We start from the raw sequence: 56,951 nt of genomic DNA, 5'->3' as shown, positions 1-56,951 counted from the left end.
CGCACCGAATGCCAGCGAAAACGGGGGTGCTCGAGCATCGATTCATCCAGAAAGGCGCCGTCATAAAAGTCGGTTGACTGCGCGCCGCCCCAATACAACGTCACCTCGACATTGCGTTTGAGCGCGGTCAACAGGATCGGCTTGATGCCCGCGTAACCGGTACCCGTGGCAAACAGCACGACGGGCGCTGCGTCATCGTCCTGCCAGGTGCAGGCGCCAAACGGTCCTTCCAATTGCATCCGCGCCCCCACGGCCAAGCCATCCAGTACGCCCTCGGAAAAGTACCCGCCGCGCACCCGACGAATCTGGAAGACCAAACGCCCCTCGTCCTCTGTTGGCAGGTTGGCAATCGAGAAGCAACGCGTGTCGCCGTCTGCCAGGTGGAACTTGAGGTATTGGCCAGCTCGCACCTTCAACGGTGTATCGGGCTTGAGCATTAACTCAATGACATCAGGCCCGAGCGCGCGCTTGCCAATAACCTGAGCGCCAACGACCAACGCAGGCGTATCCAGGGACCAGCCGGGAATCTCCAGGCGCATGTCGGTGCAGGCATGGCTCTGGCAAAGCAACATTTCATTGGCGGCCAGGGGGTAACACGGCGCCGGCGCATCCGGCGCCAGGCGCTTGGCCCGGTACTCACCTGCGGCGACCACCACCTTGCAGGAGCCGCACGCGCCGCGGCGGCACGAGAACGGCACGGCCAGGCCGCTGGCAAGCATGGCGTCGAGCAACAGTTCGTCGCCGGTCTCAAAAGTTTTTCCCGAGGGAGACAGTTCGATGACATGGCGTGTGTTCATAAAGACCTCGGGGTAAGTGAGGCCTGGATTGTTACGCTAGACTAGGACCATTAAAACCTCCAGATTTGGATACTTCAGATGGTCCAGTTGCGTAAATGGCGCCCCCTGCTCAAGCTTGACGACGACACCCGCCAGGCGTCCTATCGCAAGATTGCCGAAGGCTTGGTCACCGCGATTGTCGAAGGGCGCCTGCCGCCTGGGACGTTGCTGCCGGGCACACGGGAAATGGCACAAATGCTCGACGTCAACCGCAAGACGGTGATCCTGGCCTATGAAGAAGCGATGACCAAAGGCTGGCTGATCAGCGAGCCGCGCCGTGGCACATTCGTCAATGCGCAACTGGCGCCAAAGCCCTTGCCCTGTGCGGTGCAACCGTCTTTCGCCCCACTGCTGCTGGACCAGCCGGTGGTACCGTATTTCACCCATAACGCCCAGGTGGTCGCGCTTCAACATCGGCACAGTGCGCTGTTCTTCGACAATGGCACCAGCGACCACCGCTTGCTGCCCCAGGCCGTGTTGCATCGCTACTATCGCCATGCGCTGCGTAACAGCTTCGCCTCCAACACGGTGCGCTACGGCAGTGAGGGCACCGGCTATCAGTTGCGCTGCGCCCTGGCCGAGATGCTGCGCAATAACCGCGGGCTGACAGTGACTGCCGAAAATATTTGCCTGACCCAAGGCACGCAGATGTCCCTGTACCTGAGCGCCAGCCTGCTGATCAAGCCTGGCGACGTGGTACTGGTGGAGCGTTTGAGCTACCCGCCGGCGTGGGAAATTTTCCGCAAGCTCGGCGCGCAGTTGGTCACGGTCGACATCGACGATGAAGGTTGCCGCACCGACCAGGTCGAGCGCTTATGCCGCGAGCACACGGTGCGCCTGATCTACCTCACGCCCCACCACCAATTTCCCACCACCGTGAGCCTGCATGCCGCACGTCGACAACACTTGCTGGCATTGGCCGCGCAACATGACTTTTGCGTGATCGAAGAAGACTACGACCACGAATATCACTTCAGCGGCCGCCCTTACCTGCCGCTGGCCAGTGACCGCGGCCAGCGCCATGTGATCTATATCGGCTCGTTATCCAAGGTGCTGGGCTCGACGTTTCGTTGCAGTTACATCGTGGCCCCCACGCAAGTGATTGAAGCCCTGCAGCGCAATGCCGCACTGATGCTGGGCGATGCCGATGCGGTCGCACAGACCATGCTGGCGGACTTGATCAATCACGGTGAGTTGAAAAAACACCTGCGCCGCGTTTCGAAGGAATACAGGGCGCGCCGCACCGTGCTGCGCGACTGCCTGGACCAGGCATTCGGTGAGCGCATACAGATACGCGAGCCCGAAGGTGGCTTGGCGCTCTGGGTGCGTTTCGAGGATAGCCTGGACGTGGATCGCTTGGTGCACACCGCCTTGGAGCATGGGCTGGTGGTACGCAGCGGTCGTCAGTTTTCACCCAGCGACCAAGCAGAAAACGCACTGCGCCTGGGCTTTGCCTCCCTGGACCGGGATGAGATCCATCACGCAACACAACGGCTGGCGCAGGCTATGAAAGCGATGGATAGGCGCTGAACGCGTGATGGCCCGGTGCGACGGTTCCTTTCCCGCCTACCTAGCCGTTCGGTCAGTTACCACGCCGCCCCCTTTAACGTACCTTGGCCTCTGAACCTGTCGGAGCACTCGGGATGTCGCTGATCAATGCTGTCGAACGCGCCTGCACACGCCTGGCTCCCACCGGCTGGCGTGATCTGTTGCTGCACCATGGCTTGGACATAACCTCGACAACCCTGCGCGATGAACTCGCCAAACCCCTGCTCATCGATCGTACCCAGCCCGGCTTTGAGGACTTTTCGGCCGATGGCGTACGTGGCGTCGAGCCTGGGCACCCGGCCGCCAGCCTGCTGTTTCATGCATTCGCCTCGCCGAATGTGAACCTCGGAATCAACGGCAGTGCACTCACAGCCTTCCCTACCCCTGCTGAAACCGAACACATCCTTAATTATGTCTACGGTGCCAATCCTCCCAGCATGGAGGTTTTGCGGCTGGCCGCCGGTGATGCAGAGCTGGCGATTGCCGTGTTTGCCTATGAATACCGCCCCCGCCCCGAGACCGTGCATGGGCGCCAGGCCGACCTGTGCTTTTCCCGCACCGGAATCGCCCGGGTCGGTACGGCGCCAGCGCTGTATGACCCGCAACGCAGGGGCTTTTTGCCCTTTGTCGAGGACCAGCCCAATCAAATGCGCGTTATTCCGGCGCGCTACGGCGCGTTCATAGCGGCACGGCATGTGGGTCAGCCCGAGCGGTTCGGCCCGATGAATGCTCAATCCATCGACCATGATCTTGAGTTCTGGGTGCCCTTGCATAAGGTATTCGATGGCGACGAGTGCGTGGCGGGTATGGACCTGAGCGTTCAGTTGGTCAATCACCAGGTCAATGAAAAGATCGGTCAAATCCACAGACGCTTTCGCAATACCGGTTGGCAAGAGCCTGACATTCTCAACGCACCGTTCGTCATTACCGAGGGGTTATGTCATTGGGCGGATATCGATGGCTTTGCACCAGGCTTGCTGGTGCCCAACGCCAAGGAGCGGCTGGTGCAGCTGGCTCACTACCAAGGTCGACCGTTGTCCTTCATGATGCCCCCGGGCACCGGCGGCCTGGTGCATGGGCGCCATCATGTGCGTGACGACGGCTCGATTGAAGACCTGAATCAACGTGAGGATGTCGATGCCATCGTCAAGGCCGGAGGCTACCGAGCCTTACACTATCAGGACGCAATGGCCGATGGCTGGGTGCGCGCACTCTGTCCAGCACTGGAACTGCAGAGCATCGCCGCCTATTCGATTATCGGAGCACCGGATTTTTACCCGTTGTGTGGACAACGGGAACTCAAGCAATGGTCCAGCGACCCGCAGGTTTTTCCTTGTCCTACCCCACCCTGTCCGCAGGTATGGCACACGCGAGTCAACCCACTGTCCGATGTGCGGTTTTTCATCAATCAATCGCTCAGGGGCGGTTATTTTTCCGCTGAAGACCGCGGCGCCACTGCGATCGTCTCGCACCCCCAAACGTCCACGACTCCAAGCCCCGGACATCCGGCGGCCTATGCCCAGCGACAATCCTGCCTGCCGGATTTCGCCAGCGGCGTCTTCGGGCCTGGCTGGGAAGTCGGCCGTGGTTTGGTAGATGCCCCATTCACCAATATGCTGTGTGGCTATCAGTTAGCCAGCCCGTTCACGGAAGATGCACGCATCTGTGCTGCGCTGGGTTCGTACTGGCCAGGGGTGGCGCCTGATTCAACCCGTACGTTCGAACCACGCAATGTCTCTGCTACGGTCATCCCGCTGACTGACAACGAAATCGGCCTGCTAGACCAGCCTGCCTGGGATGGGCGTAGCGGCCCCTCACTGATCGAACTGGAGGGGCGCACGCTGGTTCAATACCAGGCTTATGAATACGGCGACTACACCCAGGCCGCGCTGGATGGCCGGATCTCACTGGCCGCGACCGGGCAGACCAGCACCAGGCAGTACCATCAGCGTGTCCTGGGCATGCGCCGCGCCTATCAAGCAGTCGGTGCGGGCTCAGACAGCGAGCAACGAAAACGCTGGCCGCTGCTGTCGTTTTTTCAGGTGCAATTACCGGACGAAGCTTTCGACGTCGCACAGCAAGAGGCCGGTTTGCGACTGGAAGGCGAGGTGGCGTACTACAGGCTTTACAAACACGGCGCGATCAGCACCCCAGCGCACGACTTCAAACTTCGTCATGTGGAAATAGAGCAAGAGATCGAACTGTATATGAGCCAGGACGCGCTGCTTATCCGCCGGGACGGGGAGCCCTGGCGACACCTCGATGAGTCACTTTGACGTCGTTGTTGTCGGCGGCGGCCCGGCTGGCTGCGCTGCAGCAATCCACTGCGCACAGCGAGGGCTACGGGTAGTCCTGCTGGAGAAGACCAGTTTTCCCAGACACCGGCCAGGAGAAACACTGCACCCTGGCGTTGAGCCGCTGCTGCGCCAACTGGGGATCACCCTCCAGAATTACCACCGCCACACGGGCCATTGGGTTCACTGGGATGGCCCGCCTCGTTTCCAGGCATTCAGCGCAAGTGGCGACGAGCAATGGAGGGGCTTCCAGATTCCGCGAGCGTTACTCGACCAGCAATTACTTGAACAGGCACGCAATCTCGGCGTGCAGATCGTTCATCTCAGACATCCGAGCCGGGTATTGCTGGAGCAAGGTCGTGTTCAAGGCGTCCAGGCGCAAGCAGCACAATGGACCGGGCAATTTGTAGTAGATGCCACTGGGCATCACGCCTGGCTGCAACGCCAATTGAAAATACCCTTGCGCCGTTTTTCACCGCGGTTGGTCGCACGTTACGGCTACTGCGAAGACAGCAACCTGCCGGATGAAAAACTCGGGCTGTTTGCCCACTCAGACGGCTGGCACTGGATTGCCCGTATCAGCCCAACCTGCCTGCACTGGACCCAACTGGCGTTTGCTCAAGACGTGCCGCACCGCCTGATACCCAAGGCATTGGAGCCACTGAGGATGATCGGCCGGATTCGCGGAGCAGATGTCTCGTGGCGACTGTGCCGCACGACAGCCGGGAGCGGTTATTTTCTAGTCGGTGACGCCGCTGCGACGCTGGACCCGTGCGCCTCTCACGGCGTGATCAAGGCATTGATATCCGGCATGCAGGCGGCCTCGGCGATTATCGATTGTCGGTCCTGGCCGGCTGGCGAAATGACAGTGCAAGCGGCTTATCAGGCTTGGGTAAAAAAAACCGTCGAGCGAGACGTGCTCGCCCTACGTCGCTTCTATCGAGCCCACCCTTATCCACCTGGCTGGCTATGAGACGACCTCAACGAGCCCCAGCGCCGTAGCCAGTGCAATATGCCTTACATGGATATCCTGCGATCAAGCTTTGCTTTGCATAGGCGCTGCGCAGGGCGTTATCCACGATGCCTGCGCAACAAAGGCCAGTTGGACGCGAGTGCTCCGGGCTCATAGTCTCGCCCCCTGACCCGTACCAGGTCGGGGAATTCAAGCAACAATGCGCGATTCCCCCTGCCGATGTGCTCCATCACCGCCAGGGTGATGTTTTCTCGCACCATGCCCGTCGAGACGTAATACATGGCCCAGGCTTGTTCCGGCGTGCAGAGGCCGATCTGCTCTTCAATCTCTTTGTACGCTTTGTAGTCGTCTGACTCCAAATAGCACTGATCACCGCCTTGGCGCATGCTGTTGCCCTCCCCGGCCCCTGGGTCAAACGCCCAATAGGCCTACACTCACGTACCGCTCTTGACCTTGGTCCAGACCCGGGTACGAATACGCTCCGCCTTCAACGGCAACGGCTCAAGCGGAACCAGCGTGGCCATGGTCTTTTTATCGGGATAAATCCACGGGTTATCGCGCAACTTCTGCTCGACGAACTGCGTGGCATCTTTATTGGCGTTGGGATAGAGCATGTAGTTGGAAGTCTTGGCAATCACCTGGGGGCGCAGCATGTAATTAATGAACTCCAGCGCGGCCTTGGGGTGCCGAGCGTCTTTGAGCAGTACCCAGTTTTCAGACCAGACCAATGCGCCTTCTCGAGGCAGGCTGTAGGCAATCTTGCGTCCGCTGTTGGATTTTTCATTGATCGCCTGCGCAGCCAGCGCACCATTGGCCCAGCCTACAACTGCGCAAATATTGCCGTCAGCCAAATCGGTGTCGATTCGCGAGGAATCGAAATAGAGCACGTAGGGACGGATTTTCAGCAGCAGAGCCTGGGCCTTCTGGTAATCCTCAGGGTTGGTACTGTTGCTGGGCAGCCCCAGGTAGTGCAAGGCGATCGAAATGATTTCGCTGGGCGAGTCGAGCATGGCCACGCCACAGGCCTTGAGCTTGCTGATATTTTCTTCTTTGAAGATCAGATCCCAGCTGTCCACCGGGGCGTTATCACCCAGGGCGGCCTTGACCTTGTCCACATCGTAGCCAATGCCGGTGGTGCCCCAGACGTAGGGTACGGCGTAGCGATTACCAGGGTCATTGACCGCCAGCAGAGACAGGATATCGGGATCGATATGCGACAGATTACTCAGTTGCGAGCGGTCCAGCTCTTGCAACACCCCCGCCTTGATCAGGCCGGGCAGCACATTGGAAGTAGCCACGACCAGGTCATAACCGGTGCGCCCGGCCATGACTTTGCTCTGCATGGTTTCGGCGCTGTCGAAGGCATCCATATGCAGCTTGATGCCGCTTTCCTGCTGGAACTCCTTCGGGGTTTGCGGCTCGAGAAACCCGAACCAGTTATACAGATACACCGAAGATTGCGCGGCGCTGGCCGGCGTGCTGATGGCGGCGCCAAGCAGCGAGGCTAAAAAAATAGCTCGCAAGTGTGATCGACTCATATGACTATCCCTGTTACCCGAAGCGCCTTCATGGCTATCGTAAGCTCGGGGTGAATATACCGGGCGTTGTCGAATAGTAAATACCTACAAGTACTTAGCCCTGGCCTGCAAATCCCTAACCCTAAAGGGGTAGAACATGTCGCTTGACCTTCACAACCTGGCTTGGCATCGATCGGTTGGAAAACTGATCATGCAGCTTGATCGACCAGAGTTCTGGAGCTCATTGATTCGCGTATTGAATGAATATGTGCAGATAGACAACTGGGTTGTGCTGGTTTTCAGCGATCACGCCGTGCGGGTGATCAGCCTGCCGGAGGTGGCGGACAGCGAAGAAGTGGATGCCTTTATTCATCGGTATGTGAAAGGTCTTTACCTGCTGGACCCGTTTTATATCGCTAATCGGGAAAACCCGCAGAGCGGGTTCTTCCATCTGCTCGATATTGCGCCGGAACACTTTCTTGAAACCGAGTACTACCAGCAATATTTCGCGCAATACATCTCGGTCGATGAGGCGCAGTACAACGTGCAACTCGATGCCGACAGAACCTTGTGCATGTCGTTTGGCAGTAACGTGCGCTTCACCCAGGCGCAAGTCACGCTACTGGACATGATCAAGCCGTGGGTGACGGCAATGATGCATCAACGCATGTGCTTTGAAATTGACCCACAAAAGAACATCGCCGAGCCCGCCCCATGGACTGAGGCGCTTACCCAACTGGAAGTACACATAACGGCACGCGAGAAAGACGTGTTGAAGTTGCTGCTCAGCGGTTTTTCCAACAAGGAAATCGCCGGGAAGCTGTTGCTGTCGACGGAAACCATCAAGGTCCACCGCCGTAACCTCTACAGCAAGCTCAATATCAAGTCACAGTCCGAACTGTTTGCGCGGTTTTTTATGCCAAGACCGGATGAACTGGCCTAATGATTTTGGACGCCTCAATCGGGCGCTATGATGACGTCCAAAACCGAGGTGTACGTCCTTCATCCCCTGTCCAAAGGATACTTAACGATAAAGTCGTTACCTTTCATCGGACGAGCAAATTACTTTTTGGTTAATCGCAATTCGCCCTCCTCCAACCAGACGCTCAGTTTTCCTCCCAAATTCAATCACTAACCGTTTCACACATACATTAGATCTGACGTGGTGAGCAGGTTGGGGCTGCGTCTATCGGAAGCCGGCAAACCGTTGAGCGACAAAAACAAGGCGTAGCGGATTAGATCTTCTATGCTTGCTCCCACTAAAGGAATTTCCCAATGGCTGAACCAGAACCGCGGCTTCTGCAGGTGCACGCCCTCAAGGCTGCTTGCTCGAACTGCAGCGTACTTGAACTGTGCCTACCTATCGGTATGACGGGCGGTGAAGTCGAGCGCCTCGACACCCTGATCGCCCAGCGGGTGAAGGTCAAGAAAGGCGCTGCGCTGTATCGCACCGGCGACCCGCTGCGCTCGCTGTATGCCGTGAGGTTGGGCTTTTTCAAGACCAGCGTCCTTTCAGTTGACGGTCGCGAACAAGTCACCGGTTTCCAGATGCAAGGCGAAATGCTTGGCCTGGACGCCATCAGCCCCGATCACTACGCCTGTAACGCCATCGCCCTGGAAGACAGCGAAGTCTGCCCTTTGCCTTTCAACCTCCTGGAAAAACTGGCCCACGATTTACCTTCGTTGCAGCACAACCTGAACAAACTCATGAGCCAGGAAATCGTGCGCGACCACAGCATGCTGTTGATGCTCGGCAACATGAACGCCGACGAGCGCCTAGCGGCGTTTTTGTTGAACCTGTCGCAACGGTTCAACATGCGCGGCTATTCCTCTCGGGAATTTGTCCTGCGCATGAGTCGCGAAGCCATCGGCTCATACCTGGGCCTGCGCCTGGAAACCATCTGCCGGTGCATCGCCCACCTGCGCCAGGAGGAACTGGTGGACATGCATGGACGCAACGTCACGATCCTGGACTTGCCCGGCCTCAAGCAAAAAGTCGCCGGTTGCCATCGTCACGCCGAGCTGTAATGCCTGCGCTGCGTGACCTCTGATCTACATCAATACCCCTCAATGCTATAGGTCGACATTAAGACGCAGCGTTCGAACCTTCGTATCGACGAAGGTGACCGAATCTTCCGTCTCATGGAGGCCCTGATCATGGCAACGCAACTGCAAGGAACAGAACCGGTCATCCCGACCGTCAAACCTCATCTTCTGGCCGGCAGATTGCGCAAGGTCGAGCCCAGGCGCCTGTCGCTGAGCCTGCTGATCGCGCTGGTCGTCGGCTCGATGATCGGCAGCGGCATCTTCAGCCTGCCCCAGAACATGGCGGCCAGTGCGGGCGCCGGTGCAATCCTGATCGGTTGGCTCATCACCGGCGTGGGCATGCTCTCGCTGGCCCTGGTCTACCAGACCCTCTCCAATCGCCAACCGGAACTGGATAACGGTGTGTTTGCCTACGCCCGTGCATTGGGCGGCGAATTCCTCGGTTTCAATTCGGCGTGGGGCTATTGGATCAGCGCCTGGATCGGCAACGTCAGTTACCTGGTGATTCTGTTCGCGGCGCTCAGTTATTTTTTCCCGCTATTCGGCGAAGGCAATAACAAAGCGGCGATTGCCGGTGCATCTGTGGTGCTGTGGGCGTTGCATTGGATGATCCTGCGCGGAATGCGCACCGCCGCCAAGGCCAACGCCTTGACGACGATCGCCAAGGTGGTGCCGCTGTTGCTGTTCATCGGGCTGGTCATTGCCGCGTTCTCCAAGGACACCTTCAGGGTGGATTTCTGGGGCGCACCGGCACTGGGCAGCACGCTGGATCAGGTCAAGAGCACCATGCTGGTCACCGTTTGGGTGTTCATCGGTATTGAGGGCGCCAACGTATTCTCCGCCCGGGCCGCCGAACGGGCCGACGTCGGCCGCGCCACCGTAATTGGCTTCATCCTTACGTTGATGCTGCTGATCGCTGTTTCGCTATTGTCGCTGGGCATCCTCAGGCAACCGGAATTGGCAGCCCTGAAGAATCCCTCCATGGCCGGTGTACTGGAGGCGGTAGCCGGGCCGTGGGGCGCGGTGCTGATCAGCATCGGCCTGATCGTGTCGGTGAGCGGCGCGTTGCTGGCCTGGACGCTGCTGGCGGCCGAGTCGGTGTTCACCCCGGCCAAGGAACAAGTCATGCCGCGCCTGCTGGCCACGGAAAACCAACATGGCGCTCCGGCCAACGCGTTGTGGATCACCAATTGCTGCATTCAATTGTTCCTGTTGCTGACCCTGTATTCGAGCGCCAGCTACCTGGCTCTGATTTCACTCGCCACCTCGATGATCCTGCTGCCCTACCTGTTCAGCGGGCTGTATGCACTGAAGATGACCTGGCAAGGCCAGACCTACGCCGGCCATCGCGGCCTGCAACTGCGCGACATGGCTATTGCCTTGGTCGCAACAGCCTATTGCATCTGGCTGCTCTACGCCGCCGGGCCCCGATACATGCTGCTCAGTGCCCTGCTCTATGCCCCCGGCTCGCTGATCTACCTGAGCGCCCAACGGGCCAGGACGAGCCGAGCCCTCAATGGTTTTGGCTGGGGCCTGTTGCTGGTGATCTGGCTGGCGGCGATCTTCGCTGGCTGGATGCTCTGGTCCGGCCAACTGTCCTTGTAAGTTTCGTAAGCGTGCATTGAAGCGTTCGGCAAAGGTGTCTGGCAATTGTGCCCAGGCCCTTGCGGACATCACCCAGGAGGAATATCCAATGTCCAATTCAGTGAAAAAAATGCCGGTCCACACCGACGAAAAAGCTCAACATCCTGCCAGGACCGATATCTGGCACCCGATGGAAAAACTTCGTCAACAAGTGGATCACCTGTTCGAAGATTTCAACCGTGGTACAGGCTTATCGCCCTTCAGTCGTGGATTGTTTGATATCGAGCCCTTCTGGCGTCGGGAGTTTTCCACCAGCCTGCCGGCCGTGGACATCAGCGAGAAAGAAAAAAACTTTGAAATCACCGCTGAACTGCCTGGCATGGATCAGAAAGATATAGAGATCCGCCTGGCCAACGGCAACCTGATCATCAAGGGGGAGAAAAAAGAGGAGAAAGAGGCAAAGAAAAAGGGTTATCACTTGTCCGAACGTCATTACGGTTCGTTCGAGCGCGTGTTCAACCTGCCTAAAAGCATCGACAGTGACAAGATCCAAGCCCAGTTCAGCAAAGGCGTGCTGACGTTGATACTGCCGAAAAAACCAGAAGCACTGAAAGCGGAAAAGGTCGTGCCGATCAAGGCTGACTGACGGTTTTGAACCCGTGCCCCTCGCCGGCCAACGGCGAGGGGCTTTTTCATGCCTGTGCTGATTGACCCAATAGATGGATGAAGCTGCCGGCACTTCGCGGGCAAGCCCCACACTGGACCGTGGCGGGATCAAGTCCGGCGTCCACAGCAAATCCCCTGTAGGAGCGAGCCTGCTCGCGAAGACTGTTTTTCAGAGTTCCACGCTGTCGCGGTACTCCGGCACCGATACTGACCAACCCAATTCTTCGCAGATACGATGACGCAAGACATCCGACGCGTTGGGCTCGCCATGCACGACATAGGTATGCCGTGGCGGGGTCTTGAAGCCGCGCAGCCACTGAATGATCTCGTCGGCATCGGCATGGGCCGACAGCGTTTGCATGGGCACCACTTCGGCATTGATCGGCACGTCCTTGCCATGAATACGCACCGAAGGCTCGCCCGCCACAATCCTGGCGCCTCGCGTACCGCCGGCCTGGAAACCGGGCATCAGCAAGGTGTTGATGGGGTTGGGCGCCAGGCTCTTGAGGTGATGCAGGACCCGTCCCCCCGTGGCCATGCCACTGGCGGCGATGATCACCGCCGGGGTGCGTTGCAGGTCCAGGGCCATGGCATCCTTGACCGAGCGCACCGGATTGGCGATGTGGCACATGCCTTCACATTCCTCCCGGGATAATCGGTGCTCGTCACCGAAACGCTGGTACAACCGAGTCACGTCGATGGCCATAGGGCTGTTGAGGTAGATCGGGATATCGGGTATTGCCCGGCGTTGTTTCAGGCGATACAGGTGATACATCAACAATTGAGCGCGACCGACCGTGAACGAGGGCACCAGGGTGATGCCACGGCGCAACGCGGTGCGGGTGATCACCTCGGCCAATTGGTCTTCCGGCGATTCGTGCGGATGGCGGCGGTCGCCATAAGTGGACTCCACCAGCAGGCCATCCGCTTGCTCGATGGCCTTCGGGGCGAACATCACCGGATCCTCCGGCCGGCCCAGGTCACCGGAACACACCAGCGTCACGCCCCCGGCTTGTACTTGAACGGTGGCGGCGCCCAAAATATGCCCAGCACGCCGCAGCAAGATCGTGATGCCCCTGGCGATCGCCACCGGGTGCTCGAATGCAATCGGATGCAACAGTTTCAGCGCTCGTTCAGCGTGTTCGCAGGTGTACAGCGGGAGGGCCGGCGCGTGTTTGGAGAACCCCTTGCGGTTCGCGTATTCAGCCTCTTCTTCTTGCAGGCGGGCGCTGTCGCGCAACAGGATTTTCACCAGCTCGCAGGTCGCTGGCGTGGCGTAGACAGGCCCACGGTAGCCATTACGGACCAGCACCGGCAAGTAGCCGCTGTGGTCCAGATGGGCGTGGGTCAATACGACCGCATCCAGGTCACGCATCGTCAGTTCAAAGGGATCCCAGTTGTGCAGGCGCAACTGCTTGTAGCCCTGGAACAGGCCGCAATCGATCAGGATTCGCTGTTCGTCGTGTTCCAGCAGGTATTTGCTGCCGGTAACGGTGCCCGCGGCCCCGAGAAATGTCATGCGCATGGTGGTGCTCCTGGACAATCGATAGGCAAGCGATGGGTTTGTATTGTTTGCGCCAAGCCCTGCTTCATCAGACAGCCAGGACGCTGCACTGCACCTGATACAGAATGTGCTCTGTCGTACTGCCTAGCAGCCCAAACGGATCACTGTGCTGTGATCGGCCCATGACCACCACATCCACGTCATGCTCCAAGGCAAACTCACTGAGCACCGATACAGGATGCCCCAGTAGAAAATGCCTGCGCTCAGCAGGCACGCCGAACAGGTTGGCCAACTCCAGGAAGGACATCTCCAGGCTTCTGCGCAGTTCCTTGCTGAGCTGCGACAGCGACAAGCCGCCGCCTCCCGCATCGCCCAGGTAGACCGAGGACACCTCAAAGGCATGAACCAGATGCAACTCGGCGTTGCATTGCAGCGCCAGGCCAAGGGCCTGGCGAATAATCCGGTCATTAAGCCCGCTGTTTTGTGCAAAAGCGCTTGAAGGGTCCACGGCCGCAACCACTCTGCGCGGCAAGGCATGGCCTGCAGCGCCCACCATGAACAACGGCACGGCGCACTTGCGCAGCAGTTGCCAATCCAGCGGTGTGAAAAATGCGCACTTGAGCAGTGACTCATGCTGGACCTGCTTGATCAGCAAGTCGGGTTGGATCTGAGCGACGTGTTGCAGAATCTGCTCGCGCATGTTGTCCACCCACGCCACTTCGGTGGTGACCCGCAGGCCCCGGCGACGCATCTTGTCGGCCTCCTCCTCCAGCCAATTGCGCTGGTCCCGAAAATAGTTGTGCCGTGCCTCTTCACGGGGCTCCTCCTCAAGCACCGACAGAATGTTCAGCGAAGGGATCAATGCCGTGACATGCAGATGCGCCTCGCTGGCAGCCGCCAGGGCGGCGGCGTGATGAAGGGCAGGAGAATGTCGTTGTGCCGGGTTGAGGATCAGCAACAGGCGTTGGTACTGGCTCATGATGGGGCTCCCGCGTAAGGCTCGTGCGCCAAGACTCAGCGTCGATGCCGTGAAAAGTACCGGCTGTCATGAGTGGATTCTGCGATGGCGCAATGATCTCGACTTGATTTACATCAGAACCAAGGACGCCAGGGTGATAGAAGGTGCGGGTTCGTCGGTACTGCTTGTTCAGACAGGAGAACGCTCATGCGCGCCATGGTCCTGCACTCGCCCGGCCACCCCCTGCAGTTGGAAGAACGGCCGTTGCCCGTACCGGCGCGCGGGCAACTGCTGATCAAAGTCCTGGCCTGCGGCGTATGCCGCACCGACCTGCATCTGTTTGACGGGGAACTGCCTCAGGCCCGGCTACCCCGGGTCCCGGGCCATGAGATTGTCGGGCACGTCACCGGAGTCGGAACAGACGTGGCGACCGGCTGGGTCGGTCGGCGAGTAGGCGTGCCCTGGCTGGGCTGGACTTGCGGGATTTGTGAGTTCTGCCAGTCAGGACGGGAAAACCTTTGTGACCAAGCATTGTTCACCGGCTGCCAGCTGGACGGCGGCTATGCCGACTACACCGTTGCGCACGCGCGTTTCTGTTTCCCCCTCCCCGACGCGCTGGATACTGCTGAAGCGGCACCTCTGCTGTGTGCGGGGCTGATTGGTTTTCGCGCCTTGCAGATGGCGCAAGACGCTAAACACCTGGGCCTCTATGGCTTCGGCGCCGCTGCCCACTTGGCGATCCAGATCGCCGTGGGCCGAGGCCAGCAGGTCTACGCTTTCACCCGTCCAGGCGACGAAGATGGCCAGGCGTATGCCCGATCACTCGGCGCTAGCTGGGCTGGAGCCTCAGATCAACTTCCCCCGCACCTGCTGGACGCGAGCCTGATCTTCGCACCTGTCGGCGCGTTGGTACCCCTGGCCTTGCAAGCCAGCGCCAAAGGCGGCTGTGTGGTATGCGCCGGCATTCATATGAGCGACATTCCGCGCTTTCCTTATCGCCTGTTATGGGAGGAGCGCAGCGTGCGTTCAGTGGCCAACCTGACTCGCGCCGATGGCGTTGCATTTTTCGAGCAGATCCAACGCACTGCCGTTCATTGCAACGTGACCTGCTACCCCCTGATCGAAGCCAACCAGGCTTTGGAACGGCTACGAAGCGGACAGGTCAACGGTGCCATCGTGCTCATTCCCTGACCGCCAACAGGCTGCCCGGTACCCAATAGTCGTGCTGGCGATCAAACGCTCCAGACCGACACGGTGCGCGGTTCCCATCACCACGGCGTCAACCATCGCACACCTGCATCGAGTTGTTTCCTTAGACGGTCGGCACGTTGCTCCGGCCCCAGCCCATGCGGTTTGATTTGAATCAAATGCAGCGCAATCGATGATTGGCGGCGCCAGGGCTGATACAGATCAGAACCGACGTCCACCACGGGCGTAGAACAGCTGGGAACGCGAAGCTTTTTAGCGCACCGCATGCCTATACCCGATGGAGGATCGACTCATGCTCACAGTCAAAGACCACAACGAACGCGCCGCCGCCTTGTACGCAAGTATCAGCGGCAAGCACTGGATCCAGACGCTCAAAGACGGCCGGCATGTGCTGATCCGACCGCTGCGGGACGAGGATCGCCAGCGCGAATATGACTTCATCAAGCGCCTGTCTCCGGAATCACGTCACATGCGCTTTCTGTCGCAAATCAATGAACCCGGAGCGGCAATGCTCGATCAGTTGATGGATGTCGACTGCAAGACGCGCCTGGCTTATATCGCTCTGGTTCATGACAACGGCCAGTTGATCGAAATCGGCGTCAGTCGCTACTGCGCCACGTCCGAGCACGAATGCGAGTGCGCGGTGACCGTCGCCGATCAATGGCAGCACCTGGGCCTGGGGACGTTATTGATGGAGCATCTGATCGACGTGGCACGTAAAAACGGCTACCGGCAGATGTACTCCGTCGATGCCGCGAGCAATGCCGCCATGCGGGACCTGGCCCATAGCCTGGGGTTCGAGACCCATACCGACCCCGACGACACTCGGCAGGTCATCCACCGTCTTTATCTTTAGCCAGGACATTGCGCGAGTGCCACATTCCATGGCCCTCGCGCAGGTGGCTCCCGTTATGCCTGCGGCTTAATCGCCCAGACACTGCAGGGCGCCCGTTGCAGCAAGAGTTCGGCGGTCGTCCCCAGGCGCTTGTCCAGGCCATGATGCGCCGTGGTCCCCATGACGATGACATCCGCCTGATGATCGGCGGCGAACGTGCAGATACTGCTCAACGGCGCTCCCTCGATGAAATGTCGTTGCTGCGGCATGACCCCGTGGCGTTCGGCCAAGGATTCGAAAACTTCATGCTGCGCCTCGCCCAACGCTTCATAAATGCCGGTTGCCAGGGGCAGTACGCCGAAACCCATGTCGGACGCATAGACAGCCGTCCAGTCAAAGGCATGCAGCAGTTCGACTTCGGCGTTGCATTGCTCAGCCAGCTTGACGGCCGCATCGACGATCTGGTCGTTGAACACCAGGTCCTGTTCCTCGCTGCGCAGCACGTCGACGATCGCCAGGACCCGCCGCGGCCGCGGGTTGCGCGAATCGGTGACCAGATGCACCGGCACGGGACAGTCACGCAGCAAGCGCCAGTCCAGCGGTGTGAAAAAAATCCGCTTCATCACCGGCTCCGGCTGTGCATCCTTGATGATCAGCGCCAGCGGCGATTCCTTGATGTACTGCTGCAGGGCTTGAAAGGCATCCTTGCCCCAGACCACTTCGCACGTCACCTCGACGCCATGCCGGCGCGCCAGTTCGGCCTGTTGCAACAGCCAATGCCGATGAGTTTCCAGGTAGCCCTCGAGGGCCTGCTTGGCCTGATCCGGCGCAAACAGACCGCCCACCGACAGTAGCTCCAGATAATCGATCGCGACAATATGCAGCGCCAGCTCCAAAGCCAGCGCCAACTCGGTGGCGCGGTCGAACGCCGGCGTACGGATCATGGCGTCAGGCGCCAATAACAACAAACGGGAAGCCTGGGACATGGAGCACCTCGACACGTGGCGTTAACCACTGAGTGAATGGAGGATTGCAGAATGAACGCATGGCCAGTGCAGGACTTGATCTTCATCAAACTGCCATCATCCAGGCTCACAGACTAGAGAGCCAAAGCCCGCCCCACATCGCCAAGGTCATCAATAGCTGACCTGGAATGACGAACCCAGCGAACTGCCGCCCCCCGCTGACCCAGGCCACCACGCATTTGCTCAGGGAGTTGCTGGTCAGGGCCATCAGGACGGGCACGGCGATGCCGTCGAAGGGTAGCAATCCGCCCTTCGCCAAAGACGCAATGGAGGCCGTCGAGGCATGGGCGTCAACAAGACCGCTGAAAATTGCGGTAGCGACCACCCCGGCCTGCCCGAACTCATCAAGCATAGCCGACGACACAACGGTGATAACGGTCATCGCCACAACGACCATCAACGCCAGTTTCAGGCTGAAGGCCCCGCCGTGCTTGATCCCATCCTGCGCATGCGCCCTGGGCCGGGGAAACATCAACACGCTGGCGTAAAACAATACCGCCAGCAATCCGCACAGCAACGACCACCCCATCCGATGCAGCAACGCTGGCTCCACGGCACCGAGAATCAACGCCATCTGTGCCAATGTCGCCAGGTTGGCCAACATTGCGGCCGCGCTGAGCAGCTTTACATCGAGCGGTTCTTTCGCGGCAATGTGCCCCATGGTCGCGACAGTCATCGTAGCGGAGGCAAAGCCCGATGCAATGGCGCCAAGGGCGTAGCCGTAGCGAGTGCCAAAGGTACGGACAGCAACGTGCCCCAACGCCCCCACGCTCATCAGCATGACAGTCAGGGCGCAAATGGTGCGCAGATTGATCGCGTTGTAAGGCCCCAGATAACGATCTGGGGCGAGCGGCAGCAAAACTAGTGCGGCGATCAATAGCAGCAAGCCATCGCGCAATTCAGCAGCGGTCAGTTGGATGCGCGCAAACTGATGCAGCATCTCACGGTTGGCCAGCAGCCCCGCCATTACCACGCCTATCGCAATCGCCAAGGCAGGGGCACTGACACAGAGCGCGCCCAGCACCAGCACCGTAAATAATGCCACCTCGCTGGTGATGCCCGGGTCCTGATCGAGGCTCCTCCAATACGCAATGGTGACCAATGCACCCAGCGCGAGCGCGACAAACCCTAGCAATAAAGGGCCGCCGGTCCAGAGCGTTACATACCCCAACATCGAGGTGACGGCAAACGTGCGCAAGCCGGCAACATCGCGTCTGCCCTCCTCGCCCTTGCGCCGCTCACGCTCAAGTCCCACGAGCAGGCCGATCCCCAGCGCGGCGCCCGCATTTACAAAGCCCAGGGCTTCGGTCATGGCTAGGCGCTACGACGGGATTGGAGCAGATGTTCGCGGGGATGCCGCTGGCGCGACATGCGCGGCTCCCGTGCGCTCGATCACGCTGCGCGGCCAGACATGGGGCGCATCGATTCGCGCCTGCAACGTCCTGGTAAACGCCCGCGCTTCATCAACGCTCCTGAAGCCTATGCACAAGGCATCCAAATGCACGACCCATCGCGTACCTGCCTGTGGCTCTTCAAGCCAGATAATCATGACCAACCTCCCAAAGCGGGTGTGCCTGGACTCACAAGTCGGAACCCAGCCTGCGCCTAATTGATTAGGGCGGATTGATCATGATCAAACATTGCGCTGCAGCTCGTCCGTCGCCGGTGCCGATCCGACGCAATTCAGTGTGTTTGATGCAAATCAAACTACCCAGGCTCAACGCGCCCATGATCGAACCAGACACAGCCCGCGCGACCGTCGCACGGCGCCAACAGGTCCTTGCCCAGGAGGTTTGTCATGTCTACGCAATCACGCTTGATGCTGGTCGTTTCGCCACTGATGCAACACAACCCGGCGTTCGAGCGCGCCGCCGCACTGGCCAAGGCCGAAGGCGCCGCACTGCACATTGTCGCCTTTGATTATCTCGAAGGCCTGGCCACGGCCGGGCTGGTCAATGAGCAAGCACTGGAGCAGATGCGCCTGGGCTACATTGAACGTCATCGCCAGTGGCTGGAAGAGAAAGCCAGGCCGCTGCGCAAACTCGGTATCGAGGTCACGACCGAAGTGACGTGGGTCGAACGCCCGTTGCAGGAAATCCTGGTTCACCTCAAGGAAACGCCGATGGCCGCGCTGATCAAGACGGTGGATCCTGAATCCTGGATCTCGCGCCTGATGTTCACGCCTCTGGACGTGCACCTGCTGCGCGAATGCGAGGTGCCACTGCACTTCGTCAACAAAGTGGCCCATGCGCGCCCGCGCAAAATCCTGGCCGCTATCGACCCCTTCCACCGAGACGGTCGCTACAAAGACCTCAACGACCGGATCCTGGCTGAAGCCAACAAGTTGGCGGCCAGTTGCGATGCGGAACTGGAAGTCATCTACGCCTACGACCTGTCCTCCATCACCGCCGCCGAATACGGTTTTGGCAACGGCTCGACCTTTTTCTCATCGACCTTGGCCCGACAGCTCTACGAATCCCAAGGGGCAGCATTCGACACCCTGGCCGAACGCAACGGTATCGCCCCGCAGCAACGGCGCATGATCATGGGCGACCCGGCCAAGGTGCTCGCCAGCTATGCGGGGGCCCACGATGTCGATGTCATTGTCATGGGCCGCGTGCACTATGGCGGCCTGGAAAAGCTGATCGGCAGCACGGTGGAAAGCCTGCTGTACAAGATGCCGTGCAGCTTGTGGGTGATTGCACCGCAGCAGTTTGACTGAGACATAAAGGCCATCACCGATGGCCTTAGAACAACCGCTTCGGGTTCCAGGGGTCACGGCTGATGAACCGAACGAGCAATACCCTTGCACGCCAGCAGCCCATTTCCACCGATGCCGTGGCCTGGCACATGCTGTCCGCTGAGCAGGTGATCGAACGGCTGGGTGTCAAGGAGCAAGCTGGGCTGGACGCGGCGCAAGTCCAGCCCCGGCCTCTGCTGACCGGGCATTGGCAGCCTTTGCGTTCATGCTGGCGATGCCAACGACATGCTGCTGTTTACTGAACTGGAAGCCCGGCGATGGATGCCCTTCTCGCCTTGATCAAGGACCCGCTGTCATGCTCCATTCACAACCCGGCCCCTATGACGTGGTCATTATCGGTGGCGGCCAAGCTGCCTTGACGGTGGCGTATTTTCTGCGACGCACGTCCCTCTCGTTCGTCATCCTCGATGCGCAGGAAGAACCGGGTGGTGCCTGGCGACACGGCTGGAACTCGTTGCGGCTGTTCTCCCCCGCTACCTGGAGTTCAATTTCCGGCTGGATGATGCCGCCCACACCAGATGGATATCCTTCGCGTAATCATGTTGTCGACTACCTGAAGCGGTATGAACAACGCTACCAGTTTCCAGTGGAGCGTCCGGTGCGGGTGATAGCCGTGGAACATGCATCCACAGGCTTGCGGGTGCGTTCGGATAAACAATCCTGGGAGGCCAAGGCGGTGGTCAGCGCGACCGGCACCTGGAGCAACCCCTACGTTCCTGCTTATCCCGGAGCGGACGAATTCACCGGTCAACAGCTGCATTCGGCCCACTATCTCGAGCCACAGCCGTTCAAAGGCAAGAAAGTGCTGGTGGTGGGGGGTGGCAATTCGGGCGCACAGATTCTAGCCGAGGTATCCAAAGTTGCCGAGGCGACCTGGGTAACGCCCACTGAACCGCTGTTCCTGCCTGACGAGGTCGACGGACGGGTTCTGTTCGAACGCGCCACCGAACGCCTGAAAGCCCAACAGGAGGGCCGGCCCATCGAGCAACCGGTGGGGGGGTTGGGAGACATCGTCATGGTGCCGCCGGTTGTCGAAGCGCGCGAGCGCAACGTCCTGAAGGCTGTCCGACCGTTCACGCGCTTCACTCGCAACGGCGTGGTCTGGCCCAATGGCCGCGAATCGGTGGTGGATGTGGTGATCTGGTGCACCGGCTTCAGACCCGCGCTGACCCACCTGGACACCCTGGGCATCATCAATACCGAAGGCAGCGTTGACGTGGAAGGGACCCGTTCGGTGCAAGAGCCCAGGCTGTGGCTGGTGGGATACGGCGAGTGGACGGGCTCAGCCTCTGCCACGTTGATCGGCGTTACACGCACGGCACGCAGCACCGCCAGCGAAATCGCCGCGTTTCTGGGCAGTTCATCCTCGGCTTGAAACCGCCTTGGCAGAGCAAGCTCAATATCAAATCGCAGTCCGAACTGTTTGCCCGATTTTTTATGCCAAGGCCGCAAGCCCATGCGGCCGTTTGAACGCGGCAAAACCGTATCTGGCCAAATTCAGCACAAACAAAAACGCCGATCATTTCTGATCGGCGTTTTCGTTGAATATGGAGCGGGAAACGAGACTCGAACTCGCGACCCCGACCTTGGCAAGGTCGTGCTCTACCAACTGAGCTATTCCCGCAAATGGCGTCCCCTAGGGGACTCGAACCCCTGTTACCGCCGTGAAAGGGCGGTGTCCTAGGCCACTAGACGAAGGGGACACGCTACTGAAACACATGGTGTGTATTTCAGTGCCCAGAGGCCTCGTCCGAAGACTTGGTCCTGGTTTCACTCAATGCCGCCCGAGGGCCACACTGCTTGTAAATTGGAGCGGGAAACGAGACTCGAACTCGCGACCCCGACCTTGGCAAGGTCGTGCTCTACCAACTGAGCTATTCCCGCAAATGGCGTCCCCTAGGGGACTCGAACCCCTGTTACCGCCGTGAAAGGGCGGTGTCCTAGGCCACTAGACGAAGGGGACACACGTACAACATTCACTCCCTACCGCGTTTCGCTGTGTGCTTTACGCTGTAAGTGGCGCGCATTCTATGGATGGATTGAAAGGTCGTCAACCCCCAAGGATAAATTTATTTAAATCAATGACTTCGCCATGGTTTGCCGGCCCGTGCGGGCATTGTCGCCGCTGGAGCCTTGGCGCCTATATTCTGGCGTTCAACAAGGCGTTATAGTCTGCCTGGGCAAATGATGGCAATGTGCACCCATTCGGAAGCGCTTACTTATATAGAAGAAACTACCCGGGCAACTGGTCGATCGGTCCTATCCGCCGGGTGCCCCAGTCACTACACTCCACAGCAAACCCTATAAAGAGGTCACACCGGTGACACCACTCATGATCACCCTGCTGGTAATAGCCGGGATCGTAATACTGATCGCCATTGGCTACATGAACCACGTGGTGGAAAACAACAAGCTGGAAAAGAAGCGTACCGAGATCGAGCTTAATGATCGCCTGCGTCGCTGCGGTGAAATCACCGAGACTTTCCCCGGCCAACTGATGACCCCGGCGCTCAAACTGTTGCTGGCTCGCCTGGAACTGAACGTCAACCAGCGCCTGTTGAACCTCAATAAGTCCAGCGCACCAATCAAGGCACGTATCAGCGAGCTGAATGCGTTGATCGCCCAGGGCGAATCGATTCCGGTGGCCAACCCACCTGCGCCGATCCAGACCGAAGCCAAGGCCAAGGACGTGCGCTTTTTGCTCGAAGCCCTGCACGGCCAAGTCACCCGCGCAGCCCAGGACGGTTTCCTGCCAACCAATGAAGCCAAGCACTGGATCAAGGAAATCCGTCATATCCTGGTACTGCTGCATATCGAGTTCTTCAACAACCTCGGCCAACATGCCCTGCTGCAAGGCCAGCCCGGCCAGGCGCGCCTGGCGTTCGAACGCGGCGTGCAGTACTTGCGCAAACAACCGGAACCGGTGCTCTACAGCGCACAGTTGCAACTGCTGGAGTCACAACTGGCCCGCGCCAACTCCACGGTGCTGACCAACAGCCAACCGGCAGAAGACGAAGTCAACGAGCTGACCGAAGGTTTGAAGGTCGTCGATGCCGACGCCGAGTGGAAAAAGAAAGCTATCTACGACTGACAGCCCAGTCAATAACGTGGGAGGGGTGTCAGTTGGATGGCACCCTCACACCATATGCCATCACTTTGCATCTATCCCCCCGCCCCCGACTAGCGTAAAAAAGTGCCCCTCACTCCGTGAAGTTAGAGGCCTGCTATGCCTGTTGCCGTGATTGATGGACAACCGCTGCATTACCTCGACCAGGGCAGCGGCCCGGTCGTATTGCTTGGTTCAAGTTACCTGTGGGCTCGCGACATGTGGACGCCGCAGATTGAAGCGCTGTCCCAGCAATACCGTGTAATAGTCCCCGAGCTGTGGGGCCATGGCGAGTCGGGCCCGATGCCCACGCAAACCCGGTCCCTGGATGATCTGGCTCGCCAGGCCCTGGCGCTGCTGGATCACCTGGACGTCGAGCAGATCAACCTGGTGGGCCTGTCGGTCGGTGGCATGTGGAGCGCGCGCCTGGCACTACTGGCGCCCGAGCGCATCAACAGCGTGGTGCTGATGGACACCTACCTCGGCGCCGAACCTGAAGCGACTCGCCAGTATTATTTCTCGCTGTTCAAGATGATCGAAGACGCCGGCGCCATCCCCGAGCCGCTACTGGATGTGATCGCACCGATCTTCTTTCGCCCGAACATCGACCGTGAATCGGCGCTGTATCAGGACTTTCGCAAATCCCTGCAGGGATTCCCCCGCGAACGCCTGCTCGATAGCATCGTACCGCTGGGCCGCCTGATCTTCAGCCGTGAAGATATCCTGGAGCAATTGCCGCGTCTGGACGCCGACACCACCCTGATATTGTGCGGCGAGCAAGACACCCCCCGCCCACCTGCCGAATCCGAGGAAATGGCCGGACTGATTGGTTGCGACCTGATCCTGATCCCCGAGGCCGGGCATATCTCAAGCCGCGAAAACCCGGACTTCGTCAACGAAGCACTGCTGACCTTCCTCGCCAACAACGCCTGACCCCCTTCGCCTTGCTCGCCGCACCCCAGCGGCGATCACAGGCGGAAATGCCCCACCATCCCCTGGAGTTCCACGCCCAACTGCGCCAGCTGGACGCTTGATGCTGCATTGCCTTGCATACTCAGCGCCGAATGATCGGCACTTGCCCGAATACTGGTGACGCTGCGGTTGATCTCTTCGGCCACCGAGCTTTGCTCCTCGGCGGCGGCGGCGATCTGTTGGTTCATTTGCTGGATCAGTGACACGGCGGCCGCAATGCTGCCCAAGGCACTTTCGGTTTCCAGCGCATCACCGACCGCCAGTTTCACCAGTTCGCCACTTTGCTGGATCTGCTGCACCGACGACTGCGCCGCACTGCGCAAGGTGCTGACCAGCCGTTCGATCTCCTCGGTCGATTGCTGGGTGCGCTTGGCCAGGGCCCGTACCTCGTCGGCCACCACGGCAAAGCCACGCCCCTGCTCACCGGCACGCGCCGCTTCGATGGCGGCGTTCAAGGCCAGCAGATTAGTCTGCTCGGCCACGCTATTGATCACGCTCAGCACGGCGCCAATGTTCTGGATCTCTGCGCTGAGGCTTTCGATACTCGCGCTGGCACTGTTGCTTGACGTGGCCAGCAATTCGATACGCTGCAAGCTCATGCGCACCACCTGCTGGCCGCTGTCGACCTTGGCATCCGCCGTCTGTGCAGCTTGCGCCGCTTGCTCGGCATTGCGCGCCACATCGTGCACCGTGGCGGTCATCTGGTTCATCGCCGTGGCAACCTGTTCGGTTTCTTCCTTCTGACTGTTGACCTCGTGGTTGGTCTGTTCGGTAACGCTGGACAGCGAATGCGCGGAACTGGCCAGTTGTTCAATGCCGGCCTGCAACCCGCTGACCATCTGGCTCAAACCGCTGCTCATCTGCTGCATGGCTTGCATCAATTGGCCAATTTCATCGCGGCGGCTGACCTCCATGCGCCCGCTCAGGTCACCCGAGGCAATCTGCTGGGCCACGGCGATCACGCTGCGCAACGGCGCAACGATCAAACGGGTAATCAGCCAAGCAGCAATCAAGCCCACCAGCAACGCCAAGGCGGAGGAAGCGATGATCAGCAGCGTGCTGTGCTGCAACTGCACCTGCATGGACTGATCTTCAGCGGCGTATGCCTGATTGACCTGGCTGACCACTTGCTCGGCGCGATCATGCAGTTGCGTATAGACCAGCTTTTCCTGGGCCAGCAGCCCGGTGTACTCGCCGAGCTTTTCACTGAATGACGCGATATGCCCGCTGACTTCGTTGAGTACGGTCTGGTAGCCCGCGTCCTTGACGCTGGTTTTCAGCTTTTCGACCTCGGCCAGGGCCTGGTCGGCCTGCTCGATCTTGCCCTGTGCGCCGTCGTCTGTTTCAGCCTTGCGGCTCTGATCCAGGCGCACTCGCGCTTCGTTCATGGCTTGCAGCATCAAGCGCGACACCTGGCTGACCTGCCCCGCCTGCGCGATAAACTCGGCGCCCTCCTTGCCCTGGCTTTCCTTGAGGACATAAGCGCCGTCGTCGGCGAGGCCGGCTTGCAACACGTCCAGGTTATTGGCCACGCTGGACACCGACCAACTGGCCATTTCCAGCGCCAGATCCTTGGCCTGGGTCAAGTCGACGAACTCATCGAACGCCTTGCGATAGGCGATCAAAGCTTGCTCGACATCGCTCATCACCTGCTCGTTGATGACGGACCGGGCCTTGAGGCTGATGGCCTGGGCCAGCAACGCGTCAACACTGTTATGCAGGGCGTCAACAGCCTTGGGGTCGGCGTGCAGCGCGTAGTTCTGCTCGATCACGCGTACCTTGAGCAGCTCGCTATTGAGCGAAGACATCTGCTTGAGGCCATCAAAGCGCTGGCCGACGGTGTGCAGGGCCCCCACACCGATCGCCGCTACCAGGGCCGTCAGAAGGAGTACCAAGGTAAAACCCAAGCCCAGTTTTTTTGCCATGCCAAGGTTGGCGAATCGTCGTTGCACGCCCCAAATCATTGCACTTGATCCTCTTGCAATGGCAGATGCCATAAACCAGGTTTACAAGCAGTGAGAGTGGCAACCCCGAGGCCCCGAACACAAGCCGCTGGCGTCGCAATAATGGCAAAAAGCTACATGCCCGTCGTTTTCAGAATGGTCGAGGTCGATCTGGTCGGCCCCATGGCACGGAACAACGCCAGTGCGCGCTGATCCCCTGCATAGGCCACATTGATGCGTAGCCAGTCGCTACGCTCCCCGGTGGGGCTGAACAGCGCGCCGGGCGACAGCAGCACGCCGAGCCGCCGTGCACAGGCCTGCAGCCGCGATGGGTCCGGGATGCCCGGTCGCGCCCACAGGAACATGCCCCCTGCGGGAACGGCAAAGACCTGCCACTCTTCATCCTCCAGCACCTGTAAAGTCGCAGCCATCTGCGCATTCAGGTGCTTGCGCAGGCGCTGCACCCACTTACGGTAAGTGCCGTTGCTCAACAAGGTTGCCACCATGGCTTCGGCAAAGCGCGAGGTGCCGAGCCCCGTCAGGGTCTTGAGGTGAGCCAATTGCGCAATGAGCGTGGCACTGGCACAGAGGTAGCCCACGCGCAGGGCGCTGCTCAGGGTCTTGGAAAAACTCGACACATAGATCACCCGGTCATTATGGTCCAGCGCCGACAAGCGCGTGCAACTGGCATGTTGCAGGTCGCCGTAGACATCCTCTTCGATGATCAGGAAATCCCGCTCTCGCGCCAGTTCCAACAACCGCTGCGCCACCGAACGGCACAGGCTGGTGCCGGTGGGATTGTGATAAAGGCTATTGATGAACAGGCACTTGGGCCGATGGGTTTGCAGCAATATCTCCAAGGCTGGGATATCCGGGCCGCCACGGGCGCGCGGAACCTCCAGCAGCGTGACACCCTGCAACGCCAACTGGCGATAGAGGTTGCCATACCCGGGTGTTTCCACCACAACCTCATCACCAGCCTTGAGCAAGGTACGTATCAGCAAGTCCTGGGCATGGCTGACGCCATGGGTGGTGAGAATACAGTCCAGGCGGGTGGCTATGTGAATCTGGGTCAGGCGCTTGAGCAGTTGTTCGCGCAGCACCGGCAGCCCCAAGGGCGTACTGTAATTGAACAAGGCCCCGGTATCGGTACGACTGAGTTCGCGGATCGCATAGCTGATGTCATCGCTTTCGCGCCAGGCGTCCGGCAGCCAGCCGCATCCCAGCTTCAGCTCGCCCAGCGGGCTATCGGTAAAAGCGCCCCACAGTTGCTCCGCGCCTTCGTACCAGTGGCGTTCCTGGTCAGTGGCGGGTTGCGCCACCACAAAACCCGAGCCGTGCTTCGGAGCCAACAGGCCCTGGGCCACCAACCGCTCGAACGCCTCGATCACGCTGGACTGGCTCAGCAGGTTGTCGAGGGCCAGTTGCCGAATGGACGGCAAGCGCGTTCCAGGGCTCACTCCTTCCTTGCGAATCCAATGGGCCACCGCGCTGACGATTTGCTGAACAACCGGTACCAGGGCTTGTCGATCGATCCCTAAATCCATGCGCCACTCACTTCAACTGTTTGTTAACCCAAAACAGTTAAGCACAGAAGCCCGCCAAAACTTGCTGCCAAGTTTTATTAAAGTATTGATTTTATTGGATTATTTACCTACTGATACATATTCGAACACGGCCCACTGCCCCCTATGGAAACGCCCCACAGCACCTCGCCCTATTTTCGAATGCCGTGCGACTTGCCGTCCTAGATCGCCGTCGCGCCGCCATCCACCGCCAGTGACTGGCCGGTGGTAAAGGCGGCACCATCACTGCACAGGTACAATACGGCGCTGGCGACTTCCTCAACCTTGCCGATGCGCCCGACCGGATGCATGGCCGCCGCGAATTCGGCTTTGCGCGGGTCGGCCTCGTAGGCGCGGCGAAACATGTCGGTATCGATCACGGCAGGGCAGACCGCGTTCACGCGGATCTTCTTTTTCGCATACTCAATGGCTGCCGACTTGGTCAGGCCGATCACTGCGTGTTTGGACGCCGCATAGATGCTCATCTTCGGCGCCGCCCCCAGCCCGGCCACCGATGCCGTGTTGACGATTGCTCCGCCGCCCTGGGCCAACAACAGCGGCAACTGATACTTCATGCACAACCAGACGCCTTTGACGTTAACCCCCATGATGGCATCGAACTCATCCAGGCTGCCGTCGGCCAGCTTGCCTTTCTCGATCTCAATCCCGGCGTTGTTGAAGGCATAGTCCAGTCGTCCATAGATGGCGACCGTCTGCGCCATCAATTGCTGTACGTCCGTTTCGAGCGTGACGTTGCAACGCACAAACACCCCTTCGCCGCCGGCCTGGCGGATCAGCGCAACAGTCCCCTCGCCCCCCGCCACGTCGAGGTCGGCAACGACCACCTTCAAGCCTTCGGCCGCGAACGCCAGCGCAGTGGCGCGACCAATACCCGCGGCGGCGCCGGTTACCAGGGCGACCTGGCCAGAAAATGTCATGCTCATGGGAACTGTCCTATGGGAGTGGTAACGGTGGCGCGAGTCTAGCCAACACAGGGATCAGCGCGTCAGCACTATCAGACGGCGGGTTAGCGCTGCATGAATCGCAGTGATAAGTCTACCGGGATGGTTATCAGCGATGCCTATCGACGGGCATTCGCCTCCCGCAGACAACCTTGCCCTGGCGTCACTGAAGGGCTATCACTCATGATTCATTTCCAAAGAGTCCTTGCCATGACCGCCCAGACCAACCGCCAATTCCTGCTCGCCAAACGCCCGGTCGGTGCGGCCACGCGAGAGACCTTCACCTACCAGGAAGTGCCGGTGGGCACGGCTGCCGACGGCCAGGTCCTGGTACGCAATGAATACCTATCCCTCGACCCGGCCATGCGTGGCTGGATGAATGAGGGCAAGTCCTACATCCCGCCGGTCGGCATCGGCGAAGTGATGCGGGCGCTGGGCGTCGGCAAGGTGATTGCCTCGAACCATCCGAACTTCGCGGTGGGGGACTACGTGAATGGCGCCCTGGGCGTGCAGGATTACTTCCTCGGCGAGCCCCGTGGTTTCTACAAGGTCGACCCCAAGCTTGCGCCCCTGCCCCGTTACCTGTCTGCCCTGGGCATGACCGGCATGACGGCTTACTTCGCCCTGCTGGAGACCGGTGCGCCGAAAGCCGGTGACACCGTGGTCATTTCCGGCGCCGCGGGTGCCGTGGGCAGCATCGCCGGGCAGATCGCCAAGATCAAAGGCTGCCGCGTGGTGGGGATTGCCGGCGGTGCCGACAAGTGCAAGTTCCTGCTCGATGAGCTGGGCTTTGACGCCGCCATCGACTACAAAAGCGAAGACGTACCCGCCGCCCTCAAACGCGAGTGCCCCAAAGGCGTGGACGTATATTTCGATAACGTCGGCGGCGATATTCTCGACGCCGTGCTCAGCCGCCTGGCACTCAAAGCCCGCGTGGTGATTTGCGGCGCGATCAGCCAATACAACAACAAGGAAGCCGTCAAAGGTCCGGCCAACTACTTGTCGTTGCTGGTCAACCGTGCGCGCATGGAAGGGTTTGTGGTGATGGACCACGCGGCGAACTTCGCGGCGGCCGGGCAGGAAATGGCCGGCTGGATGGCCCAGGGCAAGCTCAAGAGCAAGGAGGATATTGTCGAGGGGCTGGAGACCTTCCCGGAAACGCTGATGAAGCTGTTCAGCGGCGAGAACTTCGGGAAGTTGGTTTTAAAAGTAGTCTGACGCACTGCTGATCTAAATGTGGGAGCGAGCAAGCCCGCTACCACATTAATATCGGGGACATTCAGGCGATTTCGGCAACCACCGCCGCCAGTGCTTTGGCCGGATCCGCCGCCTGGCTGATCGGACGGCCGATCACCAGATAGTCCGAACCGGCATCCAGGGCCTGGCGCGGGGTCAGGATACGGCGCTGGTCATCCTGCGCGCTGCCCGCCGGGCGAATACCCGGCGTCACCAGTTGCAACGACGGGTGGGCGTTCTTCAGGGCCTGGGCTTCCAGGGCCGAGCATACCAAGCCATCGAGGCCGGCTTTCTGCGCCAGAGCCGCCAGGCGCAATACCTGCGTCTGAGGCTCGATATCCAGGCCAATACCGGCCAGGTCTTCGCGCTCCATGCTGGTCAGCACGGTCACGCCGATCAGCAGCGGTTTGGGGCCGCTGCGCTGTTCCAGCACTTCGCGGCACGCGCTCATCATGCGCAAGCCGCCGGAACAGTGCACATTGACCATCCACACGCCCATTTCGGCGGCAGCCTTCACGGCCATTGCCGTGGTGTTGGGGATGTCATGGAATTTCAGGTCCAGGAACACTTCGAAGCCTTTGTCCCGCAGGGTGCCGACGATTTCCGCCGCGCAACTGGTGAACAGTTCCTTGCCGACCTTGACCCGGCATAGCGTGGGGTCCAACTGGTCAGCCAGCTTCAGTGCGGCGTCACGAGTGGGGTAATCCAGGGCGACGATGATAGGAGTCTGGCAGACGGACATTGGAATGGGCTCTCAGGCAAGTCGAAATCGGCGCGGATTGTAGCGCAAGCAGCGCCGTTGCGGGATCCGATGATCGGTAAATACTGATCAAGTGCCCGATACACGCGATTTCGAGCACTTGTTTCAAAGTCGATACATTCACGACACGCCCTCAACACGCCGCCCGGCTAGCCTCGCACACTATCGCACGCCCAGCATTTCCAGCCACGGCGCTGGGCGCCTATGCTGACAGCACTACTCAGGCAGATGATCGCACTATGCAGACCCCTTCCGTCCCCGTAAACGAAGAGCCTAAAGGCACGACGATCGCCGAAGACAAGCGCTGGACCACCCGTGCGCTGATCGTCGACGACGACGTGCCGATCCGCGAACTGCTGATCGACTACCTGGCGCGCTTCAATATCCTGGCCTCGGGCGTCACCGACGGCACCGCCATGCGCCAAGCCATGCAAGCCGAAACCTTTGATGTGGTAGTACTGGACCTGATGCTGCCGGGCGAGGACGGGTTGTCGCTGTGCCGCTGGCTGCGTGCCGAGTCGGACATTCCGATCCTGATGCTCACGGCCCGCTGCGAACCCACCGACCGCATCATCGGCCTGGAACTGGGCGCTGATGACTATATGTCCAAACCATTCGAGCCCCGGGAGCTGGTGGCCCGTATCCAGACCATCCTGCGCCGGGTGCGCGATGACCGCACCGAGCAACGGGCCAACATCCGCTTCGACACCTGGCGCCTCAACAGCGTACTGCGCCAGTTGGTGGCCGATGACGGCCTGGTGGTGCCGCTGTCCAATGCCGAGTTTCGCTTGCTGTGGGTGTTCATCGAACGCCCGCGCCGCGTATTGAGCCGCGAGCAACTGCTGGATGCGGCCCGTGGTCGCTCCATCGAAGCCTTTGATCGCAGCATCGACTTGCTGGTATCACGCCTGCGCCAGAAACTGGGGGATGACCCCAAGGCCCCGCAGTTGATCAAGACCGTACGCGGCGAAGGCTACCTGTTCGACGCCCGGGATATCGGTTGATGCGCGCCACCTTCAATACGCTGTTCGGGCGACTGTTCGGCCTATTGCTGGTGGCCATTGTGCTGGCCCACGTGCTGGCGCTCTTCTGGTTTCACCACTACGGCCGGCCACCGCCTCCGCTTCCCCAGGCGTTCGTCGAACAACCGGACGGCACCCTCAAACCGCTGCGCAAGGAACCTCGCCCTTGGTTTGGTGGCCCGCTGGTACCGCTGACGTTTCAATTCATCTCGTTGATCATTGCCGCCTGGTACGGCGCCAAGCTGCTGAGCCGGCCGATCCAGCGCCTGAGTGCCGCAGCCGAGCGCTTGAGCGTCGACCTCGACAGCCCGCCGCTGGTGGAATCCGGCCCGCGCGAGGCAAGGCAAGCGGCCTCGACCTTCAACCTGATGCAAAAGCGCATCCGCGAACAAGTCAGCCAGCGGGCACGTATGCTCGGTGCGGTCTCTCACGACCTGCGCACCCCGTTATCACGCCTCAAACTGCGCCTGGAACAGATCGAAGACACCAAACTGCAAGGCCAGATGCGTCAGGACCTGAACGACATGATCGATATGCTCGACGCCACCCTGAGCTACCTGCATGAACAACGCACCAGCGAAACGCGGCATTGGCTTGACGTTCAGGCACTGGTGGAGTCCCTCAGCGAGAACGCCCAGGACCAGGGCTGCGACGTGCAATTCTCAGGCACCTGCGCGCCTTTGCAAGTGCAGCCCATGGCCCTGCGCTCATGCCTCAACAACCTGATCGACAACGCGCTGCGCTATGCCGGCATGGCCCGGGTAGAACTGGCCGACAGCCGTGGCGCACTGGTGATCAGAGTGATCGATAACGGCCCGGGAATCGCCGCCGATAAACGCGAGGCGGTGTTCGAACCGTTCTTTCGGCTGGAGGGATCGCGCAACCGCAATTCCGGAGGGGTCGGTTTGGGGATGACCATTGCCAGAGAGGCCGTCGAGCGGCTTGGCGGGCACTTGAGCCTGGAGGACACGCCGGGTGGTGGGTTGACTGCGGTGATGTGGTTGCCGAGGGGCTGAGGCTTCTCCCTTCTACACAACTGTGCAGCTTGCCGCCCCCACGGTAACCACGATGCGAAGCGAGCCGCTCTTGATCTGCTTTTGATCTTAGGCGCCCCGCTAAACCACGCTGGCCGGAATTCGACAGGGATTTGGGGGGTAAACCGGCAGGGATGCCGGTTTAGCCGCCCCGCGCCATGGATGGCGCGTGGCGGCGGCCCCCCAAATCCATGGCGGATTACGGGCACACCGAGCCTAGGCGAGGTGCCGAGTGGTGGGGCAAGAGCCCTTTGGTTACTTTGGGGCTCTTTTTCCAAAGTGACCCGCTGTAAAAGCGGAACCAATATCAGCCGTTACCCAAATAACGGATATGTACTCAGTCGGATCCAACATCCTGGTCGGCCCTGAGGCCGCCATCGGGAGCAAGCCCCCTCCCACAGGTGCAGCGTCGCATCACATCCTGATGCCTAGCCCCTCAATTACACGGCTTGTCGTCACGACGCACTTGCGCCTGGGTAGCGCTCCAGTCCGTCAACAGGCTGTACGCCACCGCCAGCAGCGTCGGCCCGATAAACAGCCCGATAAAGCCAAAGGCGATCAACCCCCCAAACACCCCCAGCAGCACAATCACCAACGGCAGGTTACCGCCACGACTGATCAGATACGGCTTGAGCACGTTATCCACACCGCTGATCACAAACGTACCCCATACCCCCAGGAACACCGCATAGGTGTAGTCACCCTTCCACGCCAGCCAGGCCGTGGCCGGAATCCACACCAGCGGCGGGCCCATGGGGATCAGGCTGAGCAGGAAAGTGACGATACCCAGCACCAGCGCACCCGGCACGCCGGCGATCAGGAAGCCGATCAGCGCCAGCAAGGCCTGGGCCGCCGCAGTGCCGATCACACCATTGACCACCCGCTGCACCGTACCGGCCACCAGCTCGATGTAATAGCCGGCACGTTCACCGATCAGCCGTTCCAGCAGACGGTGCACAAACATCGCCAGGCGCGGCCCATCACGGTAGAAAAAGAACACGAAGACCAGGCTCAGGGTCAGCTCAAGAATACCGCCGCCAATTTGCGCACTGCGTGCCAGCAACCAGTTGCCGACCTGGCCGAGGTACGGCTTGATGCTGACCATCAGCGCCGCGCCTTGTTGGTCAATGCTGTCCCACATCGCCACCAGGCGCTCGCCGACGAACGGGATCGAGCCCAACCAGGTCGGCGCCTCGGGCAAGCCGTCGACCTGAATGTCTTTGATCAGCGCCACCGCATCGCGCACATGGTCGGCCAGGTTGAACCCCAGCCACACCAGCGGCACCGCCACCAGCAGCATCCAGCCCAGGGTCAGGATGCCGGCAGCCAGAGACTCCCGCCCGCCCAGCCAGCGAGTGAGCAAACGCATCAGCGGCCAACTGGCAAACGCCAGCACCGCGCCCCAGAACAGCGCCGACCAGAACGGCGCCATGACCCAGAAGCTGGCGCCAAACAGCACCAGCAGCAGGATTTGCACCAGCAGGCGATCGTTATTGAGCATCGGGTATCTCGAGAATAAGGCTGTAGGAAGAGAGCTTAGGCGAACGGCACGGGTCCGTTCGCCTTGTAACGGTCAGCGTATCAGATGCAGGTGCAAACCCTTAGCGTCACCGCTGCCGGTTTCCAGGCGTGCGGCGCGCACGCCCTTGTCGACCAGGGCCTGGCGCCAGGCCTCGGCTTTCGGGCCGGTCAGGCTCACGCGCAAGGTGGTATCAAGGTTCAACCCACGGGAAATCAAGGTCAGCCAGGTGTCATCAGGCTCGGCGGCCAATGCAGGGAGATCCAGCTCGCCCGTGCTTTTGAGCTCTCGCAGCAGGGTGGCCGAGGTGGGTAGCAGATCGCCCAAGGGCGCGCTGGCATCGAGTTGCTCCACATGCAGGTAAGCGCGTCGGTTGCCGCGAGTAATGCCGTACAGCGCGACCAGCGAGTTGTTCTGCGGGGCGGCCAGGCGCAGCAGCAGGTATTCCTGCTGGCCATCGGCCCCCACCAGCTTGGCGTTGCCGAACACTTCATTGGCCCACAGGCTGCTCTCGCCGCAATCGCGGGCCTGGCACCAGAACAACAGCTGCGCGCCCTTGGCCTGCAAAGCTTCGCGCGTTGCAGTAAAGGCGGCGCTGGAGCTGTGCTCCGCGGGCAATTCATAGGTGATTGCAGTGGCCTGGCCGCGCGCGGTGGCCTGGCCTTCGTAACGCAACTGGCCGCTGATCTTGCGGATCGCGCCCATGGGGTAGATGCGTTCCTTCTCTTCAGCGGGGCGATAGTCGACTATTTGCGCGTCAACCTGGCGGGACACAGCAGGTAAATCCTGGCTGCCGGGTATATCGGCGGCAAACACCAGGGGGCTGAAACAGCAAAGGCCAAGGGCACGGATACATCCTTTACCCAGGCTCATCGGATCGATAGGCCCTGGCCAATGGAGGTCACAGCGATGTTGAGTGTGTTCATGGTTGACTCCCTTTCAATCCGCCCAGCCTCGGCAGTTGACCCCGCCAAGTCAAGGCGTGGAGAAGAACCGATTGAAACAGTCTGCAACAAGAGCGGCGCCGGACTCATCATTCAGGTGCAAATGATGGCCACCTGGCAGCGTAGTAACGCTGAAGGGTAGCTGAGAAAGCAATTCAGCATGTTTCGCCAACATGCCGTCAGCCGCCACCACCAACTGCGCCGGGCAACTGACGCGACGCACAAAAGCCATGGCCTGTTCATCGGTCAGACGCATCGGCGATGCCAGGGTCAGGCGACTGTCGCTGCGCCAGGTGTAACCGTCCGGTACCGGCATCAAACCGCGCTGGGCCAGCAGTTGCGCCGCTTCACGACTGACCGCCACCACGCCCTTCATTCGCGCTTCAACCGCTTTTTCGAGGGTGTTGTAGACTGGCTTGCGCTTTTCTTGCAGGTTCAGTTGCGCCTGCAAGGCCATGCCCAGACGCTCGGCTGCATTCTCGCCGCTGGCGGTCGGCGGGATCACACCGTCGATCAAACCCAGGTGCGTCACTCGCTCCGGCAGCGCCCCGGCCAACACCAGCGAGACGATGGCGCCCAGGGAGTGGCCAAGTAATGCAAAACGTTTCAACCCCAGTTGTTCGGCTACCTGCAGCACGTCGTAGACATAATCCCACAAGGCGTAACCGGCGCCTGCCGGGCGATGGGCCGAATGCCCGTGCCCAGCCATATCCAGAGCGATGATGCGCAACCCGTGCAGCTTCGGCGCCAGGCGCGCAAAACTGTTGGCGTTGTCCAGCCAGCCATGCAGGGCAATCACTGGCAGGCCATCCTCGGGCCCGAACAGGTGCGCGGCCAATTCGATATGCCCCAGGCTCAGGCGAACCTCTTCGACCGGTGTACTCATGCGCAACTGCGCTCGCGGGCTTGCCAGCGGGCGAACAGGTTCTTGATCAAGGCAGCCGTGTCCTGGGGGCGTTCGAGGGGGAACATATGACCGCCTGGCATAGTGAGCATTTCGCCCATGGGCAAGCGGCCGACGCCGCTGGCATGGTGACGCATGACCACTCGGCTCTGGCGACCACGCACCACGGCCAGTGGCACTTTCAGCTGGCGTACCTGGCCCGGGCTGGTGTGCGGCACGCCCCGGTAGATGCTGATTTCGGTGGCCGGGTCGAAGCGCAGGCGCAGGCGGTCGCCGACTTGCTGCAAGCCATGCTCCAAATACGCGTCAAAGCATTCGGGGTCGAAGCCACGAAACAGGGTTTTGCCGGCGAAGTAGCTGCGTGCGGTGTCCAGGTCGGTGAATTCTTCACGCCGGCCAAGGGTACGTCCGGCCGGTGTCAGTCGATCGATAAAACCAAAGCGCTTGGCGGCGCGGATCACCCAGCGGTCGGCACGGGTGAGCACCGGCGAATCCAACATCACCACGCCACGGTACAACTGCGGGCAACGCATGGCCGCGTACAAATGCAGCACGCCACCGAGGGAATGGCCGACGCCCCACACGGGTTCCGGCTGTTGCTCAAGGTGGTGGATCAACTCGTCCACCAGGTTCTGCCAGTTATCATCCACCGGGAACCTGGGGTCGTGACCGTGCTGGGGCAGATGCGCCACCGTATATTCCGGGGCCAGCGCGGCAAACAGCTTGCCGTAGGTGGCCGAAGGGAAGCCATTGGCGTGGGTAAAAAACACGTGCTGCGACATACAGGTTCCATCGATAAAAACAGAGGTTGATTGTCACCATACCGGCCGCCTACAGCAATGACTGTAACTGCCAGGAATGATGACACTCACGCCACGCCTATCGTGCCGGCGGGTTTTCGCCCAGCGGCACCACGGCCATGGTCAGGCGCGAGACGCAACTGGCCTTGCCATCATCGCTGCTCAGGCGGATATCCCATACCTGTGTAGTGCGCCCGATATGAATGGCCTTGGCCACCGCCGTCACCCGCCCGCTGCGCACGCCACGCAGGTGGTTGGCATTGACCTCAAGGCCCACGCAATAAAACTTGCTGGCGTCGATGCACAGGTAAGCAGCCATGGAGCCGACGCTCTCGGCCAACACCACCGAGGCGCCACCATGCAGCAGGCCGTAGGGCTGATGGGTGCGGTGATCGACCGCCATGCTGGCAGTGAGGGAGTGCTCGTCGAAGCTTTCGAAACGAATATCGAGCAACTCACCGATGGTGTTTTTCTGGATCGCGTTGAGTTGTTCGATATTCGGTTGGGTGCGCCACAGGCTCATAGGGTTGTCCTTGTTGGTTTTATTACGATCCTAATCCTGCCACAGAACGGTTTCAGCGCGCTCGCTCCAAGTGTGCAAATGTGGCCCGTACGTCGACTCGATCACGTTGCGCTTGATCTTCAAGGTCGGCGTGAGAAAGCCGTTTTCCACCGCCCAGTTGTCTTTCACCACCACCAATTGGCGCAAGCGCTCATGTTTATCCAGCCCGGCGTTGACCTGTGCCAGCCAGTGGTCAAGGTGGGTTTCAAGCGTTTGGCGGGCTTGGCCCTGTGCCGACAACACGCATAGCCCGATCGGTGCGCCAAGCCCCTCGCCGACTACACACACCTGTTCGATGCGTGCATGTTCGGCCAGGCGATTTTCAATCGGCGCCGGGGCCACGTATTTGCCTTTGCTGGTCTTGAAAATCTCCTTGAGGCGCCCGGTCAAGCGCAGACGGCCGTCTGCGTCCTGCTCACCCTTGTCGCCGGTACGCAGGAAGCCATCTTCGGTAAGGGTCTCAGCGGTTTTTTGCGGGTCCTTGAAGTAGCCCAGCATGGTCGCGCCGCTGCGTACCTGCACTTCGCCTGATGGGTCGATGCGCACTTCTACGCCTGGGCAGGGCAGGCCAATCCAACCCAGCATCTGTGCACCGGGGCGGCATACATGGGAATAGCCGCAGTTTTCGCTCATGCCGTACACCTCCAGCACGTCCAGGCCAAGGCGCTGATACCAACCCAGCAACGCCTCGGGCACGGGTGCCGCACCGGACAGGGCAATACGCAGTGCATCCAGCCCCAGTCCCGCGAGCACTTTATGACCGACGCGCTTGCCGATAAAAGGCAGGCGTAACAGGGTGTCGAGGCGTTTTTCCGGGATCTTGGCGTAGACACCCAACTGGAACCTGGTCCAGATACGTGGCACGCCAAACAAGGCCGTCGGCCGTGCCCTGCGCAAATCTTGCAGGAAGGTATCCAGGTTTTGCGCAAAAAATACGGTTTGCCCGGTGTAGATCGCCGCCATTTCCACAAACATGCGTTCGGCGACGTGGCACAGCGGCAGGTAGGACAGCAACCGATCGCCCTCCCCCAGGCCGAACAACTCGGTGCCGCGGGTGGCAGCGAAGCCCAGTGCCCCGAACGTTTGCATCACACCCTTCGGCAAACCGGTCGTCCCGGAGGTGTAGACGATGGTGGCCAGTGTCGAGCCAAGGGGTTCGGGGTGGTCCTGGATCGGTGAGCAGGCTTGCAGGTCCGCCCAGCTGAAATCGAACGTCCCCGCCGGGCACAGCGGCAGGCTAATGGTTGGCACACCCGCTGGCACACCCGGCGCCATTGCCGGCCAGTCATCGAGCTTGCCGATCAACGCCAACGCCGCCTCGGAATGGGTCAGCACATGGGCGACAGAGTCAGCGGTGAGGTTGGGATAAAGCGGCACCGAAACGTGCCCGGCCATCCAGATCGCCAGATCGGCGATGATCCAGTGTGCGCAGTTTTTCGAGATCAGGGCGATGTGCGAACCTTGGGGCAAGTCACGTGCACGCAACCAGTGGGCAGCGCACCGGGCCTGGTGGCCGACATCGCCCCAGGTGAGGGTCTGCACCTCGCCACCGTCAATGGGCTGCACCAGAAAAACCTTACGCGGGTGCCGCGCTTCACGCTCGAAGAAGACCTGCAACGGCAAACGAAAAGCGACAGGCATGGGACGCGCTCCTTTGTGATCCGAGATACAGCCAACCAAGCACTTGCTTGGCTGACTGTATAGCACACACAAAGCCAACCATTTCTCAGGGAACACAGAACAGCCAACCGTAACCACGATGCGAAGCGAGCCGCTCTTGATCTTGATCTGCTCTTGATCTCAGGCGCCCCGTCAAACCACGCTGGCCGGAATTCGACAGGGATTTGGGGGGTAAACCGGCAGGGATGCCGGTTTAGCCGCCCCGCGCCATGGATGGCGCGTGGCGGCGGCCCCCCAAATCCATGGCGGATTACGGGCACACCGAGCCTAAGCGAGGTGCCGAGTGGTGGGGCAAGAGCGCTTTGGTTACTTTCGCGCTTTTCGAAAGTGACCCGCTGTAAGAGCGGAACCAATATCAGCCGTTACCGCAGCAATGGATATGTACTCGATTTGATCCAACATCCTGGCCGGCCCTCAGGCCGCCATCGGGGGCAAGCCCCCTCCCACATTTGGACCCCAGCACATCAGATATCGATTCGGCGACTTACAGGTCGTCACGGGAGCAAGCTCCCTCGCCACAGGCCCAGCCTCGCCCCTTATGCCTCGGGATTCTTCACCCCCACCAGACTCATCAAACCCGCCAGCGGAAAATCCCCCTCAAGCTCCGCCAGGCTGGCCGTATACATCGGCTGTGGCTGGCGCTGATGCCCATGCTGCAAAAAGCTGATCAAACTGCCCACCAAAGGCTGATGGCTGACCAGCAACACGTTGTCATCAGTATCAAGCTCCCTCAGCACCTGCTGAACATCACCATCAGGCGTCAGCCACGGCACCGTGCGCACATCCGGCTCGAACCCCAAAACTCCGCGCACCAATTGAGCCGTCTGCTGCGCCCGCACATAAGGGCTGGCGATGATGGCACTGAGAGGCTGCCCGATCAGGTGCGCAGCGCTGAGCAATACTTCGGCACGGCCATGCTCGGTAAGATTGCGTTCAGCGTCCGTGCGGGCGTGCACCTGGGCCTCCCCGTGGCGCAAAACCCACAACTTCATAGCTTTGGCTCTTCATCACGCACCGGGTGCGGTGCTGGCGGCACGCTGTGGGCGGCTTCGCCTTCGGGTGCACGCGGGGCTGGCCAATCGGCAAACGGCCAAGGCTTTTGGTCGGTGTGGAAGCTACCGAAGCGGCCGATCTGCGCCAGGAACTGGCTGAGGCTATCGCCAAAATTCATCAGGCCCAGGTTCGGCGCACCGTAGACAAGCCGGTAAATCAATTGCACCACCACCAACGCGCCGAGCAGCAATTGCGCCACCTGCCACACCAGCGCAAACGCCAGCATCCACAGAATGCGCAAGGCAATCGACTCATATTTGGGGGCTGCTTTCGGATCGTTCATGGCGCGTTCCTCAGTTGAAACCACTGGTAGAAATAAAGTCGACATCGGTCTTGGGCTCGGCCCGCATCAGCAACTCGATGACCTGCTCCAAGGTGCGCCCTTCGAACAGGATCGCGTGCAAACCGGCGACCAGCGGCATATACACCCCCACTTCCTGGGCCTTGGCCTTCAATACCTTGAGGGTGTTGACCCCTTCGGCCACTTCACCCAGACGCGTCACAGCGTCTTCCAGGCTCAGCCCTTGGCCCAGGGCAAAACCTACCTGATAGTTGCGGCTTTTGGGCGATGAGCAGGTGACGATCAAGTCACCCACGCCCGCAAGGCCCAGGAACGTCATCGGGTTGGCACCCTGGTTCACCGCAAAGCGGGTCATCTCGGCCAGCGCACGGGTGATCAGCATACTCTTGGTGTTTTCACCCATGCCCAAGGCGACGGCCATGCCGGCAATGATCGCGTAGACGTTTTTCAACGCCCCGCCCAACTCGACACCAAAGCGATCGGCGCTGGCGTAGACCCGGAAGGTGCGGCCATGCAGCACGGCCTGTACCTGCTCACACAAGGCGTCGTCTTCACTGGCAACCACCGTGGCGGTCAAGGCGTGTTCGGCCACCTCCCGCGCCAGGTTCGGGCCGGACAGCACGCCAATGCGGGCCAGTGGGGCAATCTCGGTGAGGATTTCACTCATCAGTTTGAAGGTCTGGGCCTCAATGCCTTTGGTCAGGCTGACCAGCAACTTGCCTGCCAGGCGCTCGGCGTGCGGCGCCAGCACTGAGCGCAACGCACTGGAGGGCAGCGCGACGAAGCACAGGTCGCAAGCAGTGAGCGTTTCCAGCAGGTCGGTAACCGGTTCGACAGCTGGATGAATCTTGATGCCTTTAAGGTAACGGGGGTTTTCCCGGTGCACGCGAATGGCTTCAGCCTGCTCGGGGTCGCGCATCCACTGACGCACGGCATGGCCGTTCTCGGCCAGCAGGTTAGCCACGGCGGTGCCAAAACTTCCGCCTCCCAGGACCGCAATAGGGCGCTGTTGAGTCATATGCAATCCGTTAATCCATACCAATGGCGATGGCGGCATTATACGGGCCGCCCGGCTTGCGGCCAGCCCCCGTATCAATTCGCGCACTTGTCGGAAAATGCCACGTTTGTACGAAGTAATTGCAAGTCCGACGACTGGCAAATAGCCCCACCTCAGTTAACATGGGCGGCTATCCGTCATTAACAAGGCCGTGCCGTGTACCTGGGCCCTCCTCCTCGCTCATCTCTATGGTTGATGCTGTTGTGCAGCGTACCTGCCCTGGCTGACGATCTGTTTCTCGACAGCCAGCCGCTGCCGCAGGTGTTGACCGCCACGCGCCTCAAGCAATCGGCCGCCGCCGTGCCCGGCAGCATGACGGTGATCGACAGTGAGCTGATCAAGGCCAGCGGCGCCCGGGACATCGCCGAACTGCTGCGCCTGGTGCCCGGGATGATGGTCGGCTATACCACCGGCAACCAGGCGTCGGTCAACTACCACGGCACCAGCGCCAGTGATGCGCGGCGGATGCAGGTGCTGATCGACGGGCGTTCGGTGTACCGCGCCGGCCTGGCCACGGTGGACTGGAGCGATATCCCGGTGGCCATGGAAGATATCGAACGCATTGAGGTATTTCGCGGCCCCAATACCGTCAGCTACGGCGCCAATGCACTGATGGCGGTGGTCAATATCCTCACCCGTTCCCCCGCCAACAGCCAGGGCTCGCGGGTGAAGGTCACCCGCGGCGAACGGGGGATCAACGACTTCTATGCCAGCCAGGGCGTGGGCTGGGAAACCGGCGATTTGCGCTTATCCCTGTCCGGGCAACAGGACGACGGTTTTGACAGCGACGCGGTCGGCGCCGACCGCCGTGACGGTCGCCGTCTCAACCGTTTCAGCCTGGCAGTGAGCCAGACGCTGAACGCGCAACAAAGTATCGACTGGCAACTCAATGCCAAGGAAGGCACCAATCAGCGCCCTTATACCTACACCCCGGTGTTTGACGGGATCAGCGAAGGCGGCAGCAATTCCGATGTTGTCGCCAAGGACTACGCTGGCTCTTTGCGCTGGAATTTCGACTTCAATCCCGATCACAGTCTGTATATCCAGGGTTCAGCCCAGCAATGGGACCGCCGACAGGTCTGGAAAGCCTGTGATGCCAAGGTCTCGTTCAGCCCGCAGCTGACCCAGTTGTGGCAACTGAACCCCAACTATGCCGAACTGTTGGCGCGGCACATGGACGCCTACAGCCAAGGCTCTCCACCCCCGGGAAGCGCCGCCGAGCAGGCATTGGCCAACCAGGTGCTGGATCAATGGAAGAACCACGGCGGCAAGGACACCGTCTGCGGCGATATCGACCAAAGCACCCGCGAAAGCCGCTACGACGTGGAGATCCAGGACACCTTGAGCCTATCCGACAGCTTGCGCCTGGTCAGCGGCATCAACTATCGCTATGACCGCGCCGACTCGGACACCTACTTCAATGGAACCCTGGACGACACCACCTGGCGCCTGTTCGGGCACCTGGAATGGCGGGCCAGCGAACACTGGCTGCTGCAGGGTGGCGCCATGTACGAAGACAGTCACCTGAGCGGCGACTCACTGACGCCGCGTGTGGCGGTCAATTACCTGATCAACCCGCGTCACGGGTTGCGGGCGGTTTACTCCGAGGCGATCCGCTCGCCGGACATGTTCGAGAACAACGTCAATTGGAGCTACCGCGTCAACAACCTCAGCTCCCCGGCCTACGGACAAAACTCCGGGCAATATTTTGTCGTGACGCGCGGCCCTGGCGACCTCGACAAAGAGTTGATGCGCTCCCGAGAACTGGGCTACAACGGGTTCTTTGCCGACCTGGGGCTGAATGTCGACGTGAAGCTGTTCTATGACGAAATCACCGACATGATCAGCTCGCCGCTGCGCAACAACCAATACATCGCCAGCAACGCCAACAGCTCGCGCTTTACCGGTGCCGAATCACAGTTCGACTGGCGCATGAGCAACACCGACCGCCTGCGCCTGACCTACGCCTATGTCGACGCTACTTCCAGCAACCCACGGGACAAGGCGCAAACCGCGCGCAACAGCGGCTCGGCCGGTTGGCTGCGCGAGTGGGGCCAGGGGTGGTCCAGCGCCCTGTTCTACTATGGCGACGACGCTCTTAACCAGTATCGCTTCCAACGGGTCGACCTGCGGGTAGCCAAACGCATTGCCGTGGGCAAAACCAATGTGGAGCTGGCCGGCATGTTGCAGCAACGCCTTGATGACCAGCCCACCACCTGGGCCGACAATAATTACGACCATCGTCACGTTCTCTACTTCAGCGCCGAGCTGGACTTCTGACATGGCCGATCAGTCACGGATGACCCTCTTGCTGCTTTCACGATTGTGGCGCCGTGGCGTGCTGCTCGCGTGCCTGCTGCTGGCGGTGCCGGCGTGGAGTGCCGATATCCTGCTGACGGCTGCCGAAGACGGCGCCGGGGTGCAAGCCTTCACCCAGGCCCTTGCCCAGCAGCGCCCCGACGACCGGGTCAGCTTCACCCCGCTCAAGGACTTGCCGACACCGAGCCAGTTGCCCGCCGGCACTCGCTTGATCCTCCTGGACCTGCCCAGCCTCGATTGGCGCCTGCTGGATACCCAGGGACCGCCGACCCTGGTGCTGCGCATCAGCCGCCTGCAGGCGCGGCAACGCCTGGGTAATACGCACCCGGCCAAAATCAGCCTGCTATGGAGCGACCCGCCGCTGGAGCGTCAGTTGCGCCTGATCGCCGACACCCTGCCGCAGGCACGACGCATCGGTGTGCTTTACGGTGCCGACAGTGAATTCCTGCTGCGCGAGCTGATCCGGTTTGCCACCCCCCTGGGCCTGGAAATCGTGCCTCAGCTCTGGGACAACACCAGTGACAGCCGCCCGCTGCAAACCCTGTTCAAGAACAGCGATGTGCTGCTCGGCCTTGACGACCCGCAACTGTACAACCCCAAAACGGTGAAGAACCTGTTGCTGAGCAGCTACGCCCAGCAACTGCCCCTGATAGGGCCCAATGCCGGGTTTGTCCGGGCCGGCAGCCTGGCCAGCACCTACAGCGATCAGCCCGACTGGCTTGCCGTGCTCGACCGCCTGCTGGATCACCCGCCGGCCAATTGGCCGCATACGTTGTACCCGCAACACTTCAAAGTCGTGGGCAACCCGCAAGTCGCGCGCTCACTGGGCATCGAACAGGTTGATGAAACCGCCGTCGCCGCCCGCTTGGCCGAAGGAGAGAAACGCCCATGACCTTGCGTCGCCGTTGGGATATCAACACCCGCACCCAGCTCATTACCCTGGGCCCCGCGTTATTGTTGACCCTGCTGTTGATCAGCTTCTTTACCTTCGTACGGATCCAGGATTTGCGCCAGGAGCTGGACCACACCGGCCAATTGATCGCCAACCAACTGGCGCCTGCGACTGAGTATGGAGTGATTTCCGGCAACAACGATGTGCTTGAAGCGCTGCTGCGTGCGACCTTGGCCACGCCTCACGTGCGCTTCCTGGAAATTCAGAACAGCGCCGAAAACATTCTGGTGTATGTCGAGCAGCCGTCGGAAAGACATGACCGCTCGCTGTCCGTGAAAGTGTTCCAGGCGCCAATCCGCCTGCAACACATCCAGCTCAACAATGACTTTTTTCAGGACAACCTCAACGAACCCAAGGCACCCCGAGCCGACTACCTGGGGCGGGTGATTGTCGGCATGTCCAATGACGCGTTCAGCCAGCGCCAGCAGGAAATCCTGTTCAAGGCCGGGATCCTGGCGCTGTTCGCCTTGCTGTTTACCTTCCTGCTGGCACGACGCCTGGCGGCAAGCCTGTCGCAACCAATAAGCGCGATGGGCCATGCGGTCAAGGCTATCCAGCAAGGCGATTACAAAACCCCGCTACCGATTGTCGATGACTCGGAGCTGGGTGACCTTTCGCGGCATATCAACAACCTGGCCGAAGGCCTGAACCAGGCCAGTCGCGAGCAGCAACAAGCCATGGCCCAGTTGATCCAGACCCGCGAGGAGGCCGAGCGCGCGAACAATGCCAAATCGGATTTCCTGGCGATGATGAGCCATGAACTGCGCACGCCCATGAACGGCGTGCTGGGCATGTTGCAACTGCTGGAAACCACCGACATGACTGCCGAACAGACCGAGTACGCGGCGCTGGCCTCCGAGTCCACCGAGCACCTGCTCAAGGTGATCAACGACATCCTCGACTTCTCACGCATTGAGCGCGCCGCCCTGGAACTGGAACATATCGCGTTCAACCTTGCCGACCTGATCAACAGTTGCGCCCAAGCCTTCCAGCACAGTGCCCAGCAACGCGGGCTGAGCCTGGAGCTGCCGATTCCTGCGGGCATGGAGGCCCTACGGGTGCGAGGCGATCCGACGCGGATCCGGCAGATCCTGGTAAACCTGATCGGTAATGCGTTGAAATTTACCGAACGCGGCAGCGTGACCGTCGAGCCCCATTGGCAAACCCTGGACCACGAACTGGTGTGGTTCACCTGCACCGTGCGCGACAGCGGTATCGGTATTTGCGCCGAACGCCTGGAGCTGATGTTCGATGCGTTCCAGCAGGCCGACAGCTCCATTTCCAGACGCTACGGCGGGACTGGCCTGGGCTTGCCCATCGCCCGCACCCTGGCCGAACGCATGGGTGGCACCTTGCGGGCCCAAAGCGAAGAAGGCCGGGGCTCGGTGTTTACCCTGGAAATCCCGCTGGCCATCGATCAGCAACAAGTACAGGCCATTACGCCCGACGCCCTCGGCAAGGCCAGTGCCGGCGACGGACGCCACGTATTGCTGGTGGAAGACAACCCGGTCAACCGTACCGTGGTCGAAGCAATGCTGCGCAGCCTGGGCTTTGAAGTCAGCCTGGCCACCGACGGCGCCGAGGCGATCCGCAGCGCCGAGAGCCTGATCTTCACTGCTATCCTGATGGATTGCCGGCTGCCATTGATCGACGGCTACGAAGCTACTCGCCAGATTCGCCAACTGCCTGGCTGCGCCGATCTGCCGATCATCGCCCTGACGGCCAATGCCTTGCAGGGCGACCGCGAAGCCTGTCTGGCAGCCGGAATGAACGATTACCTGGCCAAGCCGTTCAAACGCACGGATTTGCAGCAAATCCTGCAACGCTGGGTGCAATAGCGCCGCGCCATTAACCAACTGCGACTGGCGTGAAAGACGAAAGTGCGGCAGTCTTAGGCACCCGAACGGGCCGATAAACAGGCCCGGTTTAAAATTTCAGTGAACAAGTGTACATTGAGTGCCTTGCCGCTGTGACTTTCACTACAACGCAATAGTCTATGTGTAGGCTGCCGCTATGAGGCATGAACGCTTCATTCGGTTCGGGAAGATTTGCCCAACCCAGCCGCATGGGATTATTGAGGAGCTCGCATGACCAAACAAAACGCCTTTACTCGGGAAGACCTGCTGCGCTGCAGTCGCGGTGAGCTGTTCGGCCCAGGTAACGCGCAACTGCCCGCCCCGAACATGCTGATGGTGGATCGCATCACCCATATCAGCGAAGAAGGTGGCAAGTACGGCAAAGGTGAATTGGTCGCCGAGCTGGATATCACCCCGGACCTCTGGTTCTTCGCCTGCCACTTCGAAGGCGACCCTGTGATGCCAGGCTGCCTGGGCCTCGACGCCATGTGGCAACTGGTCGGCTTCTACCTGGGCTGGCAAGGCCTGCCGGGCCGCGGTCGCGCCCTGGGTTCGGGCGAAGTGAAGTTCTTTGGCCAAGTCCTGCCGACCGCCAAGAAAGTCACCTACAACATTCAAATCAAGCGCGTCCTCAAGGGCAAGCTGAACCTGGCCATCGCCGACGGTTCGGTGACTGTCGACGGTCGCGAGATCTATACTGCCGAAGGCCTTCGGGTCGGCGTATTCACTTCCACTGACAACTTTTAAGGGTTATCCGCATGCGCCGCGTCGTTATCACTGGTCTGGGCATCGTTTCTTGCCTGGGCAATGACAAAGAGACCGTCACCGCTAACCTGCGTGCAAGTCGCCCTGGCATCCGCTTCAACCCGGAATATGCCGAAATGGGTCTGCGTAGCCAGGTTTCCGGCTCCATCGACCTGCCCCTCGAAGAACTGATCGATCGCAAGATCTATCGCTTCGTCGGCCACGCTGCCGCCTACGCCTACCTGGCCATGAAAGACGCGATCGCCGATTCGGGCCTGAGCGAAGACCAGGTTTCGAACGTACGCACCGGCCTGATTGCCGGCTCCGGCGGCGCATCGACCCTCAACCAGATGGAAGCGCTGGATATCCTGCGCGAAAAAGGCGTGAAGCGCGTTGGCCCGTACCGTGTAACGCGGACCATGGGCAGCACCGTTTCCGCCTGCCTGGCGACGCCGTTCGCCATCAAGGGCGTGAACTACTCGATCTCCTCCGCGTGCGCCACCAGCGCCCACTGCATCGGGACTGCCGTTGAGCAGATCCAGCTGGGCAAGCAGGACATCGTATTCGCCGGCGGCGGTGAAGAAGAACATTGGAGCCAGTCGTTCCTGTTCGACGCCATGGGCGCACTGTCCACCCAGTACAACGAAACCCCAGAGAAAGCCTCTCGCGCCTACGACGCCAAGCGTGACGGTTTCGTCATCGCCGGCGGTGGCGGCATGGTCGTGGTTGAAGAGCTGGAACACGCTCTGGCCCGCGGCGCCAAGATCTACGCGGAAATCGTCGGCTACGGCGCGACGTCCGACGGCTACGACATGGTTGCCCCAAGCGGCGAAGGCGCGATCCGCTGCATGCAGATGGCCATGTCCACCGTTGATACCCCAATCGACTACCTGAACACCCACGGCACCTCGACTCCGGTCGGCGACGCCAAGGAAATGGAAGGCGTGCGCGCGGTATTCGGCGACAAGGCTCCGGCCATCAGCTCTACCAAGAGCCTGTCGGGTCACTCCCTGGGCGCCGCCGGCGTTCACGAAGCGATCTACTGCCTGCTGATGATGGAAGGCAACTTCATGGCCGGCTCGGCCAACATCGACGAGCTGGACCCAGCCGTTGCTGATATGCCGATCCTGACCAAGACCCGTGAAGATGCAAAAATCGACACCGTGATGAGCAACAGCTTCGGCTTCGGTGGCACCAATGCCACCCTCGTGCTGAAACGCTGGCAGGGCAAGTAAGCCTCGCAGGTTGATCACATGAAAAAGCCCCGACTGGTTCGGGGCTTTTTTTTGCGCCTTGATTTGAAACCGCGTCGCCTTCATCGCAGGCAAGCCAGCTCCCACCTTCGATCGCGTTCATCCTGAAGGAATGCAGTCCAGTGTGGGAGCTGGCTTGCCTGCGAATGGGTCAACCCGGTTCCCCGCCCTACACCGAAAACCGCGCCACCATCGAATTCAGGTCCACCGCCAACCGCGACAACTCCTGGCTCGCCGCGCTGGTCTGGTTCGCCCCGGCAGACGTCTGGTGCGCCAGGTCGCGGATATTCGTCAAGTTACGATCCACCTCCCGCGCCACTGCTGCCTGCTGCTCCGAAGCACTGGCAATCAACAGGTTGCGCTCGTTGATCAGGGTGAATGCCGAGGCGATCTCTTCCAGCGCCGTGCCGGCAGACTTGGCGATATCCAGCGTAGAACGCGCCCGCGTGTTGCTCTGTTGCATGGAACTGACGGCCTGGTCGGTGCCCTGCTGAATCCCACTGATCATCTGCTCGATTTCCTGGGTCGACTGTTGCGTGCGATGGGCCAAGGCACGCACTTCATCGGCCACTACCGCAAAACCGCGCCCGGCATCCCCGGCTCGCGCCGCTTCAATGGCCGCGTTCAGTGCCAGCAGGTTGGTTTGCTCGGCAATCGAGCGAATCACGTCCAGGACTTTACTGATGCCATAGACCTTTTGCGCCAGCGCCTCGACCTGGGTCACATTGGCGGTCACATCGGTAGCCAGGGCTTCAATCGACACCACCGTCTGCTGCACCTGCTCACGGCCCTGCTGGGCAATGCGGTCAGAATCGCGTGAAGCATGGGACGTGGCCACCGCGTTGCTCGCCACCTCTTCCACCGCCGCCGTCATCTGGTTGACCGCCGTGGCCGCCTGTTCGATCTCCTGGTTCTGCTGATGCAGGCCGCGCGTGGCATCCTCCGTCACGCAACTGAGTTCTTCGGAAGCAGAAGCCAATTGGTTGGACGATTCAGCAATGCGCCGGATAGTATCGCGCAGATTCTCTTGCATGCCCTTGAGAGCCTGCTGCAAACGCGCCGGCTCATCGCTGCCGCTCACGCGGATCTCACCGGTCAGGTCGCCGCTGGCCACGCCCTGAGCTACTTTCAGCGATTGGGCCAGCGGTAGCACGATGCTGCGGGTCAGCCAGACCGCCAGGCCAATGGTGATCAATGCCGTGAGGATGATCATGCCAATCACCCCGGTACGCGACTGACTGAAAACGCTTTGCGCGAGGCTGGCCGCCTGGTTGGCACTGGTTTTATTGAGGGTGACCAGATCGCGCAACGTGACGGCGATTTGATCGGCGAGCTGATTCATCTCACCGTTGGCCACTTTGATCGCTTCATCGAGCCGGTTGGCCTTGGAAAACCCCATGACCTGCTCCTGGAGTTGCAGGTATTGCTGTTCCTGGGCCTTGAAACGATCGAACAGCGTGCGCTCTTCAGGGAGCACGATCAGCCCTTCGTAGAGGGCTTGCGCATGGGGCATGCCATTCTTGAGGTCGGTCAGTTTCTGCTCGTTTTGTGCCAGCGCCTGCGGATCGCGGTTAACCAACAAGCGCAGGGTCAGCGCACGCACGCGCAGCAGGTCCTGATTCATCTCCCCCACCGCCATGACGCTGGGCAACCAGTTGTTCTCTACCTGGTCCGACTGCTGGCGCATATTGGCCATCTGCAACAGGGCAAAGCCGCCCAACGCGAATACCATCAAGGCCAGCACGCCAAAGCCCAAGCCGGCGCGAGGCGCGATATTCAAACTACGGATATTCATGCCTGGATTCCTTCCAAAAAAGTACTGCATCCACCTGCAGTGTGGTCTTGGAAGTTATCGGCACCCTCCGCCATTTATGTAAGACGAAAACGCGATATCAATGCACCTGACCATTGCCAGGCGGCTTGGGCAGGATGGCAAGGAAATTATCCCGCGCCACCTTGTGCGCCACCTCCTCGGGTAATGCATCGAGGAAGGGCTCGAAGCGACGCATCTCCTTACCTAACTTATTGAAACGCCCTACCACGTCAGATCCCAGCATAAAGCGCTCAGGGAAGCGCTCCACCAGCTTCACCCACTCCTGCCGAGGCTGACCCGCCTCATCCAGCAGATAGGGCGTGAGCATGCTCCAGGACAGGTCGATGTACAGATTGGGGTACGCCTCGAGCATACGGTTCAAGGTGGGCAGCAAAAAGTCCATCTGCACCTGATGCCGGTGAATTTCCTTGCTGGTGCCAGCATGGGCCCAGATAAAGCGCGTATGCGGGTGGTTACGCAACGGCTCTTCGACTTCCGCCAGGTACAGTGGGTTACGCTCTCGCTTTGAAGTGATGTTGGAGTGCAGCATCACGGGCAGGTCGTTTTCGGCGGCCAGGTGGTAGATACGCGTCATGGCTTCGTTGTTGGCGCGGGGCGTGTCGCCTGAGGTCAGGGCGGTAAGGTCGTCATGGCGGGTAAACACTTCACCGATACCCTGCCACAGCCCGGGGTTGAGGTCGATCATGCGCTGGATATGGGCAGCGGAGTTCTTGTCGTTGGGGTTGAAGCCGGCCAGAAACGGGTGAAAGTGCTGGCGCTGCTCGGGGGTCAGCTTATTGACCGCTGCCGCGACAATCACATCGGTGGCGCTGTACCAATAGGCATCGGCGTCATCACCAGCGTAGTAGCGGGGGCGCTTGGGCTCGTCTTCGTGCCATTTCTTGGCCACGGGGATGCCGGAAATCATTACATGTTCGATGCGGTTCTCGGACATCGCCTTGAGCAGTTTGTCCATGCCTGCCGTTTCCTGGAAAAAATCCACGTAATGCATGTGCGCGTCACTGTAGGCATAGTCGCGGGCCTGCGCGGCAAGGCTGCTGGCAGCGAGCAACAAGGCAAGACTCAGGCGGGTCCGAAGCACGGTGAAACCTCAATCAGGGCTGATACGGGTAGACCTTGCGCCTACCTTCGAGGTTCAGCGCGGAAAAACTGGAACACTTGGGCGCCAGCATGCTCTATAACTGCATGACCTTCATCCTGCCCCTTGAGAGGTTCGCCATGCCTGTTACCGTTAATACATTGAACGCTGAAAACTTCCGTCACAGCGTCAATATCAATCACCACGAACTGTTTACCGACCTGCCAAAGAGCCTGGGTGGCGACGACTCGGCGCCCTCTCCCCACGACTATTTCGATGCTGCGCTGGCGTCATGCAAAGCCTTGACGGTCAAGCTCTACGCGCAGAAGAAAGATATCCCGCTCACCGGCGTGACCGTTGAAGTGACCCACGACGCCGCCGAAGAGCAGAAAGGCAAATACAAACTCAGCGTCAAATTGACCCTCAAGGGTGTGCTGAGCGATGAGCAGCGCGAGGAGTTGCATCGCGTTGCGGACAAGTGCCCGGTACACAAGCTGATGACCACCGCCGAAATCAGCATCGAGACGAAATTATCGGAAGGTGCCTTCAGCGCATAGCGCCAACGTCCCATCGGGCGGGTTATGCTCAGACGCATCCAACCCGCTCAGACAGGGATGCACCATGACCACCCTTACCGTGATCCGCCCCCGCGCCGAAGATGTCGAAGGGCAGCCGATCCTGCGCCCGCTGCCTTCCCGTGAATGCCGTAGCGTCGGGCCCTTTGTGTTTTTCGACCATATGCTGCCCACCGCCTATGCACCGGGTACCGGCATGAATATCCGCCAACATCCGCATATCGGCCTGTCTACCCTCACCTACCTGTTTGAAGGCGCCTTGCAGCACAAGGACAGCCTCGGCTCGGATCAGGTGGTGCAGGCCGGCGATGTCAGCTGGATGACCGCTGGCAGCGCGATTGCCCATGTCGAGCGTACCCCCGAAGCGCTCAAGGCCAGTGGTTTCAACCTGCACGGCCTGCAGGTGTGGCTGGCCTCCCCCAAGGACCACGAGACCGGCCCCGGCCATTACAGCCATCACCCGGCGGCGAGCTTGCCGGTGAGCGATAACCTGGGCGTGCAGGTGCGCCTGATTGCCGGTGATGGTTTCTGTCTCAAGTCACCAGTGCCGGTGCTCTCGCCGACGTTGTATGCCGAGGTGCAGATGCAAACAGCCACCACCTTGCTGATCCCCGATGAGCATGAGGAGCGCGCGGTGTATGTGCTGGAAGGTGAGGCGCAGCTCGACGGTGAGCCGCTGGCAGTGCATAGCCTGGTGGTATTGCCGCCAGGGCAAGAGATGACATTGTTTGCCGAAACCGACTGCCACGTGGTGGTGTTTGGCGGGGCGCCGCTGGACGGGCCGCGGCGGATCAACTGGAATTTCGTGGCGAGCGATCCGGCAGTGATCGAGCACGCCAGACAGCGCTGGGCTGCTGGGGACTGGCCGAGGGTGCCGGGGGAGTCAGAACGAATTGAGTTGCCTGTGAAATAGCTATCGCAGGCAAGCCAGCTCCCACACTGGATGGGTGTACACCTTAAAATGTGGGAGCTGGGCATGCCCGCGATGGCGTCAGGTCAGGCGCCGCAGAGTCAGCCCTTGAACACTTCATCCAACAGGTTATGCATCGACTGGAAAGCCCGCGCAGCGGTCTTCGCGTCGTACATCATCTTGCCTGGCACATTGGCATGGGGATCGGTGAAGGAATGCACTGCGCCGCCGTAGCTCAGCAACTGCCAATCCACACCCGCTGCGTTCATTTCCTCTTCGAACGCTGGCAGTTGCTCTTTGGGCACCAATGGGTCGGACGCACCATGCAATACCAACACTGAACCCTTGATGTTTTTCGCATCCGCCGGGTTCGGCGTGTCGAGGGTACCGTGGAAAGAGACAGCCGCCTTCACCGGCGCACCGGTACGTGCCAATTCCAGAGCGCAGCAACCGCCGAAGCAGAAACCGAAGGCTGCCAGCTTCGACTTATCAACGGCTGCCTCGGTCTGGCCTTGCAGTTGCTCGAAGGCCGCCTGCATACGCTTGTTCAACAATGGACGATCATTTTTCAACGGCATCATCGCTGCGCCGGCTTCATCGCCATTGGTCGGGCGTACAGTTTGCCCATACAAGTCGGCAATCAGCACCACGTAGCCTTTGCCGGCAACACTCTTGGCGATTTCTTCGGCACCCGCACTCACGCCCATCCAGTTCGGTGCCATCAGCAGCCCCGGCAGCGGGCCCTTGTGGCTGGCATCGAACGCCAGGCGGCTTTCATAAGACTGGCCATCAATCTGATAGACCACGGAACGTACTGTGACTTGGCTCATCATTTTCTCCAGTTGAGGAGGATTAACGAAAAAACCCGCCGAAGCGGGTTTTTTCTACAACGGTGTTAAACCGACAATTCAACCAACAGCTTGTTCAGTCGGCGCACATAGGCGGCCGGGTCTTTGAGGCTGTCGCCAGCGGCCAGAGCCGCTTGGTCGAAGAGGATGTGCGACAGGTCGCCAAACCGCTCTTCGCTCTGCTCGCCATCGAGTTTCTCGATCAGCGGGTGAGCCGGGTTGAATTCGAAGATCGGCTTGGAGTCCGGGACCTTCTGGCCGCTGGCTTCAAGGATCTGACGCATCTGCATGCCCAGGTCCTGCTCGCCAATGGCCAGGATCGCCGGGGAGTCGGTCAGGCGGTGGGAAACACGCACTTCACTGACTGCTTCGCCCAGGGACGCCTTGATCCGTTCAACCAGGCCCTCTTTGGACTTGGCGACTTCTTCGGCGGCTTTCTTGTCTTCCTCGGAATCCAGGTTGCCCAGGTCCAGGTCGCCACGGGCAACGTCAACGAACGACTTGCCGTCGAACTCGGTGAGGTAGCTCATCAGCCACTCATCGATACGGTCGGTCAGCAGCAGCACTTCGATGCCTTTCTTGCGGAAGACTTCCAGGTGCGGGCTGTTTTTAACCTGCGCGTAGGTTTCGCCAGTCAGGTAGTAGATCTTGTCCTGACCTTCCTTGGCGCGTGCCAGGTAGTCAGCCAGGGACACAACCTGCTCGCCGTCTTCGCCCTGAGTCGAAGCAAAACGCAGCAGGCCGGCGATTTTTTCCTTGTTGGCAAAGTCTTCCGCCGGGCCTTCCTTCATCACCTGACCGAAGTTTTTCCAGAAGCTCTTGTATTGCTCAGGCTCGTTCTTCGCCAGTTTTTCCAACATGTCGAGCACACGCTTGGTCAGCGCCGACTTCATGGAGTCGATGATCGGGTCTTTTTGCAGGATTTCCCGCGACACGTTCAGCGACAGGTCGTTGGAGTCGACCACGCCCTTGATAAAGCGCAGGTACAGCGGCAGGAAGGATTCCGCCTGGTCCATCACGAACACGCGCTGCACGTAGAGCTTCAAGCCCTTCGGCGCTTCGCGCTGGTACAGGTCGAACGGAGCACGGGCCGGTACGTAGAGCAGCGAGCTGTATTCCAGCTTGCCTTCAACCTTGTTGTGGCTCCAGCTCAGCGGGTTTTCGTAGTCGTGGCCGATGTGCTTGTAGAACTCCTGGTATTCCTCGTCCTTGATCTCGGTACGCGGACGGGTCCACAGGGCGCTGGCGCGGTTGACGGTTTCCCATTCCTCGGCAGGCTTCTCTTCGCCTTCGGCAGCCGTCTGTTCTTTCGGCAGCTCGATCGGCAAAGCGATGTGGTCGGAGTATTTCTTGATGATGTTGCGCAGGCGCCAGCCATCAGCGAATTCGTCTTCACCGGATTTCAGGTGCAGCACGATGCGGGTACCGCGATCTGCCTTGTCGACAGTGGCAATTTCAAACTCGCCCTCGCCTTTGGACGCCCAATGCACGCCTTCGCTGGCGTCGAGGCCGGCACGACGGCTGAATACTTCAACCTTGTCGGCAACGATGAAGGCCGAATAGAAGCCCACGCCGAATTGGCCGATCAGATGAGAGTCTTTTTTCTGGTCGCCCGACAGGTTCTTCATGAAATCTGCGGTGCCGGATTTGGCGATGGTACCCAAGTGGGTAATCGCGTCTTCACGGCTCATGCCGATACCGTTGTCTTCGATCGTGACGGTCTTGGCGTCCTTGTCGTAGCTCACACGGATTTTCAGTTCCGCGCCACCTTCCAGCAACTCAGGCTTAGACAGGGCTTCGAAACGTAATTTGTCGACAGCGTCAGAGGCGTTCGAGATCAATTCGCGAAGGAAGATTTCCTTGTTGGAATACAGCGAATGGATCATGAGGTGCAGCAGTTGCTTCACCTCGGTCTGGAAGCCCAGGGTTTCCTTTTGAGTTTCCACACTCATGGTCATCAAACTCCAATTGGATGGCAGTGGCCGCGCCCGAAAGGGTTGGCGGCGGGTTGTCATCAAAGTTGGGGGCTAAGACCGGGATTTCAAGGGCGGGCCAATTCCTCAATCTTGAAATGTGCGCGGGCGGTGGCAATCGGCTCGGCCTCGGTGGTTTGCCAGGCGGTGATCGCCACATTGGCGACGCGCCGGCCCTGGCGGCACACCTGGCATTTGGCGTAAGTGTCGCGAAACTGGCCGGCGCGCAGGTAATCCAGGGAAAAATCGATGATTTTTGGCAGGCCCGGAGCCCCGGTAAATACCCTTAGATGCAGGGCCGCCGACAGCTCCATGAAGCCGGCGATCACCCCGCCGTGCAACGCCGGCAATATGGGGTTACCAATATTGTCCTTGTTGGCCGGCAGGCGAAACAGCAGCTCATCTCCCAGACGGGTGCATTCGATGCCGATCAGCTTGGCGTAGGGCACCAAGCCCAGCAGTGCGTCGTAGTTGCCACGCTCGAGAGCCTGCTCCAGACGGGTCTTGAATCGATGCGTCATGCCTGCTCTCCCTTGATCGTGCTGCCCAGCCCTTGCGTGCCTTTTAGGCGCTTGCCCATACGCATGAACGTGCCCACCACATGGGCGATGGGTTGTTGCGGGTCATCCTGATAGGCGAACCCGCGCGTGAAGATCACATCGGTGGTCACCCGGTAACATTGCGCGAAGCCATACACCGGCTTGTGCGGCTCGGCCGCACGCATGTAGTCGATACGCAGGTCCAGGGTCGGGCACACCTCGAATTCGGGTAATACGCACAAGGTGGCCATGCCGCAGGCTGTGTCCATCAATGAGGTCAGGGCGCCACCATGAATCACGCAGGTTGCGGGATCACCAACAAGATGTGGCCCATACGGCAACACCAGGGTCATGCCCTCCTCGCTTGCAGCGTGGACAGCCACACCCAGCACCTGACAATGGCGCAGCGCCGAGACAAAGCGCGCAGCACGCTCTAACAAGGGGTTTTCGGTCATTGTTTTTAGACTCTTATTAGTGTGAAAGCAGCAGACTAAATCGCCGGAAAAAGTTTTTGTGCGAAAAGCGTTATATATCTGTGGGACAAAAGGAACTAATGCTGGCCCCTTGGGTTCGAAAGGCCAGTAGATATCTTCAATAAGGAGAAACACCCCATGCGCAAGACATTAGCTATTTCCATGATGCTGGCCGCTGCACTCGGTCTGGCTGCCTGCGACAAGAAATCCGAAGACAAAGCCCAAGATGCCGCTGCACATTCTGAGCAAGCACAGCAAGACATGGCTAAAGCACAGGATAAAGTGAACGACGCTGCGAAAGAAAACGCCGAAGCTGCCAAAGCTCAGGCTGAATCGAACGCCGAAGCTGCAAAAGAAGCTGCACCTGCCGCACCTGCAGAACCTGCCAAGCAGTAATTGCCGGGTGTGAACCTGTAGTGCT

At 60.2% G+C, this 56,951-nt stretch carries 52 protein-coding genes and 4 tRNA genes (1 of these 56 cut by a window edge); 25 read left to right on the top strand and 31 right to left on the bottom strand.

Translation table 11 applies throughout. From position 1 onward, the window contains the following. Window positions 1-797: the 5' portion of a M24 family metallopeptidase gene (locus tag E3O56_RS24435; protein WP_248129109.1), read on the bottom strand. 865 nt of this gene lie to the left of the window's left edge; 797 of the gene's 1,662 nt are visible here — the first part of the coding sequence; the start codon lies at window positions 795-797; its stop codon lies beyond the left edge, outside the window. A 78-nt stretch (window positions 798-875) separates the two neighbouring features. Here E3O56_RS24435 and E3O56_RS24430 point away from each other — a divergent pair, with 78 nt between their 5' ends. The 3 genes from E3O56_RS24430 (at window position 876) to E3O56_RS24420 (ending at window position 5,651) form a co-directional block, all read left to right on the top strand. Beyond that, a complete protein-coding gene (locus E3O56_RS24430) occupies window positions 876-2,366 on the top strand; it encodes a PLP-dependent aminotransferase family protein (protein WP_103735104.1) in 1,491 nt (496 codons plus the stop codon). 113 nt (window positions 2,367-2,479) lie between these two features. Continuing rightward, complete coding sequence (locus tag E3O56_RS24425; protein WP_248129108.1) at window positions 2,480-4,660, top strand: hypothetical protein; 2,181 nt, start codon at window positions 2,480-2,482, stop codon at window positions 4,658-4,660. Beyond that, a complete protein-coding gene (locus E3O56_RS24420; RefSeq protein ID WP_248129107.1) occupies window positions 4,647-5,651 on the top strand; it encodes an FAD-dependent oxidoreductase in 1,005 nt (334 codons plus the stop codon). Before E3O56_RS24425 ends, E3O56_RS24420 begins: the two co-directional genes overlap by 14 nt. 98 nt (window positions 5,652-5,749) lie before the next feature. Here the strand turns inward: E3O56_RS24420 and E3O56_RS24415 are convergent, their stop codons facing one another. Together E3O56_RS24415 and E3O56_RS24410 are read right to left on the bottom strand one after the other, a co-directional pair. Further along, window positions 5,750-6,037, bottom strand: a complete 288-nt coding sequence (locus E3O56_RS24415; protein ID WP_005786654.1) for a hypothetical protein — start codon at window positions 6,035-6,037, stop codon at window positions 5,750-5,752. Window positions 6,038-6,085: 48 nt separating this feature from the next. Further along, window positions 6,086-7,189 carry a polyamine ABC transporter substrate-binding protein gene (locus E3O56_RS24410; RefSeq protein ID WP_103735101.1) on the bottom strand — a complete coding sequence of 368 codons (1,104 nt, stop codon included), beginning with the start codon at window positions 7,187-7,189 and terminating at the stop codon, window positions 6,086-6,088. Window positions 7,190-7,325: 136 nt separating this feature from the next. Here E3O56_RS24410 and E3O56_RS24405 point away from each other — a divergent pair, with 136 nt between their 5' ends. From E3O56_RS24405 to E3O56_RS24390, 4 genes are all read left to right on the top strand, one after another. Then, the gene (locus E3O56_RS24405; RefSeq protein ID WP_032877059.1) at window positions 7,326-8,111 is read left to right on the top strand and encodes a helix-turn-helix transcriptional regulator; all 786 of its coding nucleotides are present in this window, start codon (window positions 7,326-7,328) and stop codon (window positions 8,109-8,111) included. A gap of 332 nt (window positions 8,112-8,443) precedes the next feature. Beyond that, window positions 8,444-9,196, top strand: coding sequence for a fumarate/nitrate reduction transcriptional regulator Fnr (fnr, locus tag E3O56_RS24400; RefSeq protein ID WP_103735100.1), 753 nt, complete (start codon window positions 8,444-8,446; stop codon window positions 9,194-9,196). A gap of 129 nt (window positions 9,197-9,325) precedes the next feature. Then, window positions 9,326-10,819, top strand: coding sequence for an arginine-ornithine antiporter (gene arcD, locus E3O56_RS24395; RefSeq protein ID WP_248129106.1), 1,494 nt, complete (start codon window positions 9,326-9,328; stop codon window positions 10,817-10,819). Between the two features lie 88 nt (window positions 10,820-10,907). Beyond that, window positions 10,908-11,444: an Hsp20/alpha crystallin family protein gene (locus E3O56_RS24390; protein ID WP_103735099.1), complete on the top strand. Its 537-nt coding sequence runs from the start codon at window positions 10,908-10,910 to the stop codon at window positions 11,442-11,444. 189 nt (window positions 11,445-11,633) lie between these two features. Here the strand turns inward: E3O56_RS24390 and E3O56_RS24385 are convergent, their stop codons facing one another. Together E3O56_RS24385 and E3O56_RS24380 are read right to left on the bottom strand one after the other, a co-directional pair. Next, a complete protein-coding gene (locus E3O56_RS24385) occupies window positions 11,634-12,989 on the bottom strand; it encodes an MBL fold metallo-hydrolase (protein ID WP_103735098.1) in 1,356 nt (451 codons plus the stop codon). Between the two features lie 67 nt (window positions 12,990-13,056). Then, window positions 13,057-13,947 carry a universal stress protein gene (locus tag E3O56_RS24380; RefSeq protein ID WP_103735097.1) on the bottom strand — a complete coding sequence of 297 codons (891 nt, stop codon included), beginning with the start codon at window positions 13,945-13,947 and terminating at the stop codon, window positions 13,057-13,059. 186 nt (window positions 13,948-14,133) lie between these two features. Here E3O56_RS24380 and E3O56_RS24375 point away from each other — a divergent pair, with 186 nt between their 5' ends. Together E3O56_RS24375 and E3O56_RS24370 are read left to right on the top strand one after the other, a co-directional pair. Beyond that, entirely contained in the window at window positions 14,134-15,117 is a 984-nt protein-coding gene (locus E3O56_RS24375) for a zinc-dependent alcohol dehydrogenase family protein (RefSeq protein WP_248129105.1), read from the top strand. 310 nt (window positions 15,118-15,427) lie between these two features. Continuing rightward, on the top strand, window positions 15,428-15,991 hold the full coding sequence (locus E3O56_RS24370; RefSeq protein WP_103735095.1) for a GNAT family N-acetyltransferase: 564 nt from the start codon (window positions 15,428-15,430) through the stop codon (window positions 15,989-15,991). A 53-nt stretch (window positions 15,992-16,044) separates the two neighbouring features. On the opposite strand, the gene E3O56_RS24365 is transcribed toward E3O56_RS24370, so the two are convergent. From E3O56_RS24365 to E3O56_RS24355, 3 genes are all read right to left on the bottom strand, one after another. Then, on the bottom strand, window positions 16,045-16,956 hold the full coding sequence (locus tag E3O56_RS24365) for a universal stress protein (RefSeq protein ID WP_103735094.1): 912 nt from the start codon (window positions 16,954-16,956) through the stop codon (window positions 16,045-16,047). 106 nt (window positions 16,957-17,062) lie between these two features. Beyond that, window positions 17,063-18,307, bottom strand: a complete 1,245-nt coding sequence (locus E3O56_RS24360) for an MgtC/SapB family protein (protein ID WP_103735093.1) — start codon at window positions 18,305-18,307, stop codon at window positions 17,063-17,065. Window positions 18,308-18,316: 9 nt separating this feature from the next. Further along, window positions 18,317-18,544, bottom strand: coding sequence for a hypothetical protein (locus E3O56_RS24355; protein ID WP_078820743.1), 228 nt, complete (start codon window positions 18,542-18,544; stop codon window positions 18,317-18,319). A gap of 249 nt (window positions 18,545-18,793) precedes the next feature. Between E3O56_RS24355 and E3O56_RS24350 the strand changes: the two genes are divergently transcribed. From E3O56_RS24350 to E3O56_RS24340, 3 genes are all read left to right on the top strand, one after another. Beyond that, window positions 18,794-19,717, top strand: coding sequence for a universal stress protein (locus tag E3O56_RS24350; RefSeq protein WP_032877067.1), 924 nt, complete (start codon window positions 18,794-18,796; stop codon window positions 19,715-19,717). 62 nt (window positions 19,718-19,779) lie between these two features. Further along, window positions 19,780-19,998 (top strand): hypothetical protein, encoded by a 219-nt coding sequence (locus E3O56_RS24345; protein WP_032877068.1) that lies wholly within the window; start codon window positions 19,780-19,782, stop codon window positions 19,996-19,998. Window positions 19,999-20,051: 53 nt separating this feature from the next. Beyond that, on the top strand, window positions 20,052-21,131 hold the full coding sequence (locus E3O56_RS24340) for an ArsO family NAD(P)H-dependent flavin-containing monooxygenase (RefSeq protein ID WP_032877069.1): 1,080 nt from the start codon (window positions 20,052-20,054) through the stop codon (window positions 21,129-21,131). Between the two features lie 173 nt (window positions 21,132-21,304). Here E3O56_RS24340 and E3O56_RS24335 read toward each other — a convergent pair. From E3O56_RS24335 to E3O56_RS24320, 4 genes are all read right to left on the bottom strand, one after another. After that, window positions 21,305-21,380: transfer RNA gene (locus E3O56_RS24335), tRNA-Gly, on the bottom strand. Window positions 21,381-21,383: 3 nt separating this feature from the next. Beyond that, window positions 21,384-21,459: transfer RNA gene (locus E3O56_RS24330), tRNA-Glu, on the bottom strand. A gap of 105 nt (window positions 21,460-21,564) precedes the next feature. Beyond that, a tRNA-Gly gene (locus E3O56_RS24325) sits at window positions 21,565-21,640 on the bottom strand. 3 nt (window positions 21,641-21,643) lie between these two features. Then, window positions 21,644-21,719: transfer RNA gene (locus E3O56_RS24320), tRNA-Glu, on the bottom strand. 357 nt (window positions 21,720-22,076) lie between these two features. On the opposite strand from E3O56_RS24320, the gene E3O56_RS24315 reads away from it, so the two are divergent. Next, window positions 22,077-22,847 (top strand): hypothetical protein, encoded by a 771-nt coding sequence (locus tag E3O56_RS24315; protein ID WP_032803393.1) that lies wholly within the window; start codon window positions 22,077-22,079, stop codon window positions 22,845-22,847. 135 nt (window positions 22,848-22,982) lie between these two features. Next, on the top strand, window positions 22,983-23,795 hold the full coding sequence (locus tag E3O56_RS24310) for an alpha/beta hydrolase (protein WP_248129104.1): 813 nt from the start codon (window positions 22,983-22,985) through the stop codon (window positions 23,793-23,795). Between the two features lie 35 nt (window positions 23,796-23,830). Here E3O56_RS24310 and E3O56_RS24305 read toward each other — a convergent pair whose 3' ends face one another. The 3 genes from E3O56_RS24305 to E3O56_RS24295 all read right to left on the bottom strand — a co-directional run bounded on the left by E3O56_RS24305 (window position 23,831) and on the right by E3O56_RS24295 (window position 28,286). Continuing rightward, on the bottom strand, window positions 23,831-25,798 hold the full coding sequence (locus tag E3O56_RS24305) for a methyl-accepting chemotaxis protein (protein WP_248129103.1): 1,968 nt from the start codon (window positions 25,796-25,798) through the stop codon (window positions 23,831-23,833). A 113-nt stretch (window positions 25,799-25,911) separates the two neighbouring features. Next, window positions 25,912-27,324: a PLP-dependent aminotransferase family protein gene (locus E3O56_RS24300; RefSeq protein ID WP_032877072.1), complete on the bottom strand. Its 1,413-nt coding sequence runs from the start codon at window positions 27,322-27,324 to the stop codon at window positions 25,912-25,914. Window positions 27,325-27,524: 200 nt separating this feature from the next. Then, window positions 27,525-28,286 (bottom strand): SDR family oxidoreductase, encoded by a 762-nt coding sequence (locus E3O56_RS24295; RefSeq protein WP_032877073.1) that lies wholly within the window; start codon window positions 28,284-28,286, stop codon window positions 27,525-27,527. 228 nt (window positions 28,287-28,514) lie between these two features. Here E3O56_RS24295 and E3O56_RS24290 point away from each other — a divergent pair, with 228 nt between their 5' ends. Beyond that, window positions 28,515-29,522 (top strand): NADP-dependent oxidoreductase, encoded by a 1,008-nt coding sequence (locus E3O56_RS24290; RefSeq protein ID WP_248129102.1) that lies wholly within the window; start codon window positions 28,515-28,517, stop codon window positions 29,520-29,522. Window positions 29,523-29,583: 61 nt separating this feature from the next. Here the strand turns inward: E3O56_RS24290 and pyrF are convergent, their stop codons facing one another. Continuing rightward, window positions 29,584-30,282, bottom strand: coding sequence for an orotidine-5'-phosphate decarboxylase (gene pyrF, locus E3O56_RS24285; protein ID WP_005786636.1), 699 nt, complete (start codon window positions 30,280-30,282; stop codon window positions 29,584-29,586). Window positions 30,283-30,539: 257 nt separating this feature from the next. On the opposite strand from pyrF, the gene E3O56_RS24280 reads away from it, so the two are divergent. Continuing rightward, a complete protein-coding gene (locus tag E3O56_RS24280) occupies window positions 30,540-31,304 on the top strand; it encodes a response regulator (protein ID WP_032877075.1) in 765 nt (254 codons plus the stop codon). After that, a complete protein-coding gene (locus E3O56_RS24275) occupies window positions 31,304-32,338 on the top strand; it encodes an ATP-binding protein (protein ID WP_248129101.1) in 1,035 nt (344 codons plus the stop codon). Before E3O56_RS24280 ends, E3O56_RS24275 begins: the two co-directional genes overlap by 1 nt. Before the next feature lie 454 nt (window positions 32,339-32,792). Here E3O56_RS24275 and E3O56_RS24270 read toward each other — a convergent pair whose 3' ends face one another. The 9 genes from E3O56_RS24270 to E3O56_RS24230 all read right to left on the bottom strand — a co-directional run bounded on the left by E3O56_RS24270 (window position 32,793) and on the right by E3O56_RS24230 (window position 41,137). Next, window positions 32,793-33,857: an AI-2E family transporter gene (locus tag E3O56_RS24270; protein ID WP_005786630.1), complete on the bottom strand. Its 1,065-nt coding sequence runs from the start codon at window positions 33,855-33,857 to the stop codon at window positions 32,793-32,795. A gap of 72 nt (window positions 33,858-33,929) precedes the next feature. Continuing rightward, window positions 33,930-34,748, bottom strand: a complete 819-nt coding sequence (locus E3O56_RS24265; protein ID WP_078820738.1) for a DUF4892 domain-containing protein — start codon at window positions 34,746-34,748, stop codon at window positions 33,930-33,932. A gap of 102 nt (window positions 34,749-34,850) precedes the next feature. After that, the gene (locus E3O56_RS24260) at window positions 34,851-35,705 is read right to left on the bottom strand and encodes an alpha/beta fold hydrolase (RefSeq protein ID WP_032877078.1); all 855 of its coding nucleotides are present in this window, start codon (window positions 35,703-35,705) and stop codon (window positions 34,851-34,853) included. Next, window positions 35,702-36,505, bottom strand: coding sequence for an alpha/beta hydrolase (locus E3O56_RS24255; protein WP_078820737.1), 804 nt, complete (start codon window positions 36,503-36,505; stop codon window positions 35,702-35,704). The genes E3O56_RS24260 and E3O56_RS24255 overlap by 4 nt, the downstream gene beginning before the upstream one ends. 97 nt (window positions 36,506-36,602) lie before the next feature. Further along, a complete protein-coding gene (locus E3O56_RS24250; protein ID WP_032877080.1) occupies window positions 36,603-37,046 on the bottom strand; it encodes a hotdog fold thioesterase in 444 nt (147 codons plus the stop codon). Window positions 37,047-37,076: 30 nt separating this feature from the next. Further along, window positions 37,077-38,726: an AMP-binding protein gene (locus E3O56_RS24245; protein ID WP_103735084.1), complete on the bottom strand. Its 1,650-nt coding sequence runs from the start codon at window positions 38,724-38,726 to the stop codon at window positions 37,077-37,079. 575 nt (window positions 38,727-39,301) lie between these two features. Then, window positions 39,302-39,757: a phosphohistidine phosphatase SixA gene (gene sixA, locus E3O56_RS24240; protein ID WP_032877082.1), complete on the bottom strand. Its 456-nt coding sequence runs from the start codon at window positions 39,755-39,757 to the stop codon at window positions 39,302-39,304. Further along, window positions 39,754-40,101 (bottom strand): DUF4389 domain-containing protein, encoded by a 348-nt coding sequence (locus tag E3O56_RS24235; protein WP_032877083.1) that lies wholly within the window; start codon window positions 40,099-40,101, stop codon window positions 39,754-39,756. The genes sixA and E3O56_RS24235 overlap by 4 nt, the downstream gene beginning before the upstream one ends. Window positions 40,102-40,111: 10 nt before the next feature. Then, complete coding sequence (locus tag E3O56_RS24230; RefSeq protein ID WP_005786614.1) at window positions 40,112-41,137, bottom strand: NAD(P)H-dependent glycerol-3-phosphate dehydrogenase; 1,026 nt, start codon at window positions 41,135-41,137, stop codon at window positions 40,112-40,114. Between the two features lie 195 nt (window positions 41,138-41,332). Here E3O56_RS24230 and E3O56_RS24225 point away from each other — a divergent pair, with 195 nt between their 5' ends. The 5 genes from E3O56_RS24225 (at window position 41,333) to fabB (ending at window position 48,282) form a co-directional block, all read left to right on the top strand. Then, a complete protein-coding gene (locus E3O56_RS24225; RefSeq protein ID WP_348984346.1) occupies window positions 41,333-43,456 on the top strand; it encodes a TonB-dependent receptor in 2,124 nt (707 codons plus the stop codon). Window position 43,457: 1 nt separating this feature from the next. After that, complete coding sequence (locus E3O56_RS24220) at window positions 43,458-44,387, top strand: ABC transporter substrate-binding protein (protein ID WP_078820727.1); 930 nt, start codon at window positions 43,458-43,460, stop codon at window positions 44,385-44,387. Further along, window positions 44,384-46,285, top strand: coding sequence for an ATP-binding protein (locus E3O56_RS24215; RefSeq protein ID WP_032877085.1), 1,902 nt, complete (start codon window positions 44,384-44,386; stop codon window positions 46,283-46,285). Before E3O56_RS24220 ends, E3O56_RS24215 begins: the two co-directional genes overlap by 4 nt. A gap of 249 nt (window positions 46,286-46,534) precedes the next feature. Beyond that, window positions 46,535-47,050 (top strand): 3-hydroxyacyl-[acyl-carrier-protein] dehydratase FabA, encoded by a 516-nt coding sequence (fabA, locus tag E3O56_RS24210; RefSeq protein ID WP_003210552.1) that lies wholly within the window; start codon window positions 46,535-46,537, stop codon window positions 47,048-47,050. Between the two features lie 11 nt (window positions 47,051-47,061). Continuing rightward, window positions 47,062-48,282 carry a beta-ketoacyl-ACP synthase I gene (gene fabB, locus E3O56_RS24205; RefSeq protein WP_005786601.1) on the top strand — a complete coding sequence of 407 codons (1,221 nt, stop codon included), beginning with the start codon at window positions 47,062-47,064 and terminating at the stop codon, window positions 48,280-48,282. Between the two features lie 187 nt (window positions 48,283-48,469). On the opposite strand, the gene E3O56_RS24200 is transcribed toward fabB, so the two are convergent. Next, window positions 48,470-50,095 (bottom strand): methyl-accepting chemotaxis protein, encoded by a 1,626-nt coding sequence (locus E3O56_RS24200; protein ID WP_248129100.1) that lies wholly within the window; start codon window positions 50,093-50,095, stop codon window positions 48,470-48,472. 97 nt (window positions 50,096-50,192) lie between these two features. Then, entirely contained in the window at window positions 50,193-51,215 is a 1,023-nt protein-coding gene (locus E3O56_RS24195; RefSeq protein ID WP_148852275.1) for an amidohydrolase family protein, read from the bottom strand. A gap of 137 nt (window positions 51,216-51,352) precedes the next feature. Here E3O56_RS24195 and E3O56_RS24190 point away from each other — a divergent pair, with 137 nt between their 5' ends. Next, a complete protein-coding gene (locus tag E3O56_RS24190) occupies window positions 51,353-51,769 on the top strand; it encodes an OsmC family protein (protein ID WP_005786596.1) in 417 nt (138 codons plus the stop codon). A gap of 64 nt (window positions 51,770-51,833) precedes the next feature. After that, window positions 51,834-52,700 carry a pirin family protein gene (locus E3O56_RS24185; protein WP_032877088.1) on the top strand — a complete coding sequence of 289 codons (867 nt, stop codon included), beginning with the start codon at window positions 51,834-51,836 and terminating at the stop codon, window positions 52,698-52,700. A 98-nt stretch (window positions 52,701-52,798) separates the two neighbouring features. Here E3O56_RS24185 and E3O56_RS24180 read toward each other — a convergent pair whose 3' ends face one another. The 4 genes from E3O56_RS24180 to E3O56_RS24165 form a co-directional block, all read right to left on the bottom strand. After that, a complete protein-coding gene (locus E3O56_RS24180; protein ID WP_103735082.1) occupies window positions 52,799-53,527 on the bottom strand; it encodes a dienelactone hydrolase family protein in 729 nt (242 codons plus the stop codon). Window positions 53,528-53,592: 65 nt separating this feature from the next. Beyond that, window positions 53,593-55,497 (bottom strand): molecular chaperone HtpG, encoded by a 1,905-nt coding sequence (gene htpG, locus E3O56_RS24175; RefSeq protein ID WP_005786592.1) that lies wholly within the window; start codon window positions 55,495-55,497, stop codon window positions 53,593-53,595. Window positions 55,498-55,586: 89 nt separating this feature from the next. Next, window positions 55,587-56,039, bottom strand: coding sequence for a PaaI family thioesterase (locus tag E3O56_RS24170; RefSeq protein ID WP_005786590.1), 453 nt, complete (start codon window positions 56,037-56,039; stop codon window positions 55,587-55,589). Then, window positions 56,036-56,512 (bottom strand): PaaI family thioesterase, encoded by a 477-nt coding sequence (locus E3O56_RS24165; protein ID WP_005786588.1) that lies wholly within the window; start codon window positions 56,510-56,512, stop codon window positions 56,036-56,038. The genes E3O56_RS24170 and E3O56_RS24165 overlap by 4 nt, the downstream gene beginning before the upstream one ends. A gap of 156 nt (window positions 56,513-56,668) precedes the next feature. Between E3O56_RS24165 and E3O56_RS24160 the strand changes: the two genes are divergently transcribed. After that, window positions 56,669-56,926: a hypothetical protein gene (locus tag E3O56_RS24160; RefSeq protein ID WP_005786587.1), complete on the top strand. Its 258-nt coding sequence runs from the start codon at window positions 56,669-56,671 to the stop codon at window positions 56,924-56,926. Window positions 56,927-56,951: the final 25 nt, after the last annotated feature.

Source organism: Pseudomonas sp. W2Aug9 (genome assembly GCF_023127755.1).
GTDB classification, from domain to species: Bacteria; Pseudomonadota; Gammaproteobacteria; order Pseudomonadales; family Pseudomonadaceae; genus Aquipseudomonas; species Aquipseudomonas synxantha_A.
Note: the sequence above shows the minus strand (reverse complement) of the source record. Positions and strands in the feature narration are given on the sequence as shown.

Bases quoted from the DNA above. Each gene is read 5' to 3' on its own strand.
- E3O56_RS24430 (WP_103735104.1), top strand. From the start codon at position 876: ATGGTCCAGTTGCGTAAATGGCGCCCCCTGCTCAAGCTTGACGACGAC.
- E3O56_RS24425 (WP_248129108.1), top strand. From the start codon at position 2,480: ATGTCGCTGATCAATGCTGTCGAACGCGCCTGCACACGCCTGGCTCCC.
- E3O56_RS24420 (WP_248129107.1), top strand. From the start codon at position 4,647: ATGAGTCACTTTGACGTCGTTGTTGTCGGCGGCGGCCCGGCTGGCTGC.
- E3O56_RS24415 (WP_005786654.1), bottom strand. From the start codon at position 6,037: ATGCGCCAAGGCGGTGATCAGTGCTATTTGGAGTCAGACGACTACAAA.
- E3O56_RS24410 (WP_103735101.1), bottom strand. From the start codon at position 7,189: ATGAGTCGATCACACTTGCGAGCTATTTTTTTAGCCTCGCTGCTTGGC.
- E3O56_RS24405 (WP_032877059.1), top strand. From the start codon at position 7,326: ATGTCGCTTGACCTTCACAACCTGGCTTGGCATCGATCGGTTGGAAAA.
- fnr (WP_103735100.1), top strand. From the start codon at position 8,444: ATGGCTGAACCAGAACCGCGGCTTCTGCAGGTGCACGCCCTCAAGGCT.
- arcD (WP_248129106.1), top strand. From the start codon at position 9,326: ATGGCAACGCAACTGCAAGGAACAGAACCGGTCATCCCGACCGTCAAA.
- E3O56_RS24390 (WP_103735099.1), top strand. From the start codon at position 10,908: ATGTCCAATTCAGTGAAAAAAATGCCGGTCCACACCGACGAAAAAGCT.
- E3O56_RS24385 (WP_103735098.1), bottom strand. From the start codon at position 12,989: ATGCGCATGACATTTCTCGGGGCCGCGGGCACCGTTACCGGCAGCAAA.
- E3O56_RS24380 (WP_103735097.1), bottom strand. From the start codon at position 13,947: ATGAGCCAGTACCAACGCCTGTTGCTGATCCTCAACCCGGCACAACGA.
- E3O56_RS24375 (WP_248129105.1), top strand. From the start codon at position 14,134: ATGCGCGCCATGGTCCTGCACTCGCCCGGCCACCCCCTGCAGTTGGAA.
- E3O56_RS24370 (WP_103735095.1), top strand. From the start codon at position 15,428: ATGCTCACAGTCAAAGACCACAACGAACGCGCCGCCGCCTTGTACGCA.
- E3O56_RS24365 (WP_103735094.1), bottom strand. From the start codon at position 16,956: ATGTCCCAGGCTTCCCGTTTGTTGTTATTGGCGCCTGACGCCATGATC.
- E3O56_RS24360 (WP_103735093.1), bottom strand. From the start codon at position 18,307: ATGACCGAAGCCCTGGGCTTTGTAAATGCGGGCGCCGCGCTGGGGATC.
- E3O56_RS24355 (WP_078820743.1), bottom strand. From the start codon at position 18,544: ATGATTATCTGGCTTGAAGAGCCACAGGCAGGTACGCGATGGGTCGTG.
- E3O56_RS24350 (WP_032877067.1), top strand. From the start codon at position 18,794: ATGTCTACGCAATCACGCTTGATGCTGGTCGTTTCGCCACTGATGCAA.
- E3O56_RS24345 (WP_032877068.1), top strand. From the start codon at position 19,780: ATGAACCGAACGAGCAATACCCTTGCACGCCAGCAGCCCATTTCCACC.
- E3O56_RS24340 (WP_032877069.1), top strand. From the start codon at position 20,052: ATGCTCCATTCACAACCCGGCCCCTATGACGTGGTCATTATCGGTGGC.
- E3O56_RS24310 (WP_248129104.1), top strand. From the start codon at position 22,983: ATGCCTGTTGCCGTGATTGATGGACAACCGCTGCATTACCTCGACCAG.
- E3O56_RS24305 (WP_248129103.1), bottom strand. From the start codon at position 25,798: ATGATTTGGGGCGTGCAACGACGATTCGCCAACCTTGGCATGGCAAAA.
- E3O56_RS24300 (WP_032877072.1), bottom strand. From the start codon at position 27,324: ATGGATTTAGGGATCGATCGACAAGCCCTGGTACCGGTTGTTCAGCAA.
- E3O56_RS24295 (WP_032877073.1), bottom strand. From the start codon at position 28,286: ATGAGCATGACATTTTCTGGCCAGGTCGCCCTGGTAACCGGCGCCGCC.
- E3O56_RS24290 (WP_248129102.1), top strand. From the start codon at position 28,515: ATGACCGCCCAGACCAACCGCCAATTCCTGCTCGCCAAACGCCCGGTC.
- pyrF (WP_005786636.1), bottom strand. From the start codon at position 30,282: ATGTCCGTCTGCCAGACTCCTATCATCGTCGCCCTGGATTACCCCACT.
- E3O56_RS24280 (WP_032877075.1), top strand. From the start codon at position 30,540: ATGCAGACCCCTTCCGTCCCCGTAAACGAAGAGCCTAAAGGCACGACG.
- E3O56_RS24275 (WP_248129101.1), top strand. From the start codon at position 31,304: ATGCGCGCCACCTTCAATACGCTGTTCGGGCGACTGTTCGGCCTATTG.
- E3O56_RS24270 (WP_005786630.1), bottom strand. From the start codon at position 33,857: ATGCTCAATAACGATCGCCTGCTGGTGCAAATCCTGCTGCTGGTGCTG.
- E3O56_RS24265 (WP_078820738.1), bottom strand. From the start codon at position 34,748: ATGAGCCTGGGTAAAGGATGTATCCGTGCCCTTGGCCTTTGCTGTTTC.
- E3O56_RS24260 (WP_032877078.1), bottom strand. From the start codon at position 35,705: ATGAGTACACCGGTCGAAGAGGTTCGCCTGAGCCTGGGGCATATCGAA.
- E3O56_RS24255 (WP_078820737.1), bottom strand. From the start codon at position 36,505: ATGTCGCAGCACGTGTTTTTTACCCACGCCAATGGCTTCCCTTCGGCC.
- E3O56_RS24250 (WP_032877080.1), bottom strand. From the start codon at position 37,046: ATGAGCCTGTGGCGCACCCAACCGAATATCGAACAACTCAACGCGATC.
- E3O56_RS24245 (WP_103735084.1), bottom strand. From the start codon at position 38,726: ATGCCTGTCGCTTTTCGTTTGCCGTTGCAGGTCTTCTTCGAGCGTGAA.
- sixA (WP_032877082.1), bottom strand. From the start codon at position 39,757: ATGAAGTTGTGGGTTTTGCGCCACGGGGAGGCCCAGGTGCACGCCCGC.
- E3O56_RS24235 (WP_032877083.1), bottom strand. From the start codon at position 40,101: ATGAACGATCCGAAAGCAGCCCCCAAATATGAGTCGATTGCCTTGCGC.
- E3O56_RS24230 (WP_005786614.1), bottom strand. From the start codon at position 41,137: ATGACTCAACAGCGCCCTATTGCGGTCCTGGGAGGCGGAAGTTTTGGC.
- E3O56_RS24220 (WP_078820727.1), top strand. From the start codon at position 43,458: ATGGCCGATCAGTCACGGATGACCCTCTTGCTGCTTTCACGATTGTGG.
- E3O56_RS24215 (WP_032877085.1), top strand. From the start codon at position 44,384: ATGACCTTGCGTCGCCGTTGGGATATCAACACCCGCACCCAGCTCATT.
- fabA (WP_003210552.1), top strand. From the start codon at position 46,535: ATGACCAAACAAAACGCCTTTACTCGGGAAGACCTGCTGCGCTGCAGT.
- fabB (WP_005786601.1), top strand. From the start codon at position 47,062: ATGCGCCGCGTCGTTATCACTGGTCTGGGCATCGTTTCTTGCCTGGGC.
- E3O56_RS24200 (WP_248129100.1), bottom strand. From the start codon at position 50,095: ATGAATATCCGTAGTTTGAATATCGCGCCTCGCGCCGGCTTGGGCTTT.
- E3O56_RS24190 (WP_005786596.1), top strand. From the start codon at position 51,353: ATGCCTGTTACCGTTAATACATTGAACGCTGAAAACTTCCGTCACAGC.
- E3O56_RS24185 (WP_032877088.1), top strand. From the start codon at position 51,834: ATGACCACCCTTACCGTGATCCGCCCCCGCGCCGAAGATGTCGAAGGG.
- E3O56_RS24180 (WP_103735082.1), bottom strand. From the start codon at position 53,527: ATGAGCCAAGTCACAGTACGTTCCGTGGTCTATCAGATTGATGGCCAG.
- htpG (WP_005786592.1), bottom strand. From the start codon at position 55,497: ATGAGTGTGGAAACTCAAAAGGAAACCCTGGGCTTCCAGACCGAGGTG.
- E3O56_RS24170 (WP_005786590.1), bottom strand. From the start codon at position 56,039: ATGACGCATCGATTCAAGACCCGTCTGGAGCAGGCTCTCGAGCGTGGC.
- E3O56_RS24165 (WP_005786588.1), bottom strand. From the start codon at position 56,512: ATGACCGAAAACCCCTTGTTAGAGCGTGCTGCGCGCTTTGTCTCGGCG.
- E3O56_RS24160 (WP_005786587.1), top strand. From the start codon at position 56,669: ATGCGCAAGACATTAGCTATTTCCATGATGCTGGCCGCTGCACTCGGT.